Source organism: Bacteroidota bacterium (assembly GCA_038746285.1).
In the GTDB taxonomy this organism is placed as follows: domain Bacteria; phylum Bacteroidota; class Rhodothermia; order Rhodothermales; family JANQRZ01; genus JANQRZ01.
In genome coordinates, this window is the sequence record JBCDKT010000020.1 from 1 (window position 1) to 56,840 (window position 56,840).

Annotated in this window: 49 protein-coding genes, 1 tRNA gene and 1 pseudogene (1 of these 51 running past the window's edge); 25 read left to right on the forward strand and 26 right to left on the reverse strand. The window is 69.5% G+C overall.

The annotated features are described in order from the left end of the window. Positions 1–374: 374 nt before the first annotated feature. Positions 375–1,103 (forward strand): FKBP-type peptidyl-prolyl cis-trans isomerase, encoded by a 729-nt coding sequence (locus tag AAGI91_08300; protein MEM1042615.1) that lies wholly within the window; start codon positions 375–377, stop codon positions 1,101–1,103. A 174-nt stretch (positions 1,104–1,277) separates the two neighbouring features. Here the strand turns inward: AAGI91_08300 and AAGI91_08305 are convergent, their stop codons facing one another. Both AAGI91_08305 and AAGI91_08310 read right to left on the reverse strand, forming a co-directional pair. Then, positions 1,278–2,978: an NAD-binding protein gene (locus AAGI91_08305; protein MEM1042616.1), complete on the reverse strand. Its 1,701-nt coding sequence runs from the start codon at positions 2,976–2,978 to the stop codon at positions 1,278–1,280. Next, positions 2,975–3,334, reverse strand: coding sequence for a helix-turn-helix domain-containing protein (locus AAGI91_08310; GenBank protein MEM1042617.1), 360 nt, complete (start codon positions 3,332–3,334; stop codon positions 2,975–2,977). The genes AAGI91_08305 and AAGI91_08310 overlap by 4 nt, the downstream gene beginning before the upstream one ends. Before the next feature lie 87 nt (positions 3,335–3,421). Between AAGI91_08310 and AAGI91_08315 the strand changes: the two genes are divergently transcribed. Then, positions 3,422–4,066: an NAD(P)H-binding protein gene (locus AAGI91_08315; protein MEM1042618.1), complete on the forward strand. Its 645-nt coding sequence runs from the start codon at positions 3,422–3,424 to the stop codon at positions 4,064–4,066. On the opposite strand, the gene AAGI91_08320 is transcribed toward AAGI91_08315, so the two are convergent. The 10 genes from AAGI91_08320 to AAGI91_08365 all read right to left on the reverse strand — a co-directional run bounded on the left by AAGI91_08320 (position 4,063) and on the right by AAGI91_08365 (position 13,246). Continuing rightward, complete coding sequence (locus AAGI91_08320) at positions 4,063–4,377, reverse strand: hypothetical protein (protein ID MEM1042619.1); 315 nt, start codon at positions 4,375–4,377, stop codon at positions 4,063–4,065. The genes AAGI91_08315 and AAGI91_08320 overlap by 4 nt on opposite strands. 35 nt (positions 4,378–4,412) lie before the next feature. Then, on the reverse strand, positions 4,413–5,414 hold the full coding sequence (locus AAGI91_08325; GenBank protein ID MEM1042620.1) for a sodium-dependent bicarbonate transport family permease: 1,002 nt from the start codon (positions 5,412–5,414) through the stop codon (positions 4,413–4,415). Between the two features lie 136 nt (positions 5,415–5,550). Beyond that, positions 5,551–5,976 (reverse strand): thioesterase family protein, encoded by a 426-nt coding sequence (locus AAGI91_08330; GenBank protein MEM1042621.1) that lies wholly within the window; start codon positions 5,974–5,976, stop codon positions 5,551–5,553. 517 nt (positions 5,977–6,493) lie between these two features. Next, positions 6,494–8,020 (reverse strand): DASH family cryptochrome, encoded by a 1,527-nt coding sequence (locus tag AAGI91_08335; protein ID MEM1042622.1) that lies wholly within the window; start codon positions 8,018–8,020, stop codon positions 6,494–6,496. A gap of 83 nt (positions 8,021–8,103) precedes the next feature. Next, complete coding sequence (locus AAGI91_08340) at positions 8,104–8,316, reverse strand: DUF433 domain-containing protein (protein MEM1042623.1); 213 nt, start codon at positions 8,314–8,316, stop codon at positions 8,104–8,106. Positions 8,317–8,406: 90 nt separating this feature from the next. Beyond that, positions 8,407–9,042: an HNH endonuclease gene (locus tag AAGI91_08345; GenBank protein ID MEM1042624.1), complete on the reverse strand. Its 636-nt coding sequence runs from the start codon at positions 9,040–9,042 to the stop codon at positions 8,407–8,409. Positions 9,043–9,096: 54 nt separating this feature from the next. Beyond that, on the reverse strand, positions 9,097–9,798 hold the full coding sequence (locus AAGI91_08350; protein MEM1042625.1) for an ATP-binding cassette domain-containing protein: 702 nt from the start codon (positions 9,796–9,798) through the stop codon (positions 9,097–9,099). A 64-nt stretch (positions 9,799–9,862) separates the two neighbouring features. Continuing rightward, on the reverse strand, positions 9,863–10,669 hold the full coding sequence (locus tag AAGI91_08355) for a class I SAM-dependent methyltransferase (GenBank protein ID MEM1042626.1): 807 nt from the start codon (positions 10,667–10,669) through the stop codon (positions 9,863–9,865). 102 nt (positions 10,670–10,771) lie between these two features. After that, positions 10,772–11,758 carry a 4-hydroxythreonine-4-phosphate dehydrogenase PdxA gene (gene pdxA, locus AAGI91_08360; protein ID MEM1042627.1) on the reverse strand — a complete coding sequence of 329 codons (987 nt, stop codon included), beginning with the start codon at positions 11,756–11,758 and terminating at the stop codon, positions 10,772–10,774. 45 nt (positions 11,759–11,803) lie between these two features. After that, the gene (locus AAGI91_08365) at positions 11,804–13,246 is read right to left on the reverse strand and encodes a leucyl aminopeptidase (protein ID MEM1042628.1); all 1,443 of its coding nucleotides are present in this window, start codon (positions 13,244–13,246) and stop codon (positions 11,804–11,806) included. Between the two features lie 306 nt (positions 13,247–13,552). Between AAGI91_08365 and AAGI91_08370 the strand changes: the two genes are divergently transcribed. The 16 genes and pseudogenes from AAGI91_08370 to AAGI91_08445 all read left to right on the forward strand — a co-directional run bounded on the left by AAGI91_08370 (position 13,553) and on the right by AAGI91_08445 (position 33,710). Then, on the forward strand, positions 13,553–14,479 hold the full coding sequence (locus AAGI91_08370) for an LD-carboxypeptidase (protein ID MEM1042629.1): 927 nt from the start codon (positions 13,553–13,555) through the stop codon (positions 14,477–14,479). A gap of 2 nt (positions 14,480–14,481) precedes the next feature. Beyond that, positions 14,482–15,117: a phosphoribosylglycinamide formyltransferase gene (purN, locus tag AAGI91_08375; GenBank protein MEM1042630.1), complete on the forward strand. Its 636-nt coding sequence runs from the start codon at positions 14,482–14,484 to the stop codon at positions 15,115–15,117. A 66-nt stretch (positions 15,118–15,183) separates the two neighbouring features. Continuing rightward, positions 15,184–16,788, forward strand: coding sequence for a bifunctional phosphoribosylaminoimidazolecarboxamide formyltransferase/IMP cyclohydrolase (gene purH, locus AAGI91_08380; GenBank protein ID MEM1042631.1), 1,605 nt, complete (start codon positions 15,184–15,186; stop codon positions 16,786–16,788). A 149-nt stretch (positions 16,789–16,937) separates the two neighbouring features. Then, complete coding sequence (locus tag AAGI91_08385) at positions 16,938–17,969, forward strand: rod shape-determining protein (protein ID MEM1042632.1); 1,032 nt, start codon at positions 16,938–16,940, stop codon at positions 17,967–17,969. A gap of 99 nt (positions 17,970–18,068) precedes the next feature. Then, positions 18,069–18,896, forward strand: a complete 828-nt coding sequence (gene mreC, locus AAGI91_08390) for a rod shape-determining protein MreC (GenBank protein MEM1042633.1) — start codon at positions 18,069–18,071, stop codon at positions 18,894–18,896. A 48-nt stretch (positions 18,897–18,944) separates the two neighbouring features. After that, positions 18,945–20,477, forward strand: coding sequence for a D-alanyl-D-alanine carboxypeptidase/D-alanyl-D-alanine-endopeptidase (dacB, locus tag AAGI91_08395; GenBank protein MEM1042634.1), 1,533 nt, complete (start codon positions 18,945–18,947; stop codon positions 20,475–20,477). Between the two features lie 110 nt (positions 20,478–20,587). Then, positions 20,588–23,200: a hypothetical protein gene (locus AAGI91_08400; protein MEM1042635.1), complete on the forward strand. Its 2,613-nt coding sequence runs from the start codon at positions 20,588–20,590 to the stop codon at positions 23,198–23,200. A 163-nt stretch (positions 23,201–23,363) separates the two neighbouring features. Then, positions 23,364–23,912 (forward strand): annotated as a pseudogene (hslV, locus tag AAGI91_08405) (ATP-dependent protease subunit HslV). Between the two features lie 119 nt (positions 23,913–24,031). Then, entirely contained in the window at positions 24,032–24,988 is a 957-nt protein-coding gene (locus AAGI91_08410) for an NYN domain-containing protein (protein ID MEM1042636.1), read from the forward strand. A gap of 135 nt (positions 24,989–25,123) precedes the next feature. After that, positions 25,124–26,533, forward strand: coding sequence for an ATP-dependent protease ATPase subunit HslU (hslU, locus tag AAGI91_08415; GenBank protein ID MEM1042637.1), 1,410 nt, complete (start codon positions 25,124–25,126; stop codon positions 26,531–26,533). 91 nt (positions 26,534–26,624) lie between these two features. After that, positions 26,625–27,560: a GNAT family N-acetyltransferase gene (locus AAGI91_08420; protein MEM1042638.1), complete on the forward strand. Its 936-nt coding sequence runs from the start codon at positions 26,625–26,627 to the stop codon at positions 27,558–27,560. 94 nt (positions 27,561–27,654) lie between these two features. Further along, positions 27,655–29,400, forward strand: a complete 1,746-nt coding sequence (locus AAGI91_08425; GenBank protein MEM1042639.1) for a DUF6798 domain-containing protein — start codon at positions 27,655–27,657, stop codon at positions 29,398–29,400. Further along, a complete protein-coding gene (locus AAGI91_08430; protein MEM1042640.1) occupies positions 29,397–30,857 on the forward strand; it encodes an oligosaccharide flippase family protein in 1,461 nt (486 codons plus the stop codon). The genes AAGI91_08425 and AAGI91_08430 overlap by 4 nt, the downstream gene beginning before the upstream one ends. After that, positions 30,854–32,482 carry an asparagine synthase-related protein gene (locus AAGI91_08435; GenBank protein MEM1042641.1) on the forward strand — a complete coding sequence of 543 codons (1,629 nt, stop codon included), beginning with the start codon at positions 30,854–30,856 and terminating at the stop codon, positions 32,480–32,482. Before AAGI91_08430 ends, AAGI91_08435 begins: the two co-directional genes overlap by 4 nt. A gap of 34 nt (positions 32,483–32,516) precedes the next feature. Continuing rightward, positions 32,517–33,251: a DNA repair protein RadC gene (gene radC, locus AAGI91_08440; GenBank protein MEM1042642.1), complete on the forward strand. Its 735-nt coding sequence runs from the start codon at positions 32,517–32,519 to the stop codon at positions 33,249–33,251. Positions 33,252–33,314: 63 nt separating this feature from the next. Continuing rightward, the gene (locus AAGI91_08445; protein MEM1042643.1) at positions 33,315–33,710 is read left to right on the forward strand and encodes a four helix bundle protein; all 396 of its coding nucleotides are present in this window, start codon (positions 33,315–33,317) and stop codon (positions 33,708–33,710) included. Here AAGI91_08445 and AAGI91_08450 read toward each other — a convergent pair. The 6 genes from AAGI91_08450 to AAGI91_08475 all read right to left on the reverse strand — a co-directional run bounded on the left by AAGI91_08450 (position 33,701) and on the right by AAGI91_08475 (position 39,807). Continuing rightward, positions 33,701–34,195, reverse strand: coding sequence for a contact-dependent growth inhibition system immunity protein (locus tag AAGI91_08450; GenBank protein MEM1042644.1), 495 nt, complete (start codon positions 34,193–34,195; stop codon positions 33,701–33,703). The two genes, AAGI91_08445 and AAGI91_08450, sit on opposite strands and share 10 nt — an antisense overlap. A gap of 27 nt (positions 34,196–34,222) precedes the next feature. Beyond that, entirely contained in the window at positions 34,223–35,548 is a 1,326-nt protein-coding gene (locus tag AAGI91_08455) for an FAD-binding oxidoreductase (GenBank protein MEM1042645.1), read from the reverse strand. Then, positions 35,545–36,465, reverse strand: coding sequence for a UbiA family prenyltransferase (locus tag AAGI91_08460; protein MEM1042646.1), 921 nt, complete (start codon positions 36,463–36,465; stop codon positions 35,545–35,547). The genes AAGI91_08455 and AAGI91_08460 overlap by 4 nt, the downstream gene beginning before the upstream one ends. Before the next feature lie 67 nt (positions 36,466–36,532). Then, on the reverse strand, positions 36,533–37,813 hold the full coding sequence (locus AAGI91_08465) for an acyl-CoA dehydrogenase (GenBank protein MEM1042647.1): 1,281 nt from the start codon (positions 37,811–37,813) through the stop codon (positions 36,533–36,535). Positions 37,814–37,870: 57 nt separating this feature from the next. Continuing rightward, on the reverse strand, positions 37,871–38,872 hold the full coding sequence (locus AAGI91_08470) for an electron transfer flavoprotein subunit alpha/FixB family protein (GenBank protein ID MEM1042648.1): 1,002 nt from the start codon (positions 38,870–38,872) through the stop codon (positions 37,871–37,873). A 185-nt stretch (positions 38,873–39,057) separates the two neighbouring features. Beyond that, positions 39,058–39,807 carry an electron transfer flavoprotein subunit beta/FixA family protein gene (locus tag AAGI91_08475; protein ID MEM1042649.1) on the reverse strand — a complete coding sequence of 250 codons (750 nt, stop codon included), beginning with the start codon at positions 39,805–39,807 and terminating at the stop codon, positions 39,058–39,060. Positions 39,808–40,428: 621 nt separating this feature from the next. Here AAGI91_08475 and AAGI91_08480 point away from each other — a divergent pair. Beyond that, complete coding sequence (locus tag AAGI91_08480) at positions 40,429–40,767, forward strand: hypothetical protein (protein MEM1042650.1); 339 nt, start codon at positions 40,429–40,431, stop codon at positions 40,765–40,767. 11 nt (positions 40,768–40,778) lie between these two features. On the opposite strand, the gene AAGI91_08485 is transcribed toward AAGI91_08480, so the two are convergent. The 3 genes from AAGI91_08485 to AAGI91_08495 all read right to left on the reverse strand — a co-directional run bounded on the left by AAGI91_08485 (position 40,779) and on the right by AAGI91_08495 (position 42,182). Then, complete coding sequence (locus tag AAGI91_08485; protein ID MEM1042651.1) at positions 40,779–41,297, reverse strand: hypothetical protein; 519 nt, start codon at positions 41,295–41,297, stop codon at positions 40,779–40,781. 137 nt (positions 41,298–41,434) lie between these two features. Next, on the reverse strand, positions 41,435–41,920 hold the full coding sequence (gene msrB / locus AAGI91_08490; GenBank protein ID MEM1042652.1) for a peptide-methionine (R)-S-oxide reductase MsrB: 486 nt from the start codon (positions 41,918–41,920) through the stop codon (positions 41,435–41,437). 22 nt (positions 41,921–41,942) lie between these two features. Next, positions 41,943–42,182: a hypothetical protein gene (locus tag AAGI91_08495; protein ID MEM1042653.1), complete on the reverse strand. Its 240-nt coding sequence runs from the start codon at positions 42,180–42,182 to the stop codon at positions 41,943–41,945. A gap of 169 nt (positions 42,183–42,351) precedes the next feature. On the opposite strand from AAGI91_08495, the gene mreD reads away from it, so the two are divergent. Both mreD and AAGI91_08505 read left to right on the forward strand, forming a co-directional pair. After that, a complete protein-coding gene (gene mreD, locus AAGI91_08500) occupies positions 42,352–42,822 on the forward strand; it encodes a rod shape-determining protein MreD (GenBank protein ID MEM1042654.1) in 471 nt (156 codons plus the stop codon). Between the two features lie 105 nt (positions 42,823–42,927). Beyond that, positions 42,928–44,088, forward strand: a complete 1,161-nt coding sequence (locus AAGI91_08505) for a hypothetical protein (GenBank protein ID MEM1042655.1) — start codon at positions 42,928–42,930, stop codon at positions 44,086–44,088. A 4-nt stretch (positions 44,089–44,092) separates the two neighbouring features. Here AAGI91_08505 and AAGI91_08510 read toward each other — a convergent pair whose 3' ends face one another. The 4 genes from AAGI91_08510 to thrA form a co-directional block, all read right to left on the reverse strand. Continuing rightward, positions 44,093–44,923, reverse strand: coding sequence for a 2,3,4,5-tetrahydropyridine-2,6-dicarboxylate N-succinyltransferase (locus AAGI91_08510; protein ID MEM1042656.1), 831 nt, complete (start codon positions 44,921–44,923; stop codon positions 44,093–44,095). Positions 44,924–44,966: 43 nt separating this feature from the next. Further along, complete coding sequence (gene dapA, locus AAGI91_08515) at positions 44,967–45,869, reverse strand: 4-hydroxy-tetrahydrodipicolinate synthase (protein MEM1042657.1); 903 nt, start codon at positions 45,867–45,869, stop codon at positions 44,967–44,969. A 187-nt stretch (positions 45,870–46,056) separates the two neighbouring features. Continuing rightward, positions 46,057–46,848, reverse strand: coding sequence for a 4-hydroxy-tetrahydrodipicolinate reductase (gene dapB / locus AAGI91_08520; GenBank protein ID MEM1042658.1), 792 nt, complete (start codon positions 46,846–46,848; stop codon positions 46,057–46,059). A 17-nt stretch (positions 46,849–46,865) separates the two neighbouring features. Beyond that, on the reverse strand, positions 46,866–49,319 hold the full coding sequence (gene thrA / locus AAGI91_08525) for a bifunctional aspartate kinase/homoserine dehydrogenase I (protein ID MEM1042659.1): 2,454 nt from the start codon (positions 49,317–49,319) through the stop codon (positions 46,866–46,868). Between the two features lie 217 nt (positions 49,320–49,536). On the opposite strand from thrA, the gene AAGI91_08530 reads away from it, so the two are divergent. The 4 genes from AAGI91_08530 to AAGI91_08545 all read left to right on the forward strand — a co-directional run bounded on the left by AAGI91_08530 (position 49,537) and on the right by AAGI91_08545 (position 54,339). Next, positions 49,537–49,609, forward strand: a tRNA-Ala gene (locus AAGI91_08530). Between the two features lie 86 nt (positions 49,610–49,695). Next, positions 49,696–50,580: a nuclease gene (locus AAGI91_08535; protein ID MEM1042660.1), complete on the forward strand. Its 885-nt coding sequence runs from the start codon at positions 49,696–49,698 to the stop codon at positions 50,578–50,580. Between the two features lie 53 nt (positions 50,581–50,633). Next, on the forward strand, positions 50,634–52,283 hold the full coding sequence (locus tag AAGI91_08540) for a sodium:solute symporter (protein MEM1042661.1): 1,650 nt from the start codon (positions 50,634–50,636) through the stop codon (positions 52,281–52,283). A 19-nt stretch (positions 52,284–52,302) separates the two neighbouring features. After that, the gene (locus AAGI91_08545; GenBank protein ID MEM1042662.1) at positions 52,303–54,339 is read left to right on the forward strand and encodes a glycoside hydrolase family 97 protein; all 2,037 of its coding nucleotides are present in this window, start codon (positions 52,303–52,305) and stop codon (positions 54,337–54,339) included. 3 nt (positions 54,340–54,342) lie between these two features. Here the strand turns inward: AAGI91_08545 and gyrA are convergent, their stop codons facing one another. Beyond that, positions 54,343–56,840, reverse strand: partial view of a DNA gyrase subunit A gene (gyrA, locus tag AAGI91_08550; protein MEM1042663.1) — the 3' portion only. Its footprint extends 178 nt past the window's final position; only the last 2,498 of its 2,676 coding nucleotides appear in the window; its start codon lies beyond the right edge, outside the window; the stop codon is at positions 54,343–54,345.

Below are 56,840 nucleotides of genomic sequence, written 5' to 3' on the forward strand. Positions count from 1 at the left end.
GGCGTGGAGGGCGTGGAGGGCGTGGAGGGCGTGGAGGGCGTGGAGGGCGTGGAGGGCGTGGAGGGCGTGGAGGGCGTGGAGGGCGTGGAGGGCGTCTCAAGAAAAGCCAAGAAAGGTACCGAGACCCTCGCGCTCCGCGCCAAGTCTGTTCCCTCCCTACCCTCCTAACCCTCCACGCCGAAATAAACTTTCCCGTTCTCCCCTCTCTCCCCATTCCGCGCCAGCGGCGCACCGGCTGCGAAGGTTTGGGAAGGAATGCGCGCCGCGGCCCCGCCGCGCTTTCGCCGGGCGCGCGGCGGGGGGTATACTCTGCGCTGCCTCGGCGCGCCGCGCCCGCAGGCCTCCGACCGTGCTCTCACCCTCCGCCTCGCTCCATGTCCATACGCCACGCGACCCGCCGCCGCCTGCTCGCCCTCCTCGCCGTGCCCCTCGTCCTCGCCGCGCCCCTCGTCCTCGCCGCCTGCGAGACCGCGCCCGAGACCGGCGACCTCGACACCCTAGACGAGCAGGCGGCCTACATCATCGGCTTTGGCTTCGGATCTGATCTCAGCGAGCAGTCCGCCCTCCAGGGTGTCGAACTCGACCACGACCTCGTCCTCGCAGCCGCCCGCGAAGGGCTGCGCGGCGACTCGATGCGGTTCTCGGACGACGAGATCGCCTCGATCATGCGCGCCTTCGGGGACACCCTCCGAGTCCAGGCGACGCGGTCGAACGCGGAGGAGGGCGAGGCCTACCTCGCCGGCATCGCCGGGCAGGACAGCGTCGAGGCCACCGAGAGTGGGCTGCTCTACAAGGTGCTCCGCGAGGGCGAGGGCGAGTCTCCTGAACTCGGCGAGACCGTCGTGGTCAACTACCGCGGCACGCTCCCCGACGGCACCGTCTTCGACTCGTCCTACGAGCGCGGCCAGCCGCAGCAGTTCCGCGTCGGCGAGGTGATCGAGGGCTGGAACGAGGCGCTCCAGCTCATGAAGCCGGGGAGCCAGTGGATGCTCTACATCCCGGCCGCCCTCGCCTACGGCGAGCAGGCCCGCCCGCCCATCGGCCCGAGCCGCGCCCTCACCTTCGAGGTCGAGCTGATCGACGTGATCGCGGCGGAGGAGTAGCGCAGTGCGTGTGTGATACTACCTCTTCGAGTTCGTGGTGCATCGCGGCACCGTAGGGGCGTAGCATGCCAGGCCCCTACAGCGGTTGAGACGGGGCGCTGGGCGGACCGTCACCCAAGCGAACCGGCATCGCACCCTCAGCCCCCCGCACCCTGCTGCCCAGACCCGGCTCAGTCACGCGCCGAAGAGCTTGGCGAAGTCGCGGCGCTGCTCGCTCCCGCCGAGCATGAGGAGCTCGTCCTCGGCGGCGAGCACGGTCTCGGCCGAGAGGTCCGTCGTGACGCTGCCGTTCTGCTGCAGGGCGACGACGGTCATCCCCGTCTGGGCCCCAATACCGGTCTCGGCGAGCGCCTTGCCGCGCAGCGAGCGCGGCGTCGGGACCGAGAACAGGTTGACCCCCTCGCCGAGCACGATCAGCTCCTTGCCCTTGATGATCGAGAACACGGCCTCGGTGCCGAGCGAGGCGTAGCTCAGCACGAAGTCCGCCCCGGCGCGGTGGATGGCTTCGAGGTTGCGCTCGTGCGTGATCCGGCTGACGATGCGGGCCTCGGGGTTCAGCTTGCGGCAGTACGAGGCGAGGAAGATGTTGACGGCGTCGTCGTTGGTCGTCAGCACCACCGAGGGGGCCTTCAGCACGCCGGCCTCCTCCAGGAGGTAGTAGTCCGCTGCGTCCCCGGCGAAGACCTCGTTGCAGGCCGACTGGAGCCGCCGGCAGAGCGCCGGGTCGCGCTCGACGAGGTGGACCGGGATGTCGCGTGCCCGGAGCGACCGCGCCACCGCCGCACCGACCCGCCCGCCGCCGACGACGACGACGGGGTTCGGGTTGACGCTGTAGATGACGAGGAGGTCGTCGAGCGCCGCAAGTTGCTCCTCGGTGCCGATGACGACGAGCACGCTGTCGTTGTCGAGGTGGGTGTCGGCCCGCGCCGGAAGCAAGGCCCCGCGTCCCCAGATGCCGACTACGCTCACGCCGGAGATCTGGCGCATCCGCGTCTCGCGGATCGTCTTGCCGGAGAACGGCGTGTTGTGCACCGGCAGCTCGGCGATGAGCAGGTCCTCGTAGTGGCCGATGGGGTGGGACTGCGCGTGCTGTGCGTTGACGCGGTTGGCGAGCTGCTCGCCGAGCCACTGCTTGAGCGGGAGGACGTGCGTAGCCCCGCTCAGTTCGAGCACGTCGACGGAGTCCTTCGCGTTGGCAATCGCCACGACCGTCTCGTCCGGCTCCACCTCGCGGACGGTCAGGACGATGTTGGTATTGACCGTGTCTTCGCGGTTGGCGAGCACGAGGCGGGCATGGTCGAGGCGGAGCGCCTCGTAGGTAGCCCTGCTGTCGACCTCGCCCGCGATCACCGAAACGCCGTCCAGGTACCGGTTGGCGGCGACCGTCGGGTCGTCTTCGAGCACGAAGTAGGGGATGCCCTCCTGCTTGAGCCGCCGGATCAGCCCCGGCGCCACCGAGTCGTAGTCGCAGATCACGACGTGGCCCTCGGTGTCCGGCGGCACGGCGCGCGGGGCACGCGTGCGGACCTGCGTCTCCAGCCAGGGCGCGTAGAAGAACCGGACGAACGCGAACGGGAGGACGATCAGGAGCAGGACGATCCCCGAGAGCAGCACGACGATGCTGAAGAGCCGCCCGAGGTCACTCTGGAACGTGATGTCGCCGAAGCCGAGCGTGCTCATCACCGTCAGCGTCCAGTAGAACCCTGTCACCCACGAGTGCTCCTGCCCCTCGTAGCGCATCACGACGTGGAACACGACGGCGTAGACCACGATCACGGCGGCGATGAACGCGACGTACTTCAGCAGCGACCGGACGTTGCGCCGGACTTTGCGGTCCCCGAAAAAGTAGGAGAGCTGGCCGCTGACGAACTTCATGCCGTGCCCTCCGTGCTCTGCGCTTCGCTACACCACGGGCCGTCGAGGTGGGCGACGCCCCAGTCGGCGAGCGCGCTCAGCGCGGGCGTCAGGGCGCGGCCCTGCGCGGTGAGCGCGTAGTCCACGCGGGGCGGGACCTCAGCGTAGACCGTCCGCTCGACGAGACCGTCGGCGGCGAGGGCGCGGAGCTGCTGGCCGAGCATCTTCTCCGAGATGCCGGGGATCGCCCGCCGAAGCGCCCCGTAGCGGCGCGGCCCGGCCTGGAGGTGCCACAGGAGCGGGATCTTCCACTTTCCGCCGACGAGCGCGACGGCAGCGGTGACGGGGCAGGCGGCGTGGAGCGTGGCCGAAGCCATTTCTTACCTCGGGGTAGGTAACAGAGGGAACCGAACGTAGCGGAGCCTGCGTGCGCACCTCAACCACTCACCTTGCGTTTCGATCCCATGCACCTCGCCGTTTTCGGAGCCACCGGCCGGACTGGCCGCGAAGCCCTCACCCAGGCCCTCGCCGCTGGCCACACCGTCTCCGCCTTCGTGCGCAGCCGCGCCAAGCTCGCCGCCCAGCAAGACCTCTCGAACGACCGCCTCCGCGTCGTCGAGGGCGACGTGCGCGACTACGACGCCGTCGCCCGCGCCGTCGCGGGGGCCGATGCTGTCCTCTCGTGCCTCGCCCCCGTCCCTAAGGACGGCCGCGTCCAGACCGAGGGTACCGAGCACATCGCCCGCGCGATGGCGGCCCACGGCGTCCGCCGCATCGTGAGCCTCACCGGTGCCGGCGTCGACGCCCCCGGCGACCCCGAGCGCTCGCTCGGCGGGAAGATCATGCGCGGCGTGATGGGCCTCGTGGCCAAAGACATCCTCGCCGACGCCGAGGGCCACGCCGCCGTCCTCCGCCGCTCCGACCTCGACTACGCCGTCGTCCGCGCCCCCCGCCTGACCGACGACCCGCACTCGGGCCGCTACCGCCACGGCATCCTCCAGCTCGGCCTCGGTGCCAAGATCCCCCGCGCTGACGTGGCTGACTTCATGCTGGCCGAGGCCACCAGCGGGACCTACCGCCGCATCGAGCCCCACGTCACCGGTGCCTAGAACTTCTCGATGCGCAGGATCTCGACGGCCTCCATGTAGACGATCCCCGAGTAGTTTTTGAAGTAGGTGGCGGCCACCCGGTCTACGATGGCGTCGGCCGTCGCCCGGTCGGCGACGATCACCTCGATCTTGACGAGCGAAAAGTCGCCGACGACCGAGGCGCGGCCTCCCGCTTTGATGCGGTGCCCGCCCTTCCCGCTGCCCTCGAAGACCGAGTAGCCCGTCGCCCCGGCGTCAACGATGATCTGCTCGATCTGGTCCTCGTTGAGCTTCTCGGTGACAATCGAGACTTTGGTCGCCTGGTGGGTCATAGCGTTTCCTCCGGTAGCAAAGGGTTGAGCAGCGGCTAGAGGCCGAAGACGAGCTGGCCAAGCGTCAGGTAGAGCGGAATCCCGACCGCGATCGAGATCGGCGTGCCGATCGCTGTCGAGGAGCCGATGTAGGCCGACGGGTTCGCCGAGGGGATCCCGGCCCGCAGCGTCGGCGGACCCGAAATGTCCGAGTTCGACGCGGCGATGACCGCCAGCAGGATCACCCCGCCCGGGCTGAAGCCGGTCGCGACGTGGGCGAGGTAGCCCAGCCCGAAGGCCACGAGTCCGTGGACGAGCGGGGCCACGAGGGCGTAGATCGCAAACCAGTGCGCCACCTGGCGCAGCTCCGCCAGGCGCGACCACGCCTCGATGCCGAGCACCAGCATGAGGATCGAGAGCAGGCCGCGGAAGAGCGGGTCGTAGAACTCCTCGAAGAGCCCCTCGGGCCGGGCCAGCAGCCCGATCACGATGCCGAGCAGGAGCGCCGAGAGCGCCGAGCCGCGCAGGCTGTTCTTGAGGATCGGCAGGATCGCCACGCGCTCGGTGCCGTTCTGCTTCTGCGCGTGCACCCCGGCCAGCACAATCGCCAGCACGAGCGCGGGGATGTCCATGAACGGGTAGAGCGCCGGGACCCACGCCTCAAACAAGACCGTCTCCTCTTCGAGCACCACCATCGCCGCGGCGAGCGTGGAGGCGCTCACGGCCCCGAACAGGCCCGCCGTGGCGATCCCGTCCTCGGTGCTCACCTGCGGCAGCGCCGCCAGCGTCACCCGGCCGAGGATCACGACGAAGCACCCGACCACAAACGCGATCAGCGCCGGAACCACGATCGCCCCGAAGTCGGCCTCGCGGATCTCAATTCCTGCCTCCAGGCCGATCCGCATCAGGAGCATGAACACGATGAAGCGGTAGATCGCGTCCGGGATCGTCAGCTTGGACCCCAGCGCGGCGATGCCCATGCCGCCCAGCAGAAAGGCCAGCGTCGGCTTCTGAAGCTGGGAGGCGAACGTCGAGACGAGGTCGGACAGAGCGTCCATGCAGAGGCGTTGAGAGAGGCAAACCGCAGAAGGGGTCGGCCGTCCACCGCCACCGGCAGCGTCCAGGCCGTCCCCAGGACTTTTGGGCGAGACCCGAGGTTCCTTTGACTGGTTAGAGCCTATCTGCCGGACGAGCCTACCCGCCGTCCGATGTCGAGAACCGGGCGTAGAGGTCGTCGCTCGGCGCGACGGGCCGCATCGTCGCCGGGTCGATGGGTCGCCAGAAGGTGCGGGCCTCTGCCAGCAGCTTCCGGTCCGCGGCGCGAAGGATCTCCGTGTGCCGCTCGAACGATTGTCCCCTCGTCCCCCCAAGCCATGTCCGGACGATGACGGCCTCGTCCTGCCGGAACGCCGGCCGTCGGTAGTCGATCTCGTGCCGGGCGATGACCCAGAGTAAGCTGTCTTTCTCCTCGTCCGTCGCGGCCGCCGTCCAGTGCGCAATCGCCGCCTCCTGCACCCAGCGCAGGTAGACGACGTTGTTGACGTGGTCGAGCTGATCGATGTCCGCCGGCGTGATGGCGATCTCGACCTCAAACGGCTGGCGGAGCGGCTCAGGTTGCATGGTCGCTGTCGCTACGATCGGACGTAGAAGCTCTTCGATACAGCACAAGGGCGAGGAGAACGCTAATAGCGAGGTGCGGAATGAAGAAGCTGAAGGCGTAGTAAACAAAGAGAATAAACATGCCTCCAAAATATTCAGCTAGAGTGGTATTGGGGCGATCCGGGGACATGATAGAAAGGGCGACGGAGATAGCGATGAACCCGGCCACAAACAAGAAGAGAGGAAAGGAGAAGGCCCAGGTTGCTGTGCACCATGGTCGTCGCCGCGAAGATGTGCGCCAGATTCTTGTTCCAACCAGCGCCCCAGTGAGCCCACAGGCAGGAAAGAGGGCAGCGAAGGGGGCAAGGGTATCGCGGAACAGGTCTGATTTGAAGGCAAACAGCAACGCGCAGCACAGGAGGCCGGCGAGAGCGGAAAGCGCGATAGGGAAAGATTCTGACCGCAATCTAGACATCGACTCGACGTGACCCGTGTAGCCCTTATGGGTAAGCATGGATGTCCGCGCTAGTTGAGCGGTCTAGCGCTGGCGTCGGTTGCCGCGTTTGCGGCGCGGGCCGCCTTGCTTCGAGCCGCGGTCGTCGCGGCCGGGGCGCGAGCCCTCGCGGAGGGCCTGCGTCACCCGGTCGTAGTCGATCACCGGGACCGGGTAGTCCTCGCCGAGGACGACGCCGTGCCGCTCCTGCTCGGCGTCCGACATCCGGTACGGCTCGCGGGCCTGCTTCGGCGGGAGGTCGCGGAGCGCGGGCAGCCAGTGCTTCACGAAGGCGGCGTCCTCGTCGTACTTCCTGAGCTGCAGCTCGACGTCGAAGTAGCGGTCGCGCGGGTCGCTACCGACGCCGGCGTTGTAGGCCCAGTTGCCCCAGTTGCTCGTCACGTCGTAGTCCACCAGCAGCGCCTCGAAGTAGGCCGCGCCGACCCACCACGGCTGCTTGAGGTGCTTGGCGAAGAACGAGGCCACGTTCTGCCGGCCCCGGTTCGACATGAAGCCGGTCTCGTTGAGTTCGCGCATCGAGGCGTCCACCATCGGGAGGCCGGTTCGCCCGTCGCGCCAGGCGGCGAAGAGGCCCTCGTCGAGGCGCTCCGGCATGCCCGCGACGCCCTTCGGGCCGGAGGGCCAGAACAGGCGGTCGCCATACTTGGCGCCGTAGAGCCGGAAGAAGTCGCGCCACAGCAGCTCGAAGGTCAGCCAGTAGGTGCTCCGGTTCTTGACGCGCTCGGCCTCGTAGCGCCGGACCTCGGCCTGGACGCGGCGCGGCGAAAGGCACCCGTGCGCGAGCCACGCCGAGAGCTTCGACGAGTCGTCGGGCGCGAGCATTCCGTTGCGGGTCTCCTTGTAGACGCGGAGACGGTCGGCATCCCAGAGGTAGTGATCGAGGCGCTTCAGCCCGGCCGTCTCACCGCCGCGCATCCGAAACCCGAGCCGGTCGTCCGTCTCGCGCGGCGCGACGCCGAGGGCGTCGACCGACTCGGGGATAGCGCCGGGCCCGACGCCGTCGGGCGTCGGCGGCAGCGCCTCGGGGGCGGGCTCGGGCGCGTAGTAGTCGCCCGCCGGACCCTTCTCGACGGCCTTGCGGAACTGCGTGAACACGTCCGGCGCGTCGGCGACTTCGAACGGGAGGTCGTCGAGCGAGACGAGCGTGTGGCCCCAGACGACGTTCCACGTCAGGTCCGGCAGCGCCTCGCGGAGTGCCTGCTCGACCTCCATCTCCTCCTGCATCGGCTCGTCGTGGAGGTGGATCGACGCCGCGCCGGTCTGCTCGGCGAGCGGGGGCAGCACGTCCTCCGGCCGCCCCTGCCGCACGACGAGGTCGCTGCCGAGCGAGCGCATCCGCCCGCGGAGGTCGCGGAGCGATTCGAGGACGAAGGCGGCGCGGTAGCCCTCAGTCTTACGGAAGCCGTACGGCGTCTCAGCGTAGTGGCGCGGGTCGAGGCAGTAGACGGCGAGGAGCCGCCCGTCCGGCCCGGCCGCTTCGACAGCGTCGAGGAGCGGCTCGTGGTCGTGGAGGCGGAGGTCGTTGCGGAACCAGAGGAGGGAGGCGGGCACGGCAGTCGAAGAGGTAGGGAGGAGGGGCCGAGGCCAACGGTCACAGTCCAACCCATGATCCCGCGCTGCGTCCAGTCTGCCCGCTAGGCAGCCGCGAGGACAGCGTCTTTCGCCAGCGCGAGGAACGCAGCGGCCTGCTCACGGCTGACACTGGGGAACCCCTCCAAGAAGTCGTCGAGTGGTCGGCCCGAAGAGAGGTAGTCGAGGAGGTTCTGGACGGGAACGCGCGTGCCCTGAAACACGGGTGTGCCTCCCAAAGTGTCGGGGTCGGAATGGTAGACCTGGTGCCGCTGCATGGCGCCCGCGTGTTTGATTCAGGGAACCGAACGCCCTCGACTCGTTCCCGATCTGGCACGGCGCAGTTGCGGCGAAACGGAAGAATGTGGTCAACTAGCCGAGGAGCGCAGTTGAGCGCGCAATTCCTCAACCGGGATGGGCGGATTGCGGCGGTGTAGCATGGCGTGGCAGTTCGGGCAGACTGGCCGAAGGTCTCGAACTGGGTCAACGAGGCGAGGTCCAGCCTTCAATGCAAGCGGGACCAGATGATGAACATGGATATATCCCCGACCTATCTCCCCGTAGGCCGTCTCGAAATTGAGCCCACATACGGCGCAGTCATATCCGAAGTAGTCGAGACAGCGCTGCCGGAGTTTCGGGTCTCGTTCGTATCGGTCGAGTGCGACGCGCTTCACGGCCCCCTCGTAGCCGGGACGCGGCTCACGCGAGGCGGAAGCGGAGTCGGCGCGAGTTATAGAATTCTTGGTCGGATAGCCCGCCCGCTTTCGAAGCGCCCACGCGCCACTTCCGAGCCCCCCGACAGAGTAGAACAAATCCTCGCGGCTATCCCGATAATTTTCGGAGTCAGAGGAGTAGCTTTCGACCTGGTTCCGAACAATCGCCCGCCAGGTCTTCGGAAGTGGGAGGCCTCGCACGCGTGCTACCTCCTCGTACAGGGCGGCGTAGGCCGCTTGCCCTCCGAGATTCTGCATCGCGGTTACAATGTCGTCGATCCAGCGGGCCATATACTTCGAGGTGGAGGGGAGGCGGGATAACGTTCTGGAAGATACGTTCCTCGCCTATGCCCGCTCCGCCGCGCCGAGGACTTCGGGCGTGACCTCGACGACGCGGCCCTTCGTGAGGGCGAGCGTGCGCGCCGGGTGCTGACGGACGAGGCGGTAGTCGTGCGTCGCCATGAGGATCGTCATGCCCTGCCGGTGGAGCTTGAGCAGCAGCTCGTGGATGCCGTCGGCGACCGTAGGGTCGAGGTTGCCGGTGGGCTCGTCGGCCAGGAGGAGGGGCGGCTCGTTGACGAGCGCACGGGCGATGCAGGCGCGCTGCTGCTCGCCGCCGGACATCTCGTGCGGCATCGCCCGCTGCCGGTGCGTCAGCCCGACGCGCGCGAGCACCTGGAGCACGCGGTGCTTGACTGCGCCGCCGCTCTTGCCGGTCGCGTAGAGCGCGAAGGCGACGTTCTCGAACGCGCTCCGGTCCGGCAAGAGCTGAAAGTCCTGGAAGACGACCCCGAGCGAGCGCCGGAGGTAGGGGACCTCTTTCTCCTTGATCTGGTCCGACCGGTAGTGCCCGACGCCCACCACCCCCGCGTCCGGCTCGCGGTCCATGTAGAGCAGCTTCAGGAGCGAACTCTTCCCGCTCCCCGTCTTGCCGACGAGGTAGACGAGTTCGCCGCGATCGATCTGGAACGACACGTCCTCGAAGATCGTCCGCCGCCCCTTCTCCGGGGTCGGATACGACAGGCTCACATTGCGGAATTCAATCATGTCGAATGTCGAGTTACGAATGACGAGCGACGAATGACTGAGGGCGGCACCCACTCGAACCTCGTCATTCGTCCTTCGACCTTTTCATAATCCAATGAATGCGCTCGGAATCGTCGGTGGCCGAGGCCGTGGTGAAGCCGTCGTACGCGGCCATCACCTCCAGCGGCGAGGCGGCGGCGAGGGCGTCGATCTCGCCCAGCGCGTAGGCCCGCTGGACGTGCCGCTCGGCGTAGGCCGTGCCGTCGATCTCCAGGTCGAACGTGGTCGTGTGGAGGCGGGTCGCGGGGTCGTACTGGCTGTGCCGGGTGTACGTGAAGCGGTCGGCCTCGCCCTCGTCCTCGAAGTAGGCCTCGTTGTTGACCGAGTTGGCCGGCGTGCTTTGGTCGACGATGAACAGGCCGCCCGGCGCGAGCGCCGCCGCGACGCGCTCGAAGAGGGCCGCCACGTCGGCGTCGTCGAGGAGGTAGTTCAGCCCGTCGTAGAGCAGCAGGACCGCGTCGAAGCGCTCGTCTACGTCGAACCCTGTGAAGTCAGCCACGGCGAAGCGGAGAGCCTGCCCCGGACCCGATCCGGGGTCGCCGAGGCTCGTTCCGTGCAGGTCTGCTTTCGCCCGGGCCACGCGGACCATCGTCTCCGAGCGGTCGGTGGCGAGGTAGCGGAACCCGCCGGGCCGCCGCTCCTGCAACTCAAAGGCGAGGCTGCCCGTCCCGCAGCCGAGTTCGAGGATCGACTGCGGCTCGTGCTCGTGGAGCGCGAAGAGGTCGAGGACGTAGTCGGCCCAGTCGCCGTAGTCGACGTGCGCCATGACCACGTCGTAGCCCGCGGCGAGGGCGTCGTAGGGCGGGGTGGCGGCGGGTGTCGGGGGCGGCATCTCCGGTCGATGGCGGTAAGAGAAACAGCGGCGTCGTGAGGATGGAAGATAGAGGATGGCGAATGAAAGGGCGGTCGAGTTTGAGGTGCCATCCTCCATCTTCTACCCTCTATCCTCCAGCCTGCGTCGCGCGGCGATCTCGGCGGCGAGGAGCGTGGCCTCGCGGAAGCTCGCCGCGTCGGCGAGGCCGCGCCCGGCGATATCGAAGCCGGTCCCGTGGTCGGGCGAGGTGCGGACGATGGGGAGGCCTACGCTGACATTGACCCCGCCGCCCATGGCGAGGGCTTTGAACGGGGCGAGCCCCTGGTCGTGGTACATCGCAAGGACGGCGTCGTGCCGCTCGAAGCCGCGCCGCCCGAAGAACGCGTCGGCGGGAAAGGGGCCGTGGACGCCCAGGCCCTCGGCGCGTGCCCGCTCCAGCGCCGGCTCGACGAGGTCGCGGTCCTCGGTCCCGATCACCCCGCCGTCGCCCGCGTGCGGGTTCAGGCCGAGCACGGCGACGCGCGGGGCGTCGATCCCGAAGTCGCGCCGCAGGCTGGCGTCGAGGCGGCGGAGCGTGTCGAGGATTACCTCGGGCGTCACGGCGTCGGCGACGGCGCGGACCGGCATATGCGTTGTGACGAGCGCGACGCGGAGACCGGGAACGTGCGGGTCGAGGAGCACCATCACCACCCCATCGGCGTCGGTGCGGGCAGCGATGAACTCGGTGTGGCCGGGGACGTGGTAGCCCGCGAGCGTGATCGCCTCCTTCGAGATCGGAGCCGTCACCATCGCGTCGGCCTCGCCTGCGAGGCAGGCGTCGACGGCGCGCTCGACGGCCCGCATGGCGAGGCGGCCGCCCACCGCGTTCGTCTCGCCCCACGCAATGTCCGGCGTCTCGCCCGGCGCGACCTCCCAGATGTCTAGCCCCGTCGCCACATCTTCCAGCCCGAGCCGCGCGGCGTGCGCGTGCAGCACCGCTTCCGACCCGACCAGCACCGGATCGATGCGCGCGCGCAGGTCGCCGTCCGCGAGCGTCTTCAGCACCACCTCCGGCCCGATCCCGTTCGGGTCGCCGAGGGTGAGCGCGAGGCGAGAGCGATGGGGCATAGTAGGACAATCGTAGGGGCACAGCATGCTGCGCCCCTACGCCGTTCATCGGTTGAGGCGGTGCTCCAGCACGTCCACGAGCAGGCGGACGCCGAAGCCGGTGCCCTCCTTCGGGCGGTACGGGGCGGGGCTGCTGAGGAACGCCGGTCCGGCAATGTCGAGGTGGACCCACGGGTACGCAGCCTCGTCGCCCTCGCGGGTGAAGTGCTCGAGGAACTTGGCGGCGGTGACCGTCCCGGCCTCGCGCCCGCCGACGTTCTTGATGTCGGCCGTGTCGCTCCTCAGCTGCTCGGCGTAGTGGGCGCGCATCGGGAGCGGAGCAAGCCACTCGCCGGTCCGGTCGCCGGCGGCGATAAAGGCGTCGAGGCGGTCGGCGCTGGCGTCGTCCTCGGGCGTCAGCACGGCGGCGACGCGGGTACCGAGGGCGACGACGGCCGCGCCGGTCAGCGTCGCCACGCTGACGACGAGGTCGGGGGCGTACCCTTTCGCCACGTCGAGCGCGTCGGCGAGGATCATCCGGCCCTCGGCGTCGGTGTTGAGGACCTCGACCGTCAGGCCGGAGCGCATCGTCACCACGTCGCCGGGGACGTAGGCGGTCTCGCCGGGCCGGTTGTCAGTGGCGGGCACGAGGGCGACGACGTGGAGCGGGAGGCCGAGCGCCGCGACGGCCCGCATCGTGCCGAGGACGGCCGCGCCGCCGCCCATGTCGGCCTTCATCTTGTCCATCGAGCCCTTCGTCGGCTTGAGCGACAGCCCGCCGGTGTCGAAGACGACCGCCTTGCCGACGAGCACGACGGGCCGCTCGTTCCGGGCGCCGTCGGGCTTGTGCTCCAGGACGATGAACGCGGGCGGGTCCTGGCTGCCCCGGTTGACGGCGAGCAGCCCGCCCATCCGCTCCTTCTCGACGCGGGCCTTGTCCCACACCTCGCAGGTCAGCCCGACCTCGGCTGCCATCGCCTTCGCGCGCTCGGCGAGGAGCACCGGCGTCTTGTCGTGCGGCGAGGTGTTGACGAGGTCGCGCGCGAAGCACGCCGACTCGGCCCGGACGCGCGCTGCGTCGACCGCCTCGTCGATCCCGTCGCCGTGGACGTCCAGGGATTCGACGGCGGCGGGCTGGTCATCGCCGGTCTTGTAGTCGAGGAACCGGTAGCCGCCGAGAATAAGGCCCTCGACGAGCGCGGCGGCGTGCTCCGGTCCTGCCTCGGGAAGGGCGAGGGCGACGGAGGCGGCCTTCAGCTTCTGCGCAGCGACAGCGCCTTTCGCGGCGGCCGTGCGGAGCGTCTCGGCCTCCGTGTTTTTGATGCCGACGAGCCCGAGGCGCCGGTCTCCAGCATAGAACAGCACCGGCGCGTCGCCCGTCGTGGCATCGGCCACCGCCTGCTCGGTCCCCGGAAAGGCGTCCGCGAGGTTAGTGTCGGCGTGGACGAACAGGAGCAGGAGGTCCGCGTCGGTCTCGGTGAGCGCGGCGTTCGTGGTGGCGACGGTCATAGAGGGGGGGAGGCTGGGGTGAGCCGGAAGGTACGGGCGGCGGCCGTGCTTTCACCGCGCCTTCAGAGGGCGTTGAGGATTCACCCTGAGGGGCTGCGCGCGGCTACTGGAGGCGTCCGCCGCGTTGCACTCCCTTCGGCTACGCTCAGGGCAGGCTCTGCCCGATGCGGGGCATCGACCTCCTCGCGCGCCTTGCGGCCCACCTACAGTCCCTCACGCTCGCCGTCCTCCCGTAAATCTCAACGCCCTCTTACCCGTCGAGATTCTATCTTCCGAACGGCCGTCTCGCCGCCCCGCCCCACGCCCGTGCCCACGCCGCCTCCGCTCCGCCATTCCGGCACCGTTGCCGTCGCTGCTCCCGCGAGCGCGCCCCTCGACGAGGTCCGCTACCGCGACGGCCTCGCCGCGCTCCGCGCCCGGGGTCTGCGGTTCGAGCACCCGCGCGAGATTGCCCCCTACGGCTTCCTCGCTGGGACCGACGCTGAGCGCCTGGACGAACTGAACACGCTCCTCCGGCGCGACGACCTCGACGCCATTTTCTGCGTGCGCGGCGGCTACGGCACGCTCCGCCTGCTGCCGGACCTGGACTACGCCGCCGCCCGGGCGCACCCCAAGCTCGTCATCGGCTACAGCGACATCACAGCACTCCACTGCGCGCTCTGGGCGAAGGCGGAGCTGCCCGGTCTGAGCGGTCCGATGGTCGGCCCCGACTGGTCGGCGATGGACGCGGCGAGCGAGGCCCAGTTCTGGCACCTCGCCGAGGGCGGGGTGGGGGAGGTCGTCGGCCCCGGCGGCGAGCGGCTGGAGCCGGTCCGGCCGGGCGAGGGCGGGGGCGTGCTCGTCGGCGGCAACCTCGTGATGCTCTGCGCGCTCCTCGGCACGCCGTTCCTGCCCGACTTGCGCGGGGCGATCCTGTTCGTCGAGGAGGTCGGCGAGTCGCCGTACCGGATCGACCGGCTGTTTGCCCAACTGAAGCTAGCGGGTGTGCTCGACCATCTCGGCGGGCTCGTCCTCGGCGCGTTCACCGGGGCCGATCCGCCCGAGAATCGGCCTTCGCTTTCGCTGGACGAGGTGTTCGGCCACTACACCGCCGACCTGCCGTACCCCGTCGCCCGCGGCCTCGTCTACGGCCACCTCCGGCCGAAGAGCACGCTGCCCGTCGGCGTCCGAGCCCAGCTGGAAGTCGGTGCCGAGGCCGCCACGCTCACCGTCCTCGAACCCGTCACCGCCTGACTGTGTCCGACGCCCTGCGACTCGCCGTTTTCGCCTCGGGCGGTGGCTCGAACCTGCAGGCTATCCTCGACGCCGTCGCCGAGGGGTCGCTGAACGCCGAGGTGGTGCTCGTCGTCTCGGACAGGCCCAGCATCGGGGCCCTCGACCGGGCGGAGCGGGCGGGTATCCCGACGGCCGTGCTGCACCCTCGGGACTTCGCGGCCGCCGACGTGTTCGGGGCTGCGCTGCTCGATGTACTGGGTGAGTACGGGACAACTTTCATAGCGCTCGCGGGCTACCTGAAGCAGATCCCCGCTGCGGTCGTGCGTGCGTTCCGACACCGCATTCTCAACATCCACCCGTCGCTGCTGCCGGCCTTCGGCGGGCCGGGGTTCTACGGGCGCCGCGTCCACGAAGCCGCCCTCGCCCACGGCGTCCGCTGGAGCGGGGCGACGGTCCACCTCGTCGACGAGGCCTACGACACCGGCCCCATCGTTCTCCAAGAGCCCGTGCCGGTGCATCCCGGCGACACGCCTGAGGTACTCGCCGCCCGCGTCCTCGCCGTCGAGCATCAACTCTATCCCCAAGCCCTCCGCCTCTTCGCCGACGACCGCGTCCGCATCGACGGCCGCCACGTCAGAATTACGAACGACGAGTGACGAGCGACGAGCGGATGTCACGAGCACCCGTTCGTCGTTCGACGCTCGTAACTCGACACTCGAACCATGATTCAGACGAAAGACCTCCCGCCGCCGGCCGACCGCTATCCGGTGCAGCGTGCCCTCCTCTCGGTCTCCGACAAAACCGGCCTCGCCGCCTTCGCCCAGCGCCTCGCCGCGCTCGGGGTTGAACTCGTCTCGACAGGCGGGACGGCGCGCGTGCTCCGCGAGGCCGGGCTGACGGTGCGCGACGTGGCCGAGGTCACCGCCTCGCCCGAACTTCTCGACGGGCGCGTCAAGACGCTCCACCCGAAGATCCACGCCGGCCTCCTCGCCCGCCGCACCGACGCGGACGACCTCGCCCAGCTCGACGAGCACGGCATCGCGCCCATCGACCTCGTGGTCGTCAACCTCTACCCCTTCGCCGAGGCCGTGGCGCAGGACGACGTGACCGACGCGGTCGCCGTCGAGAACGTCGACATCGGCGGGCCGACGATGGTGCGGGCAGCGGCGAAGAACCACTTCTTCGTCGGCGTCGTCACCTCGCCCGACCAGTACGACGCCGTGGCCATAGAGTTGGAAGCGCACAGCGGGCAGCTTTCGCTGGCGACGCGGCGGGAGCTGGCGGGCGCAGCCTTCACCCATACGGCCGACTACGACGCGGCGATTGCCGACTATTTCGACCGGAACGACGGTGCAGGGGCGACCGGCCGGTCGCCCCTACCAGAGACGTTCAGCATCGCTTTGCCGAAGGCCCAGACGCTCCGCTATGGCGAGAACCCTCACCAGGCCGCCGCCCTTTACGGCGACCCCGGGCAGGCTTTCACCAAGCTCCACGGCAAGGACCTCTCGTTCAACAACCTGATCGACCTCACGGCCGCGCTCGACCTCATCCGCGAGTTCGGCGAGGCCGGGCCGGCCGTGGCGATTCTCAAGCACACCAACCCGTGCGGCGTCGGGACCGCCGAGGCGCTAGAGGTAGCCTACCACAAGGCCTTTGCGACCGACCGGCAGAGCCCGTTCGGCGGGATCGTCGCCGTCAACCGCCCGCTCGACCGGGCGACGGCCGAGGCCATCGACGCGGTCTTCACCGAGATCATCATCGCGCCGGGCTACGAGGAGGGCGTGCTCGGTTTCCTCCAGCAGAAGAAAAACCGCCGCCTGATCGAGACCCGCCCCGGCGCAGACGTGGCGGCGCTCGACGTGCGGACGGCGGCGGGCGGGCTGCTCGTGCAGGAGGCCAACCCGCCCCTCGGCTCCGCCGCCGACCTCCGCGCGCGCTCGACCGTCGCCACCGAGCGCGCCCCGAGCGAGGCCGAGTGGGCCGACCTCGACTTCGCGTGGCGGGTCTCGAAGCACGTTAAGAGCAACGCTATCGTCTACGCTGGGGGCGGGGCGACGCTCGGCATCGGGGCCGGGCAGATGAGCCGGATCGACGCGAGCGAGATCGCCGTGATGAAGGCGGGAAAGTCGAGCCTCGCGCTTGAGAATTCGGTCGTTGCGTCCGATGCTTTCTTCCCGTTCGCCGACGGTTTGCTTGCCGCCGCCTCGGCCGGAGCCCGCGCCGTGATCCAGCCCGGGGGCTCGGTCCGCGACGACGAGGTGATCGCCGCTGCCGACGGGTACGGCCTCGCGATGGTCTTCACCGGAGCGCGGCACTTCCGGCACTGAGTTCGGGGACAGAGAGCGTGGAGAGCAGGGAGAGAGCGAGGGGTGCCGCCGTCGCTGAAACGTACCATTCCCTCCTCACCCTCCGTTCCCTCCACGCCCTGCCTTCCTCCGCCCGCGCTGTCCCGTTTACCCTATCTTCCACCACCCCCATGCTCACCTTCACCCACCCCGCCGCCTTGTTCCTCAACAACGACATCGCCATCGACCTCGGGACGGCGAACACGCTCATCTACATACGCGACAAGGGGATCGTCCTCAACGAGCCGTCCATCGTCGCCATCAACCGGAGCACGGGGAAGCCGGAGGCCATCGGGCTCGAAGCCCAACTGATGCACGAGCGGACCCACCGCGAGATCGAGACGATCCGCCCGCTGCGCGACGGCGTGATCGCGGACTTCGAGGTGGCCGAGTACCTCATCAAGGGCCTCATCAAGAAGGTCAACCCGGGGTGGTCTAAGCGGATCGGGAAGATGGTGATCTGCGTGCCGAGCGGCATCACCGAGGTCGAGAAGCGCGCCGTGCGCGACTCGGCGGAGTACGCCGGCGCGAAGAACGTCCGCCTGATCGACGAGCCGATGGCGGCGGCGGTCGGGATTGGGCTCAACGTCCGCGAGCCGATCGGCAACATGATCGTCGACATCGGCGGGGGGACGACCGAGATCGCCGTGATCGCGATGAACGGGATCGTCGTCGACGAGTCGATCCGCGTCGGCGGCGACGAGATCGACGCGGCGATCATCCAGTACTTCAAGAAGCACCACAACCTGCTGATCGGCGAGCGCACGGCGGAGCTCATCAAGTGCGAGGTCGGCAGCGCGGTCCCGCTCGACCCCGAGCTCGAGCTCTCGATCAAGGGCCGCGACCTCGTCTCGGGCGTCCCGAAGACGCGGACCGTCTCGTCCGAGGACGTGCGCGAGGCACTCCGCTCGCAGATCGCCCAGATCGCGGCGGCCGTCATGCGCGCGCTCGAGAAGACCCCGCCGGAGCTCGGCGGCGACATCCTCGAGCGCGGCATCATGCTCACCGGCGGCGGGGCGATGCTCAAGGGCCTCGACGTGATGCTCCGCGAGCGGACCGAGCTTCCGGTCTACGTCGTCGAGGACCCGCTGACGGCTGTCGTGCGCGGGACCGGCAAGGTGCTCGAAGAGCTCGAAGACTACGAGCGCGTGCTGTCGTACTAACGGTTTCTGGTTCTTAGTTTCTAGTTTCTGGTTCGGCACCGGTGACCAGGTGCGACGAACGAGAAACCAGGAACTCGAAACTAGAAACTGCGAAGCCCCATGCTGAGCCACCTCTGGGCGCGCGCCCGCGACTTCGTCCTCCTCGCGGCGCTCCTCATCGTCTCGCTCGTCGTGCTGCTCTCGCAGAACGGGCCGCTGTTCCGCTCGGCGCGGGCGCTCTCGCTCCAGGCGACGGCCCCGGTCGAGGGCGGCTTCTCGTGGACCCAGCGCTACACGCGCGCCCTCGAAGAGAACGACGAACTCCGCGAGGACAACATCGACCTCGCCGCCGAGGTGGCGCGCCTCCGCGAGGCCCGCAGCGAGAACGAGCGGCTCCGCGCCCTGATTGCCTTCCGCGACTCGGTGGACTACAACATGGTCCCGGCCCGCGTCGTCGGCAAGGACATCACGAAACAGGAGAACCTCCTCACGCTCAACGTCGGCGCGCGCGACAGCGTCGCGGTGGGGATGGCCGTCATCGACGAGCGCGGGATCGTCGGCAAGGTGGTCCTCGTCAGCGAGCGCTACAGCCTCGTCATGCCGCACCAGAACACCGACTTCCGCGTCCCGGCCAAGATCGACCTCCTGGGGCGCGACGGGGTCGTGCTCTGGGACGGAGCCTCCAACGACCGCCTGCTGATGGAGTACGTCGTCAAGACCGAGCCCGTCTTCAAGGGGCAGCTCGTCACGACGAGCGGGTTCAGCGGGACCTTCCCGGCCGGCATCCCCGTCGGCGAGGTCGACTCGGTCTACGCCGCGCGCGGCCGCAACGACCTCGTGATCTACCTCCGCCCGGCCTCGTCGGTCAGCACGGTCGACTACGTCTACGTGCTCCTCGACCAGATCTCGGTCGAGCGCACCGAGCTAGAGGCGACGCCGATCCAGTAGAGTTTCCGGTTTCTTATTTCGACCGCTGTGCTTCCGTCTTGACCAGTGATGGACTTTCTCTCTTCCGCTCTTCCACTCTTCCGCTCTTCCGTTCTTCCGCTCCTCCTCGCCGCTACCCTGCCGCTCCTCCAACCGGCGCAGGCGCAGAACTGGCGGGGCCAACTCGACGCGGTCCTCGACGACGAGGTCTTCGACGACGCGCACTGGGGCGTCCACGTCCTCGACCTCGCCACCGGGGAGACGCTCTACGCCCGGAACGCCGGCAAGAACTTCGTCCCGGCCTCGGTGACGAAGCTCTTCTCGACCGCCGCTGCGCTCGACGGCCTCGGCCCCGACTTCCGCTACTCGACCACGCTCTACCTCGACGGCAGGGTCCGGGACAGCGTCCTCACCGGCCACCTCGTCGTCCGCGGCTCCGGCGACCCGACGATCAGCGACCGACTTTTCGGAGACGGCTACCCCCGCAGCGGCGACCCGACGGCGCTCTTCCGGTCCTGGGCTGACTCGCTGAAGGCGCGCGGCGTCACCTCCGTCTCGGACCACGTCATCGGCGACGACGACGTCTTCGACGACACGGAGCTCGGCAACGGCTGGGCGTGGGACGACGTGCCCTCGCGCTTCGCCGCCGAGATCAGCGGTCTCAGCTTCAACGAGGGTCGCGTCACCGTCACCGCCGAGGCCGGGCAGGTCGGCCGCACTGCTGACCTCGCGGTCGAGCCCGAGACGGACTACGTCTACTTCATCAACCGCACCGAGACCGTCCCCCGCAGCGAAGGCTCCGACCGCGAGATCCGCCGCGAGCGCGGCGGCAACGCCTTCTGGGTCGAGTCCGAGGTGGCCGAGGGGCGGACGCTCCGCCACACCGTCTCGGTCCACAACCCGACGCGCTACTTCGCCCACGTCCTCCGCGAGACGCTCATCGCCGAGGGCGTCTACGTCGACGGCGACCCCGTGGACATCGACGACTGGCGCGACAAGCCGGACTACGCCCGCCTCGTGCCCGTCGCCACCCACACCTCGCGGCGGCTCGCCGACCTCGCGGCGCTCGTCAACAAGGAGAGCCAGAACCTCGTCGCCGAGCACCTGCTCAAGACGCTCGGCGCGGTCCGCTGCCCCGCGGAGCGGCCCGAGCAGGTGGAGTGCGGCTCGGTCTGGGCGGGGCTGCTCGCGGCGCGGCTCCTCTTCGAGCAGGCGGGGCTGGAGCTGGAGACGATGCGGCTGCGCGACGGCTCCGGCATGTCGCCCTACAACGCCGTGGCCCCCGAGGACGTGACGGGGCTGCTCCGTGCGATGTGGATTCACCCCGACCCGGCCGTGACCGAGGCGTATTTCGACTCGTTCGCGGTGGGTGGCGAGGACGGGACGCTCGCGCGCCGCTTCCGTCAGGGGCAGGCGCGGGGCAACGTGCGCGGCAAGACCGGGACGGTGACCGGCGCAAAGAACCTCGCGGGCGTCGTCACGACGGCCGGCGGCACGCCGCTCGCCTTCGCGCTCTTGGCAAACAACTTCGGCACGACCCCGTCGCGGGTGACACGCGCCCAGGACGGCATCGTCGAGGTGCTGGCACGGCAGACGTGGTAAGCTAAAGGCACGGTCGGCATGGCACGGGGACGACCGGTTGATTCGGGCGGGGCAGGCCCGTAGCTTGGCTGCATTCCCAACCCCTTACCGCCTTCGCCATGCCGTGGTCCATGCTTCTTCGCTACGCTACCGCCGCTCTTCTCGTCGCGCTCACCGTCGTTCCCGCCGAAGCGCAGCAGACCATCACGGCTCGCGAAGCCGCCCTCAGCGAGGTGCCCTCGGCTGACGGCGATGCCTGGGTCGAGACCCACATCGTCGCGGGCGATGCTGAGGCGCAGCGCCGCATGACGGAGGCCCTCCTCGCAGGCGGCGCGCGCTCGGCGGGGCTGACGATTCTCACGCCGGGCGACGACCCCGAGGGCGACAACATCGGCGAGGCGGCGTTCACGCCGGACGGGGGGCGGCTCCTTCTCGCCAACGGCTACACGGACAACCTGACCGTCCTCGACGCCGCCACGCTCGAGGTGCTCGCCAACGTGGACGTGTGCAACTTCCCGACGAACGTCGCCGCCTCGGCGTCGGTCGCCGTCGTGGGGTGCCTCGAAGGACTCTCGCTCGTAGACCTTGATACCTACACCGCCACCGAGGTCGCCGGCTTCGGCGAGGTCGGGGCGGCCGAGATCATGCCGGACGGCATGCGCGCCGTCGTGGCCGACCTCGACGCGCAGTCGGGCCGGATCATCGACCTCGCTACCGGCGCGACGGACGTGAGCTTGGCGACGCTGCCCACCTCGAGCGTCGGGTTCGAGTTCCTCTTCCCGACGACGCGCTCCCGGGTCGAATACTCCAAGGTGCTCATCGCCGACGGCGGCGCGACCCTCATCGTCCCGCGCTTCGACGAGGAAGGGGTAAACGGCGGCCTCCTCTTCGTCGACGCCGCGACCGGCAACTTCGAGGACATCACGGTCGGCGTGAACGCGGTCGAACTGGTGCTGAGCGAGGACGGCGCGTTCGTCGTCGCCGCCGACCGCTTCGAGGACAGGCTGATCGTCCGCGTTGACGCAGCGGAGCGGGCGGTCGACACGACCTACGTCCTGCCCGAAGGCGTGCGCGGCAACGGCCTCGGCGACTTCACCGCGAATGCCGACGGGAGCAAGGTCCTCTGCGCGTTCGCGCCCGTAGGCGGCGGGACGATCCAGAACTACGTCATCGACCTCGACGCGGGCACCGAGCAGAACCTCGGGACGACGGCCCTCATCCACTGGCACGCGCCGCTCGCCGGCGGGCGCTACGTCGCCGGCAGCGGCGCGAGCGGGACGGCCGTTTTTGATTTCCAGACCGATGCCGTCACCCAGATCGTCGGGCCGGACGTGTGGGCGTGGGGCGGAGCCGTCACTCCGGACGGCGCGCGGTTCGCCTCGTGGACGATCGTCGAGCAGGAGCGGGCCTTCACCTACGACATCGCGGACGGCACGGCGAGCCTCCTCGGCGAGCAGGTCTCAGGTGCTCCGGCCGAGGCCGACAGCCCGATCCAGCTCAGCGTCTACCCGGACGGCGACCGCGCGCTCGTGACCAACCGGAAGTCGTACAACCTCAGCGTGCTCGACCTCGAAACGATCACCGAGGTCGAGATCATCGACGTTCCGAACGGCGTCGAGCCGCGCCGGGCGGTGGTCCTGCAAGACGGCGAGCGCGCCGTCGTTGGCAACCGGCAACTGCCGTCCTCGTGGCAGTTCCAGCTCCTCGACCTGGAGACCGGCGACCTCCTCGACGCGGTCTCGCTCCAGGCGCTCCCCGAGGCGCGCGGCGTCGACGGCGGCGTCTTCGCGCTCAACCTGAGCGACGAACTGTTCTTCTTCGACACGAGCGGCGACGAACTCGATCTCGTCGAGGGGCCGAGCACGTTCATCGTCGACGCCTGGGCCACGCCCGACGACGGGGCGCTCTTCTTCGCAATGGACGAAGCGGCCGGGCTCGTGCGGTTCTACGACGGCAGCACCGGCCTCTCGGTCGCCGAGTTCTCGGTCCCCCAGCCTGTGTCGGTGGCGTTCACGCCGGGCGGGGCTCTCGCCTTTGCGCTCAGCGGCACCGGCGAGGTGTTCCGCTACGCGGTCGACGGCGCGACCGTCACGGCCGACAGATCGTTTTCCTGCGTATGCTCCAATCCTGTCTATGTCGCCGCTAACGACGAGACGGTTGGCGTCGCGGCAGAGGACGGCGTACTCCTGTTCCGCGTGGTAACGGGCGCGTCCGAGGGCTCGGTGAGCGCCGGCGGAACCGTCTCGTGGCTGGCCGTCCGGCCGAACGGGGGCATCATCGCGGAGCTTACCCTCTCGGGCGGCGCGAGCGGGCTCTACCTCGACGGGACGGTGGAGACGCTGCCGCGCGGGACGTTCAACCCCGAGTACGCCCGCGAGGCGGACCTCGCGCTCCTGCCGCTCCCCGGCCCCGACGCCGTCGCCATCGGCACGCCGGTGGCGGTGTCGAACGAAGCCGGGCCCGGCACGGTGTCGCCCCTCACGCTCACCGCTGCGCCCAACCCGACGCGCGGCACGGCCGCCGTGCGTGTGGCGTGGGCCGAAGGTGCGTCCCCGCAAGGCGGTCGCCTGGAGGTGTTCGACGTGCTCGGTCGCCGCGTGCTCGCGTTCGACCTCGACGAGCACCGGTCGGCACCCGGCCGGGCTGCGGTCGAGCTGGCGGGGCGGCTGCCGAGTGGGGTCTACGTGCTCCGGGCGTCGGTCGGGCGGCACGAGCAGAGCCTGCGCCTGACGGTGGTGGAGTAGGGACGGTGGTGGAGTGGGGGCCGCAGGCGGCCGCCGGTCCACCCGGTCGTTCGTTCCCACAACCATTCCGCGGTTGTTATCGTATCTTTACCTCTCGGGTAGCCATTGATACCGTACAATGCCTCCTGCTGCTACCCCTACAGTACTCGTCTCCGGTCTCTGCATGCGCTCTTCCCACCCTCCGATTATTCACGCGACGACGGTACTCGGCGTCCGCAAGGGCGGCACCGTCGCCCTCGGCTCCGACGGGCAGGCGACGATGAAGGACACCGTCCTGAAGCACAGCGCCCAGAAGGTGCGCCCCCTCTTCAACGGTACCATCCTCGCGGGCTTCGCCGGGGCCACGGCCGACGCGTTCACCCTCTTCGAGCGCTTCGAGGAGAAGCTCCAGAAGTACGGCGGCAACACCACCCGCGCCGCTGTCGAGCTCGCCAAAGACTGGCGGACCGACCGCTACCTCCGCCGCTTGGAAGCGCTTCTCGCCGTCGCCGCCCCGGACCGGCTCCTGCTTATCAGCGGCACCGGCGACGTGATCGAGCCCGACGACGACATTCTCGCCATCGGCAGCGGGTCGCCCTACGCGCTCGCCGCCACGCGCGCGCTCCTCAAGCACGGCGACGGGCTCTCGGCCCGCGAGATCGTAGAGGAAGGGCTCCACATCGCCGCCGACATCTGCATCTATACCAACCATACCCTCACCATCCTGGAACTGGAGGCAAAGCCGCCCTCGGGCGGTCCGTCCCCGGATGAGCCCGAGCCGGAGGCCGCCACCACGGCCAACGGGTCGGGCGAATCGTGAGGTCAGTCACTCACCCAACACCACCATCCGTCATGAACCATCCTCAGCCTCAGGTCCGCGCCGCGGTCCTGATTGATTATCAGAACCTGTACTACTACCTCAAGAACCGGCTCGAAGGCCACAATTCGCCGGGCGAGCACATCCTCGACATGCTCGACACGCTCCGCGAGCGGCTCTCCGAGGACGGCGTGCCCGTGGCCGTGGGCCGCGCCTACGCCGACTTCTCGGGCCTCGACGACCACGCCCGGCACGTCCAGCGCGCGCTCTACCTCCTCGGCGTCGACCCGCGCTTCGTGCCCTCCACGATGCACCGCAACACGACCGACCTCCAGCTCTGCATCGACGCCATCGACTTCGTCGAGGACCGGCCCGACATCCGCACCGTCGTCCTCGTCTCCGGCGACCGCGACTACGTCCCGCTCGTGCAGGCCCTCGGCCGGCGCGGCCGCGACGTGGTGATGGTCTCGTTCCGCGAGCACCTCTCGGCCCGCCTCTTCGACAACATCGAGGCTGGACGCTTCCTGGACGCCGAGACGCTGATGACCGAGGAGGCCCGCGACCTCCTCCAGGAGGACCACCATGCCAACGGCCAGCCCGAGATGACGACCGAGTTCGCCGAGATCGTGGACCTGCCGTTCGACGTGGACATCGAGGCGCTCCGCGTGATCGAGGACTACTTCGGGCAGTACGACGAGGTCTACCTGACGCCGCTGCTCCGCAAGCTCTCCGAGGAGCTCGGCGACATCGAGGACCACGACCCGAAGTCGCTCATCGGCGACCTCGAGGAGTGCGGGGCCTGCCGCCTCGAGCGCCGCAAGGGGATGCCGTACGACTACACCGTGCTCATCGTCAACAGCGAGCACCCGGCCGTCCGCGAGGTCCAGGACGAGATGCGCGGCGGCGGCGACGACTTCGACGACTTCGAGAGCGGCGACGGGGCCGACGTCGAGGGCGAGTACGAGGGCGACCTCGCCACCGAGGAGGAATAAAGCCCTCGTCCATCTGAGTCTGTAGGGGCAGGTTTCAAACCTGCCCCTACGCCGTTTTGCACGTCGCCGATTCTCCATAAAACACGGCCCGGGCCGCGCCGTACAACGCCGCACTCCGTCTCCAACCGCCCCGCCATGCACGAAGAACTCACCCCGCGCCAGATCGTCGCGGAACTCGACAAGTACATCATCGGGCAGACCGACGCCAAGAAGAGCGTCGCGATCGCGCTCCGCAACCGGTGGCGCCGCATGAACGCGCCCGAGGAGATGCGCGACGAGATCATGCCCAACAACATCGTCATGATCGGCCCGACGGGCGTGGGCAAGACCGAGATCGCCCGCCGCCTCGCCCGCCTCGCCGGCGCGCCGTTCATCAAGGTCGAGGCCACGAAGTTCACCGAGGTCGGCTACGTCGGGCGCGACGTGGACTCGATCATCCGCGACCTCGCCGACTTCGCGGTCGGAATGATCAAGGAGGAGCAGGCCGAGGGCGTGCAGGAGCGGGCCCGCCAGCAGGCCGAGGAGCGCGTGCTCGACGTGCTGATCCCGCCCTCGGAGCCGCGCAAAGAGAAGGCCGGCACCCTCCTCAACGGCCCCGGCTTCGTCATCCGCCCGCAGGAGGACGTCGACGAGCCCGCCAGCGAGGACGACCTCCGCGAGCGCACGCGCGAGCGCTTCCGCACCATGCTCCGCGAGGGCAAGCTCAGCGAGCGCGAGGTCGAGATCGACGTGGCGAGCGAGGGCACGCCGACGCTCCAGATGTTCGGGCCGATGGGGATGGAGGAGATGGGGATCAACATCCAGGAGATGTTCGGCAACCTCGGCGGCGGCAAGAAAAAGAAGAAGCGCCGGATGACGGTCGACGAGGCCATCGAGGCCCTCGCGGTCGAGGAGGCGCAGAAGCTGATCGACATGGACGCCGTCCAGAAAGAGGCCATCGAGCGCGTCCAGCAGGCCGGGATTGTGTTCATCGACGAGATCGACAAGGTCGCCGGCGGCTCGCGCCAGGCCGGCGGGCCGGACGTCTCGCGCGAGGGCGTCCAGCGCGACCTCCTGCCGATCGTCGAGGGCTCGAACGTGATGACGAAGTACGGCATGGTCAAGACCGACCACGTCCTCTTCATCGCCTCCGGCGCGTTCCACGTCTCCAAGCCCAGCGACCTCATCCCCGAACTCCAGGGCCGCTTCCCGATCCGCGTCGAACTCGACAACCTCACCGAGAGCGACTTCTACAAGATTCTCACGATCCCGCAGAACGCGCTCCTCAAGCAGTACCAGGCCCTCCTGGCCTCCGAAGGCGTCGAGATCGAGTTCACCGAGGACGCCGTGCGCGAGGTTGCCCGGATCGCGGCCCAGGTCAACGCGGAGGTCGAGAACATCGGGGCCCGCCGGCTCCACACGATCCTGACGACGCTCCTCGAAGAGATCCTGTTCGCCGTCCCCGAAGAAGAGCAGGACGACAAGGTCGTGGTCGACGAGGCCTACGTCCGCGACCGGCTCCAGTCCGTCGCCGAGAACCGCGACCTGAGCCAATATATTTTGTGACCGGGGGATTGATAGATCAGGGGATTGGAGCACAGTCCTGAACGCATCGTCTCCATACCGCACATCGCTGCACGGGCTCGATGACGAGGCGATGCGCTCGGCGTGGGAGGCGCTGCTGGCCCGGAGTCCACAGGCGTCGGTGTTCTCGCACCTCGCGCTCGGCGAGCACGTCGGGCGCGCCTTCGGACTGAGGCCGCGCGTAGCAGGCGCGTGGGAGGGCGACGTGCTCCGCGCGGGCGTCCTGCTCTACGAGAAGCGCCGAGGGCCGTACTGCGCCGCCGCGATCCCGCCGCTCGTGCCGCGCGTCTCGCCGCTTCTCGACCGCCCGCCGCGTGAGGCCGACACTCACTACCGACGCTCGCCGCTCCAGGCGCTCCTCGGGTGCGTGGCGGAACGCTTTCACCAGGCGAGCCTCGCCGCGCACCCGTCGCTCGTGGACGCGCGCCCGTTCCAGTGGGGCGGGTGGCACGTCACGCCCGCCTACACCTACGCGCGCGACCTCCGGCCCGGCGAAGAGGTCACGGCGGCGTGGTCCTCGACCACCCGGCACGCCTGGCAGAACCACCGCGAGGCGTTCGAGGTCGCCGAGGGCGTGGACGGCCTGGACGAAGTGCTGGCGCTTGTCGAGGCGTCGCACGAGCGGCAGCAGCAGCCGCTCAGCGTGCCGTCTGCTGCGATGCGAAGCCTCCTGGCCAGACTGGCCGAGTCCGGGCTCGCGCGCCTCTTCGTCGCCCGGCGCGACGGGGACGCCGAGGCGGGCGTCGCCGTGCTCTCGGACGGGCGGGCGGCACACTACTGGCTTGCCGGCAGCCGGCCCGGACCGGCCATGACCGTCCTCGTCGCCGCCGTCCTGACCCGGCTCCGGGACGAGGGCGTAGCGTATTTTGACTTCGCCGGGGCCAACACGCCCTCGATCGCTGAGTTCAAGCGCAAGTTCGGCTGCCGCCTCGTGCCCTACGTCCGCGCCCGCCGCGTGTCGCGCCCCGAGCTTCGCCTGCTGGACGCCCTCCGCCGGAGGAGTTTCTAGTTCCTCGTTTCTCGCCATGCAGGAGCCGCCGACCGTGCTCGAAGAGAAACTAGAAGCTGAGAGGGCGTTGAGGATTCACCGCGACGGGCTGCGCGTGGTCGCTGAACCCGTCCGCTGCGTTGCGCTCGTCGCCCGATGCGGGGGCATCTGGCTTCTCGCGCGCCTTGCGGGCCGTCTCCAGCCCCTCACGCTCGCCGTCCTCTCGAAAATCTCAACGCCCTCTAAAAACTGGAAACCAGAAACGGCATCGCTGCCGCTCTGGCTTGCCCTGCTTACGCTCGTCGGGGCCTTCCTCCGGTTCGGCTACGTCTACGGCACCGGCGACCAGGACGAGCTGATCCCATCGGTGCTGCACCTGCTCGACGGGGCGCTGTTCACGCAGGACTGGCTCGTGCAGACGGTCACCTCGGGCGTGAACGTGCGGACGTACTTCCTCTGGCTGACGGCGCTGCCGAGCCTCGCGCTGCCGGTGTGGCTCACGTCGGCAGTGCTGTGGGGCGGGGTGATGGTCGCGCTCGCGTACGGCGTCTACGGGCTAGCGTGGGAGGTGACGCGGAGCCGGCTCGGGGCGGCGCTCGCGGTGCCGGTGGCGCTCGCCGTGGCGGTGAAATGGACGCTCGGGGCAAACGCGCTCGTCTCGAACGCGCACGTCCCGGAGAGCGTGGCGTGGGCGCTCATCGTGCCTGCCGTGACCGTCTTCCTCCAGCGGCGATGGGTGCGCGCCGGGCTGCTGCTCGGGGTCGCGGCGTGGCTCCACCTCCTCGCGGCGGCGCAGGTCGCGCTCGTCCTCGGCGTGGTCGGGCTGGCGCAGGCCGTGGCGGCGGTCGAACTCGACGGGCGGCAACTGCGGGCTGATTTTGTAGCCCTGCTCGCCTTCGGCGGCGTCTTCTTGCTCGCGGCGCTGCCGGCGCTGGGGCCGGTCGTGCTGGACCAGCTCACACCCTCGGGTGGACTCGCCGAGGCGGCACCGCCATTCTACATCCACGCCCAGTTCCGCAACCCCTTCCACCACCTGTTCTCTTCGTTCGAGGTGGCGCACCACCTGCGGTTCTGGCCTCTCGTCGCACTCGGACTGGCGTCGGGGGTAGGGCTGGACCGGCGGGGCGCGCTGCGGCACGGGCGAGCACTGGCAGTCGGTGGATCACTTGTCGCAGCGCTCTGCGCCCTCGCCGTGGTGTTCGTGGAAGTCGTCCCGGTGACACTCGTGGCGAAGCTGCAGTTTTTCAAGCTGACGGTGCTCGTGAACCTCCTGTGCTCAGTCCTGATCGCGGCGGCGCTCGTCCACCTCCTGCCCGCGCCGTTGCGCCGAACCGGGCGGTGGCTGCTGGAGCAGCGCCGAGCCGGGCTGGCCCTCGCGCTCGGGTTCGCGTTCGTCGTCGGGGTGCTCGCCGTGCAGGGTGTAGGACGGCCGGGGGCCCTGCTCGTCCCGGTGCGCCACCTCGCCTCGCCGCTCGGCGAGGCCGAGCAGTGGGCGCGGGCCGAGACGCCGCCTGACGCCCTCTTCGCGGTCCCGCCGTCGGTGAGTTCGTTCCGGTCCTTCGCCCACCGCGCGGTCGTGGCGAACTACGCTGGGTTCGTGTTTGCGGACCGGGACATGCAGGTCTGGTTTCGGCGGCTGATGGACCTCGCCCCGATCTCGCCGCCGGAGACCGGGATTGGCGTCAAGCCCGTGCTCGACGCGGCCTACGCGCGCCATGAGCCGGAGGCGTGGCGGCGCTTGCAGTCGGGCTACGGTATCGACTACATCCTCATGCCGCAGGAGGCGGCGGCGCTGCCGTTCCGGGTCGCGTTCGAGAACGAGGGCTGGTTGGTCTACCGGCTGCCGGAGGCGACCTCGTGAACCGACTCGTCCGCCTCCTTCCCGAGTCGCTGCGCGCGCTCGCGCGCGGGACGCTCGCCGGACCAGTGCTGACGCTCGTCTCTGGGACGGTCGCGGCGCAGGCACTGGCCTACCTCGCCCGCCCACTCCTGACCCGCCTCTTCACGCCCGAGGCGTTCGGCCTGCTCGGCTTCTACCTCGCCGCCGTCGCCGTGCTCTCGACAGCGGCGACGGGGAAGTACGAGGACGCGATCCCGCTCCCGGCCTCGGAGCGCGACGCGGCGGGCGTGTGGACGCTCGCGCTCGGGCTCAGCCTCGTCGTGTCGCTGGCGAGCCTGGCGGTCATCCCGCTGCGCGAGCCGGTGGCGGCGCTGCTCGGCCGCCCGGAGGTGGCGATGGCGCTGTGGTTCGTCCCGGTGGGCGTGTGGGCAGCGGCGTGGGGCCGGGCCAGCGAGGTCTGGCTGACGCGGACGGACCGCTTCGGCTCGGTGTCCGGCGCCCGCGTTGCGCAGAACGCGGTGATGGTGCCGGCGCAGATCGGAGCTGGACTGACGGGCGGGGCGGCGACAGGCCTCGTCGGCGGTCACCTCGCCGGGCGGCTCGTGGGGACGGCGGTGCTGACCGGCGTCGCGCTGCGCAAGGTGCGGCCCGCTCTAGCCGACCTCCGGCGGCTCGCGCGTCTGTACCGGCGGTTTCCGCTGTTCTCGATGCCGTCGGGGTTCCTGAACACGCTCTCGATGCAGCTCCCGGCGTTCCTGCTGCTCGCGTTCTTCGCGCCGGACGTGCTCGGGCTCTACGTCCTCGCCTACGGCACGCTCGCCGTCCCGATGCAACTCGTCGGCGGGGCCGTCGGACAGGTTTTCTTCGTCCGGGCCGCCGAGGCGCGGCGCGAGGGTGCGCTCGGTGCGCTCACGCAGACGGTCTTCGCCCGGCTGAGCGCGTTCGGGTTGTTTCCGCTCGCGGCGATGCTCCTGGCGGCTCCGTCGGCGTTTGCCGTCGTCTTCGGGGACGCGTGGCGCGAGGCGGGGGTCTTCGCCCAACTGCTTGCGCCGTGGCTCTACTTTTCGTTCGTCAGCGCGCCGCTCTCGGCCCTCTTCGACGTGCTGGAGCAGCAGCCGTCGGAGCTTGCCTTCAACGTCGCCCTCGTCATCGCCCGAGCCGCCGCGCTCGTGCTCGGCGGGCAGAGCGGGAGCGCCCTCGTCGCGGTCGGATTGTTCGGGGCCGTGAGCGCCGCCGGCTGGCTCGTCCACACGGTGTGGATGCTGCGGTGGGGCCAGGCCGACGTGCGGGAGGCAGTCCGCGCCGTCGGGCGCCATGCGCTCGTGGCGGCCGGTCCGCTTGCGCTCGTCGGAGCGGCCGTGTGGGGGCTCGGCAGCGACCTCGCCGTGACCGGCGTGTTGATCGCCGCCGCCGTCCTGTGGCTCGGCCTCGCGGCGCGCTTCACCCCGCTGTGGCCGAGCGCGGAGGCTTCGCCATGAGGCTCCACCTCTCCGAGGGCGGAGCGCGACCGTGGCACCGGGCCGGAGCCGTCTGGGCACGCGGCGTCGCGTTCGCCCCGGACGGGGCGCTGCTCATCGGCGCTGCACTGGCCGATCATCTCGACGGTGCGGGAGAGGACTTCGCAGGACGGGTCGCTGCGCTCGACGGCACCTTTGCCGCCGTACGCACGGGCGAGGTCGCGGTAGCCGCCGTGGACCGCGTCCGCTCGATGCCGCTGTTCTACGGACGCGGTGCAGAGGGCACATGGCACCTCAGCGATGATGCTCGCCACGTCGCCGACCGGACCGGCGCACAGCTCGACGATCCGCTCGCGGTCGCCGAGTTCATGCTGGCGAGCGCTACCAGCGGTCCGAGCACACTCTCGACCTCGGTCCGGCAGGTCCAGGCGGGCGAGGCGGTGACGCTCGGCGCGGGCGGGGCGACGGGCACGCGCTACTACCGCTACGGCGTAGCACCGCTCTTCGACGCTCCCGAGGAGGACCTGGTCGAGGAAGGGGCGCGCCTGTTCGATCGGGCCTTCGAGCGCTTCCTAGTATCGGTGCAGGGACAGCCCATCGTCGTGCCGCTCAGCGCAGGGCTCGACTCGCGCCTGATCGCGGCGATGTGCGTGCGCGGCGGGCGGACAGACGCGCTCTGCTTCAGCTACGGGCGGCGGCGCTCGTTCGAGGCGCAGGCGAGCCGCCGGGTGGCGGACGCGCTGGGGCTGCGCTGGACGTTCGTCCCCTACGCCAACCGCGCCTGGCACCGGTGGTTTGCGAGTGCGGGCTTCCAGCAGTTCCGCCGCGCGGCGACCGGCCTCACCGCCATCGAGCACGAGCAGGATTGGCCCGCCGTCCTTGCTCTTCGCGAACGGGGCCTACCCGAGGACGCGGCATTCGTCCCCGGCCACTCGGGCGACTTCATCAGCGGCGCATTTTACGCGGCCTCCCCGGCCGACTTCGAGCGGGACCCGGTCGAGTGGCTGTGGCGGAGGTACTACGCTGAGTGGCCGTCGCAGGGGCTCGCGCCGCAGGTCGTCGCCGGGCTGCGCGACCGCATCGCCGAGCGCATCGAGGATGCGGCGAGTCCGCTGGAGGCCTTCTCGAAGTTTGGCTGGCAGGAGCGGCAGGCGAAGATGATCGTCAACAGCATCCGGGTCTACGAGCACCACGGGTTCGACTGGCGGCTCCCGCTCTGGCTGAGCGGCGACGTGCTCGACTTCTGGAGCCGCGTCCCGGTCGAGCTTCGGCGCGGGCGCGCGCTCTACCGCCGCGTCGTCCGGCGGCTCGTCGGCGACGCCGTCTACGACCTCCCGAGCACGCTCCGCCGTGAGCCGCCGCTGACCGGCAAGCTCCGCCGCCTCACCGACCGCGACGCCGGGCGCTACGGCATCTGGCTCGGCCCTCGTCCGCTCGCTGCTGCGCTTCGCACCCGCGTCGAGGACCTCGTCGCCGATCACACGCGTGCGCACCCGGTCGTCGGGCCGGTCGTCGACGCCGTCGTCCGGCCGCTCGCTCGGCGTCCGGTGCCGTGGGCGACGATCAACGGGCTCCTCGCGCTCAGCGAGCTAAACGACCTCACGCGGGAGGGCAGCACGTTATATCTCGGCCGGAGCGGTGTCTAAGGAGAGAACGCCCTCTCCACGCATCTGGCCTGCCATGCACGACGTCGTCAACCCCGCCGCTGAGCCGGACATCCAGTACCACCTCCCGATCAACCAGTGGGACGCCGCCGAGCGGCCCCGCGAGAAGCTCATGGCGCGCGGCGCGGCGGCGCTCTCCGACGCCGAGCTGATCGCGCTCATCTTCGGCAACGGGACGCGGACCAAAGAGGGTAGCTTGTCGGCGGTCCAGCTCGGGCAGGCGCTGCTCCAGACCTACGGCTCGCTCGCCACGCTGTCGAAGAAAGACCGGAAGCTCTTGCAGCGCGTCGTCGGGATCGGCCCGGCGAAGGCGGTGCAGCTTATGGCCGCGTTCGAGATCGGCCGGCGCGTCGAGGCGCAGGGCGACGGCGAGCGCGTCCAGGTCTGCTCGCCCGCTGACGTGGCGGCAGCCTACGGCCCGAAGCTGCGCGACCTGAAACGCGAGGTCTTCGTCATCGTGCTGCTCAACACGGCCAACGTCATCACCGGCGACTTCACCGTCTCCGAGGGCGGTCTCGCCGCCAGCATCGTCGAGCCGCGCGCCGTCTTCCAGCGGGCCGTCGTCGAGAACGCTGCGGCTATCGTGTGCCTCCACAACCACCCCTCCGGCAACCCCGAGCCGAGCCGGGAAGACGTGCAGATCACGAAGCAGCTCGTCGAGGCCGGCAAGCTGATGGGCATCCCTGTCCACGACCACCTCATCATCGCCGGGCGCGGCTACACGTCGCTGGCGGAGCGGGGGCTGATGTAGGAGCGGAAGAGCGGAGGCGGGGAAGAGCGGCAGGGTCTCGTTCACCAAGCGGTGTGCAGCGCGATGACTATTGATCGAGTGGAGCAGTTGCGTATCTATCAACGCGCCTTTGAGGCAGCGATGGACGTGTTCGAGTGGTCGAAGCAATGGCCGCGAGAAGAGCGGTACGCGCTCACAGATCAGGCTCGTCGCTCGTCGCGGGCGGTCTGCGCGAATCTCTCCGAGGCGTGGGCGAAGCGGCGCTACCCGAAGCACTTCGTCAGCAAACTGAGCGATGCTCACGGCGAGGCCGAGGAAACCCTGACGTGGCTCCGCTTCGCCCACGGATGTGGCTATCTGCTCTCCGACGCTGCCGAAAAGCTCATCTCACGCTACCGGCAGATCATCGCCGGTCTCGTCCGCATGATGGCCTCACCCGAATCGTGGTGCCTCCCGGATCCAGTGCGCCATCAGTCATAGCCGCCAGGCAGCTTAGCTTGATGGCTTGAAATGAATCCTTGTGCCCAATGATGCAGATCGCCCTCCGGATATTCCCGGCATCCCATCTCGTCTAACTCGGCTCCGTAGAGCCTACGCGCTTCTTCTCGCCGCGTCGTCCAAGTCTCTTCCAGTCGCTGCAGCGTGAGTTCAGCAATTGACAGTGCTCGCTTCAGGTGCTTGGGATGAATCTCCCAGTACGATGACGGAAGGTGCATCACACTGTGCAATAGCTCCCCTGGATAGTGGTAGTCCCAGACGAGCGGGTCGCGCTCCAGCATCTCCAGCGCGCGCGGCATGAGGTGCTCGGTGCCGACATTCTGCTCAATCATCACGCGCAGGTCTTCAACGCTGAACTGATCTATCGGCTTCTTGCGTAGCTCGTGGCAAGTGAGAATGAGTTGCGACCATTGGTCGTCAGGCTCATTCCACACTTGCCCTTCCAGTTGTTCTATGGTTTCGCTCATACTATAGCGGGGCCCCACCTCTCTCTTCTATCTCCTCTCTGCCACTCGTCGCCAGAAGCTCGACGAAAACGCCGGGTCTACAAACGCCGCGAACGTTTCCCACTCGGGGTAGAACCGCCGGAAGTCCTCGCCGCTCATGCAGGCATCTTTGGCCGGGTAAAGCCGTCCGCCCGCCTCGCGGACGAGTGCGTCGAGGTCAGCGAAGAGCAGGCGGGTTCGGGCCCCCCGGTTCGGAAAGTCGAGCGCGAGCGTGACGCCGGGACGCGGGAATGAGAGCAGGCCGGGCGATGCGAGGTCGCCGAACGTTTTGAGCACGGCCAGGAACGACGCCTCGCCACTGCGAGCGATGCGGTCCAGAATCTCACGGATCGCGGCGTGGCCGTCGGCGTGGGGGACGACGCACTGGTACTGGTAGAACCCGCGCCGCCCGTAGAGCCGGTTCCAGTCGCCGAGCGCGTCGAGGGGGTAGAAGAACGGCTCGTAGTGGGTGCGCCTGCGGACGACCCGCTGAAGCTGCTGACGGTAGTAGAGCGCGTTGAAGGCGCGGACTGTCGCCTTGTTGAGCAGCCCTGCCGGTGCGTCGAGCGGAATCGTGACGCGCGGCTCGGCTGGGTCGCCCGGCTTCGGCAGCGGGGGACCGTTGGGAGGTCCTGGCGCATGGTCGCCCTCGATGTAGAGGCCGCGCCCGAGGCGCTGGCCTGTCGCCGTCGTGTCGATCCAGGCGACGGTGTACCGCGACCGAGCGTTGGCCTCGGCGTTGAGGTCGAAGAACGCGTCGAGCGAGCCGAAGCGCTCGCGGCGTAGGTCGATCCGGTCGCTCTGGATGGGGATGAGTTGAATCTCCGCCCAGCGGATCAGGCCCGTCAGCCCCAGCCCCGCAATCGTGGCACGGAAGAGGCCGGCGTTGGCGTCCGGCGAGCAGACCGTCTTCGAGCCGTCGGACCGCCACAGTTCGAACCGGCGGACGAAGCGCCCAAAGGTGCCGTCGCGGTGGTGGTTCTTGCCGTGCACGTCGTTGGCGATCGCGCCGCCGACGGTGACGTACTTCGTCCCCGGCGTCACTGGCAGAAACCACCCCTGCGGGACACTGAACGCGAGCAGTTTGGCGAGCGTGATCCCGGCCTCGCACCGAACGATGCCCGTCTCGGCGTCGAAGGCGAGGACACGGTCGAGCGCGTCGGTGTCGAGGAGCGTACCGCCGATGTTGAGGCAGGCGTCGCCGTAGGAGCGGCCCTGCCCGTAAGCAAGGACAGAGCCCTCCACCTCGGGCAGCGCCTCGCCGTCTGGCATCAGGTGGACGACGCGCTCCGGCGTCGAAGTTGGCGTCCGGCCCCACGAGGCGTAGCTCTTCATAGCGAAGCGATCAGCAGGACCACGCCGATGAGGCCGAAGGTCGCGTAGCTCGCCGGGTCCTTCGCGGCGAAGAGGATCGGGTCGTCGTCGAGGTCGCCGCGCCCGGCCAGGAGCCAGGCCCGCGTGATCCAGTAGAGCAGCAGGACGGCGACGCCCCAGAGCAGCCACGGCTTCGCGTAGAGCACGCTCACCTCGGGGCTGCGGATGTGGAACGCGAGGACGAAGACCGAGAGGTAGCCCGCTGCCTGTCCGGCCGTGCGGAGGATCGGCACGTCGTCGCCCCGGTAGCCTCGGCCGCGCAGCGAGGCCGCCGGATCGAGCTCGGTCCGCCGCAGCTCGGCGAAGCGCTTGAGGAGCGCGAGCGAGAGGAAGAAGAACATCGAGAACGCCAGGAGCCACTCCGAGACTGGGACGCCGGTCGCTGCCCCGCCGGCGAAGATGCGGAGCGCGTACAGCCCTGCCAGCACGAGCACGTCGAGCACCGGCTGCTGCTTGAGGACGAACGAGTAGGCCAGCGTCACGATGAGGTACACCGCGAGCGTCCCCCGGAACGCCGCCGGCAGCGCCACCCACGCCAGCCCGAACGCCGCCGCGACGAGTGCCGGCGCGAGCACCATCCCGAACCCGAACGAGAGCGCGCCCGAGGCGAACGGGCGGTGCTGCTTCGCCGGGTGCGCCCGGTCGGCCTCGCGGTCCACGAGGTCGTTGACCACGTAGGCCGACGACGCGCACAGGCTGAAGGCGACGAACCCGAGCGCAGCGCTCATCCACAACGCCGGCTCGGCGATGCGGTGCGCCATCAGCATCGGCACGAACAGCAGGAGGTTCTTCACCCACTGGTACGTCCTGAGCGCCCGGTTGAGGGCACCGAGGCGCGACTGCGCCGGCAGCGTCGAGGTGTGGGTGGCGGACATCATCGGGAAAAACATGTGCGGGGACGCTACGGTGTGTAGCGCCCCCGCAATCTAACAGTTGTGACAGCCCTTAGTTGGTGCGGGTCGCCAGTTCCTTCGCCACCTGGGGCTTCGCATGCCCGTTGGCCTGGCCGTTGCTGGCCGGCAGGTCGTTGCCGCGCGGCATGAAGGCCTGGAGGCCAGTGACCTCGCGCCCGAGGATGAGGCCGTGGATGTCGTAGGTGCCCTCGTAGGTGTTGACCGATTCGAGGTTGACCATGTGGTGGATCACGCGGTACTCGCCCGTGATGCCGTTGCCGCCCATCATGTCGCGTGCCACGCGGGCGATGTCGAGTGCCTTGCCGACGTTGTTGCGCTTGCCGAGCGAGATCATCGGCGGGGCGGCCCGGTTCTCGTCCTTGAGCTGGCCGAGGCGCCACGCGAGAAGCTGCATCTGCGTGATGTCGGTGAGCATGTTGGCGAGCTTCGTCTGGACGAGCTGGTTCGCCGCGAGGGGATAGCCGAACTGCGTCCGCTCGGCGACGTAGCGCCGCGCCCGCTGGTAGCAGTCCTCGGCCGCGCCGACCGCGCCCCAAGCGATGCCGTAGCGCGCGTTGTTGAGGCACGAGAACGGCCCCTTCAGGCCCCGGATCTCGGGGAAGACGTTGGCGTCGGGGACGAAGCAGTCGTCGAAGACCATCTCGCCGGTGTAGCTGGCGCGGAGGCTCATCTTGTTGTGCGTCGTCGGCGTCGAGAAGCCCTCCATCCCGCGCTCAACGAGGAAGCCGCGGATCACGCCGTCCTCGCCGTCGCCCTTCGACTTGGCCCAGACCACGCCTACGTCAGCGACGGGCGAGTTCGTGATCCACATCTTCGCGCCGTTGAGGACGAAGCCGCCGTCCACCTTCGTGGCGGTCGTCTCCATCGAGCCGGGGTCGGAGCCGTGGTTCGGCTCGGTCAGCCCGAAGCAGCCGATCATCTCGGCCGTGGCGAGCTTCGGCAGGAAGCGCAGGCGCTGCTCCTCGGTCCCGAAGTCGTGGATCGGGTACATCACGAGCGACGACTGCACCGACGCGAACGAGCGGTAGCCGGAGTCGACGCGCTCGAGCTCGCGGGTGATGAGGCCGTAGGCGGTGTAGCTCGCGCCGAGGCCGCCGTACTCCTCGGGGATCGTCGCGCCGAGGAGGCCCATCTCGGCCATCTCGCCGGGGATCTCGTCGTGGAAGACGCCCTCCTGGTTGCCTTCGAGCGCGCGCGGCTCGAGGTTCTGCTGCGCGAAGTCGCGCGCGGACTGCATGATGAGGCGGTCCTCCTCGCCGAGCATCTGCTCAAAGAGGAGGGCGTCGTCGGTGTTGAACGGCTGCTTCGGCATAGAAAGTCGTTGGTCTGGTGCAGATCGTGAAGATACGTCCGTGCTTAGGGGGATCCCCTACCCGGCAGAGGCCATTTCGTTCGCGCTCTGCGTCTTTTTGATCTCGGCGATGAGGGCGGGCAGCACCTCGTAGAGATCGCCGACGAGGCCGTAGGTCGCCACGTCGAAGATCGGCGCGTCGGGGTCTTTGTTAACCGCGACGATGACGCGGCTGCCCGACATTCCGGCCAGGTGCTGCAGCGCGCCCGACATGCCGATGGCGAAGTAGATGTCCGGCGAGACGACCTTCCCCGTCTGCCCGACGAGCGCCTCCTCGGGAAACATCCCCGTCTCGATGTTGCCCCGGCTCGCCCCGATGGCGGCTCCGGTGACGGCGGCGAGTTCCTCGACAAGCTGCTTGCCCGCCTCGTCCTTCACCCCGCGCCCGGCGCTGACCACGATGCGCGCGTCCGAGAGGTCGACCCCGTCCGACACGCTCGCGATGACCTCGCGGAGCGTCTGCCGAACCTTGCCCGCCTCGAACGGCACGGCCTCGACCGCACCCTCGACCGGTGCCTCCTCGGCAGCGTAGGACCCGTTGCGGACAGAGACGAGGACGGGCGCACCCTCTGGGGCTTCAGCACGGGTGCGGGCGAGGAGCTTGGCTGTCATCACCGGCCGGAGGGTGTCGAGACCCGCATCCGCAAGGTCGAACGCGGCCACGTCGGAGACGGCGACCCCGCCGGTCCGCACGGCGAGCGCGCCGAGGATGTCCTTCACGCGCTCCGTCGAGGGGAACGCCACGAGCACCGGCTGCGCCCGCTCGATCACGGCGGCGAGTGCGTCGACCAGGTGGGGGTTGAGCGCCTGCTCGAAGGCATCGTCGGACACGGCGTAGACCGTCGCGGCCCCGTAGCGCTGCACGACCTCGGCTCCGGACTCCGCGTCCGGCGCGGCGATGACGGCGGCGAGCGCGTGCCCGTGCGCCCGGGCGAGTTCGCGGCAGCGCGTGAGCACGCCGAGCGAGGCGCGCGTGGGCTCCCCGTCCGCGAGGGTGATGTAGCTGAGGATCGTTGGCATGGAGTGGGAAGGGTTGGTTCGGCGTGGAGGGTAGGGAGGGTGTGAGCGCTGAGAGAAGCCGGTCAAGGTAGCGAGATCACCACACTTTGCGCCAATGTCCGTTCACCTTCTCATCCGCTCCTTCTTTCTTCAACCGTCAACCCCCCCTTACTCTCCGTTCTCTCCACGCCGAGCCAACCCCGTTCTCAGAGAACGCTCGCTTCCTGAAGGTGACGGACGAGCGTGGCAGCCTGCGTGGGCGGCGTGCCCTCGACGATCTCGCCCGGCTCGCGCGTCGGGAGGGGCTCGTAGCTGACGGTTCGGACCGAGGCAGTGGGCACGTCCTCCACCGCGACGGTCTCGATGGGCTTCTTCTTCGCCGCCATCACGCCCCGGAGGTTGGGGATGCGCGGGTCGTTCATGTTGTTCGAGATCGTCACGACGCAGGGCGTCGGGAAGGCGATGACCTCCTGCGCCGTGTCGCCCTGCCGGGTCACGACGAACGTGTCGCTATCGGCAGCGAGGACGACGGCGTTCGTGACGTAGGCCAGCCCGAGACGCTCGGCGAGCATCGAGCCGGTGAGGCCGGCGTCGGTGTCCTGCGCCTGCTTGCCGGCGGCGATCACGTCGTACGCCTTGTCGCGGAGGTAGTCGGCCAGAATCTGCGACACGGCAGCCGAGTCGAGGTCGGCGTCTTCGGGCACGACGAGGTGGAGGCCCCGGTCGGCACCCATCGCGAGGGCTTTGCGGACGGTCTCCGCCGCCCGCTCCGGCCCGACGAGGAGCACGTCAATCGTGCCGCCGTATTCCTCAACGAACGTGAGCGCGCCCTCGACGGCACTCGCGTCGTAGGCGTTGAGCACGACGCGGCCGGCGTCTACGACGAGGTCGCCGCCCTGGACGTGCATGGGAGCCGACACGTCGGGGACCTGCTTGATGCAGACGCAGAAGTTCATCGGTCAGAGGGAAGCGGTCGGGGTAGTCGAGCGAAGGTACCGCCCCTCCGGAGGGTCGTCTGTCGAAATCTAGGTCAACTGCTACGTGCTGCGACAAGCTCACGTTGACAGGTAGGTCATCCTGAACGTGGTTCAGACCGCGCAGCAGCGGCGCAGCCCATCTCCAAGCCTTGCCTTAGATCCCGGATCGGGGTCCGGGATGACAAAGAAGAAAGCCTGTCCGTCTCAACGTGCCAGAGGACCAAGAGACTGTTTGGATTCAGAGCGCGTAGGCGAGAGCGAGCGCGGCGCGGAGCCTGCAGGGCGTCCGAATGCGCAGCATCGAGGAGCGCAGCGACTCCACCAGCCGATGCACCGCATCGGCGATGCGGCACAACGCCGAAGGCGTCGTGCCACGCCGTTGGCAGCCGGTCACGTTCGGTTCGAATACAGGCTCTGAGACACATGTTCGCACAACGAGGCGTGCACCGGCATGGTTAGTTGGTAGTTGACGAAGTGTGACCGTATTATAGTTCAGCATCGTGCAGGCAGATGGGTTGTTATTCTGCACATCCTAATCACTACTAAGTGGGGCTCTTTGTGGGATATTCCGTTGCAATACAGAAGGGAGAAAGGCTCGCCGTGGTCGAGCTCCGGGACGAAGTGCGCGGCAGGGACATTGTGGAGGCGGCCCAGGGGCTCCTCCAAGACGCGCGGTGGGACCGGCAGTTCGACGTGATCTGGGACGGGCGGCTGATCAGGTCGCTCATTCTCGAGCCCGAAGACTTGATGGCGATGGTGAACGCTAAAGCGGCGGCCAGCAGCGGAGTCGAGGTGACGATCGCCGTGCGCCCGCTCGACCGTGAGATGGCGAAGCTGTGCGCGCTGCTGCTGCGCGGGCGCGGGCGCGTAGCCCGGGTGGTCAGCACGCTCGAAGAGGCGCTTGCCGCACGGCGCGCTGGAGTGCTGGTGGACTCGTAGACCGCCGCAGGCTACAGTCCCACCCGCAGACCGCCTACGAACGTCCCCGCGCTCCCGCTGGACAGGGTAGCGCGCCCCTGAACGAACAGGCTGACCGGCCCGAGGCCGCCGAACGCGACCCCGGCCAGCAGGTTGGCCCCGACGTTGTTCTCCGCGCTGTCGAGGTCGCCCTCGACGGCGTCGTCGTCCGAGGTGTCGAAGCTGATCAGGCGCACGCTGAGCCCGGCTCCGGCGTAGGGCTGGATGCCCGGTGTCCCGAGGCGGGCGATGAGGTCGAGGTTGACCTGGCCCATCGTCCGCGTGAAGACGCGGTCGGCGACGGTGATGTCGGTCGCGAGGAGGTACTCACCCGAGGGCCGCACCGCGAGCGCGACGGGGGCCGCGACGGGCAGGTCTACCTCAGCACCGACGCCGACGACGAGCCCCTCGGCATCGGTGTCGTAGCCGGCATAGCCGAGGACGCCGATCTGAGCATGGGCCGCCGGCAGGGCGAAGGTCAGGAGGAAAGCGAGAGCGAGCGTGCAGCGCATGACGAAGCCGGTTGAGCGAAAGAGGCAAGGACGAGGGCGGGCCCTCACAGGAGGACGCAGCAAACGTGCCTCTTACCGATCACCGGACGACACACAAAACCCAAGCTGGCCGACCTTGAGCGTACAGTCCGACCCTGCTACGAACCGGTCGGCGCGCCGGCGGTGCGCTGCTCGGGGGACTCGCCCTCGGCGAAGAAGGCGAGTGCCGCCGAGTTCATGCAGTAGCGGTTGCCGGTCGGCGGCGGGCCGTCGGGGAAGACGTGCCCGAGGTGGCCGTCGCAGCGGGCGCACCGCGTCTCGGTGCGGATCATGAAGTGCGAGACGTCGCGGAGTTCGCGGATGTGCTCGGAGGCGACGGGCTGGAAGAAGCTCGGCCAGCCAGTGCCGGACTCGAACTTGGCTCCGCTCCCGAACAGCGGGAGGCCGCAGAGACGGCAGACGTAGGTGCCGGCCTTCTTGTTGTCCAGGAGGAGGCCGCAGCCGGGGCGTTCGGTGCCGTGGTCGAGGAGGATGCGGCGCTCCTCGGCGTCGAGGCCTGCCGCGTCGGCCGCGCGGTCGCGCGCGTCGCCGCGCAGCGGGGTGAGGTCGTAGCCGAGAGTGGAGGTGTTGGCAGTGTCAGGCATAGGGTGAACAAAGCGGCAGGAATTAGGCAGGAGTTTCGGGAGCGAGGCCGGCGTCGGCCAGCGCGGTCTGCGCGGCCTTTGCGTCCTGCTCCAGCACGATCAGCTTGGCACCCTCGGTGAGTTGGAGCGGCACATGCACGTCATCGGCTGCGACAAAAGCCTCGATCCCTGCATCACGGAGTGCGTCGCGGGCCATCTCGGCGTAGTGGCGGGCAGGGTAGACGGCGACAACCGTTGTGTGGTCGGAATCTCGGACAGGCATGGTGATCGGCGCGCTGATTGAAGGAGGATATGCTCTCCTGGAGGGTGTGCTCTGCCAGGGAAAACGGTAGACGCCTCGAGATGTTGCTGGACGGCGGCTGAGCCTGTCCTCGTTCTGGCGCTCGCCGTATTTTAGACGGCCGCTCACCTCTCACCCGCGCCTTTCTCCGATGCCCGTCGTCCTCCGCCAGGTCCTGATCGGCCTCGGCGTCGTTGCCCTCCAGTGGCTCGTGTTCGGACGGCTCAAGCTGTGGGGGGCGTACCCCGACGTGGTACTGCTCTACGTGGCCTACATCGCGCTCCGCTTCGGGCGCGTCCCAGGCACGGCGAGCGGCTTCGCGGCGGGCCTGCTGATGGACATGCTCCACGGGACCTGGGGTATCCACATGTTCGTCAAGACGCTGCTCGGGTTCATCGTCGGGCTGTTCGAGTCGGAGAGCACCGAGGGGCCGCGCCTCGGGCCGGTGCAGACGGCCATCGGGACGCTCGGCCTCGCGCTGATCCACAACGGGCTGTTCGTGGTCTTCCTCGCGCTCGCGCACAGCACGCGGACGCCGACGCTGGTGTGGGCGCTGTGGCTCGGCGCGGCTCTCTACACGACGGTCGTCGCCGTCGTCTGGTCGCTCGTCCAGGCGCGCTGAGTCGGGTTTTTTGCCGAGTGGGATGTGTTACGACCGAGGACGTGCGAGCGGCTATAGGACCTACCTTGCCTGTCCGATATCTCGTTCCTCTAGCCCCCTGGAATCATGACGATACGCCCGCGTTTTATTTCCCTGATCCTCCTGCTGGGTATGCTGGCGGCAGGCTGCTCCGAGGCCCCGGTGGCGCCCGCCGAAACGTCGGAGGCGGCGTCGCTGCCGCTCCTCGCGTCCGGGCGCGTGCTCAGCCTCTCCGCCTACGGCAGCGCCGACCTCCCGGCCGAGGGTACGCCCGAGCGGGCGCTCTTCGACGACGCCGTGACTGGCGGCCTGCGCGGCTTCACCTTCTACGTGGACTGGCCCGACCTCGAACCCGAGCCGGGCGTCTACACGCTGGACGACTTCACCGAGGCGCTCGACGCGGTCCAGGCGCTCGGCCTCACGCCGTTCGTCAACCTCACCGTCGGCGACATCGAGGACTACAACCTCCCCGACGACCTCTCCGACGGCAGCGGCGGCCTCGGCGACGGCGTCTCGCTCGACGACCCGGCCATCATCGAGCGGTTCGGCCGGGTCCTCGACCGCGTCGTGCCGATCCTCGCGGCGCGGGGCGGGTTCTACCTGGGCGTCGGCAACGAGATCGATTCCCGCTTCGACGGGGAGTTTCCCGAAGAGCGGGCACCCTACGTCCGGTTCGTCGAAGCGGCCCGCGAGCGGGTCCACGACATCGAGCCCCGCCTCGCCGTGGGTGTCACGCTCACGGCCGGTGCCATCCGCGCGCAGTCGCAGACCTTCCGCGACCTCCGGGCCGTGACGGACATCATCCCGTTCAACTACGGACCGATCCAGCTCGACGTCCCGCTGGAGGACTTCTTCACCGTCTTCGCGCTGGACGACATCCTCGACGACTTCCGCGAGGTCGCCGCCGCCTACGGCTCCGGCCCCATCGCCATCCAGGAACTGACCTGCCCGAGCCCCGAGTCGATGGGCGCGTCCGACGCGTGGCAGCGCGGGTGCTTCGAGCGGCTCTTCGCCGAGATCGGCCGCACGCCGCAGGTCCGGTTCGCGTCGATCTTCACGTTCCAGGACTTCGGCGGGGCCACCTGCGACCTGTTCAACGAAGCGATCTGGGGCGACGAGTTGGACGACCTCCCGCCGGCGCTCGCACAGCGGCTCCGGGACTACGTCTGCTTCCTCGGCGTCGTCGCGCCGGACGGGACGCCGAAGCCGGCCTGGAACGTGGTTCGGACGGCCGCCTCACAAAGCTGAGGGCTCACCGTAGCGCCTCTTCGAGCGTCGTCGCGGCGTCGGTCGAGGCGTCGCGGTACTTGACGATGCAGGGCGCGCTCAGGCTCAGCCCCTGGGCGCGCCCGAAGTCGGAATCGACGGCCCGCGTGCCGGGGACGACGACGGCTCCGGCGGGAATCTCCAACGGTCCATCGCCCGAGCGCCGGAGGACGGTCTCGTTCGGGAGATCGTAGACCCGCGCCGAGCCGGTGAGGATGACCCCCGCCGCGAGGACGGCCCCTTCGCGGACCACGCAGCCCTCGTAGACCCCGCATCCGCCGCCGACGAACACATCGTCCTCGATCACGACCGGCACGGCCCCGATGGGTTCGAGCACGCCACCGACTTGGGCGGCCGCCGAGAGGTGCACGCGCTTCCCGATCTGCGCGCAGCTCCCGACGAGTGCGTGCGAGTCGACCATCGTTCCCTCGTCCACGTAGGCCCCGACGTTGATGTACATCGGTGGCATGCACACGACCCCGGCCGCGACGTAGCTCCCGCGCCGGATGGTCGAGCCGCCGGGGACGATGCGGACGCCCCGGTCGAGGCTGAGCGGCTGCGTCGGGTAGGTCGCCTTGTCGAAGAAGGCGAACGGGCCGTCGGAGTAGTCCACGATGTCGCCGAGCCGGAAGCCGAGGAGGATGCCCTCCTTCACCCAGCCGTTGGCGTGCCACGCGCCGTCCGCACCGCGCTCGGCCGAGCGGACGGTGCCGGCTTCGAGGGCGTCGAGGAAGGCGCTGAAGTCGGCGAGGGCGGCGTCGCGGTCGAGCGTGTCGGCGGCGACGTGGTGCTCGATGCGCTGGCGGAGGTCAGACATGGATGCGGGTGAAGTGAACGTAGGGGCGCAGCATGCTGCGCCCTCAGGAAGGGATAGCCGCTGCGATGTGCGGGCGGTAGGCGTCGAGGACGCGGCGGCGCGTCTCGGCTGTGACGGGGGCGAGAGGCGAGCGGACCGACTCGTGCAGCATCCCCATCTCGGCAAGCACAGCTTTGACCGGACCGGGGTTGGCCTCGAAGAACGACGCTCGCATCGCGCCGAGGAGCGCAAAGTGCTGCGCCCGTGCCGTCTCGAAGTCGCCCCGCAGCCCGAGTCTCACCATCCCAGAGACCGCACCGGGGACGGCGTTGCCGATGACCGAGACGAGGCCGTCCGCGCCGAGAGCGAGCATCGCGAGCGTCATGTCGTCGTCGCCGGAGTAGACCCCAAACCCGTCGGGCCGGTGGGCGAGGAGGTCGGTGATCTGGGCGAGGTCGCCGCTCGCCTCCTTCGTCCCAAACACGCTCGGCACCACCTCGGCAATGCTCAGCGTAGTCTCGGCGGTGATGTTGGAGCCGGTGCGACCGGGGACGTTGTAGAGCAGGATCGGCGCGTCGGTCGCGTCGGCAATGAGGGAGACGTGGCGGAGCAGTCCGGCGGGCGTCGGCTTGTTGTAGTACGGCCCGACCACGAGGAGCGCGTCGGCCCCGGCGTCGGCGGCCTCCTTCGAGAAGGTCACGCTCTCGGCCGTGTCGTTCGTCCCGGTCCCGACGATGACCGGTACGCGGCCGGCCGCTTGGTCGAGGGCGAGGTCGATCAGCAAACGCCGCTCGTCATGCGTGACCGTCGGGTTCTCACCCGTCGTCCCGAGGACCACGAGCGCCTCCATCCCGCCGTCGATCTGGAAGTCGACCAGGCGGCGGAAGGCAGCTTCGTCGATCCGGTCGTCCGGCGTGAACGGGGTGACGAGGGCAGGGGCGGTGCCGCGGAAGAGGAGGTCGGGCATGACGGCGCAGAGGGAATGGAGGGAATGGAGGGAATGGAGGGAATGGAGGGAATGGAGGGAATGGAGGGAATGGAGGGAATGGAGGGAATGGAGGGAATGGAAATAAGAGCCGAGAAAGGTACCGAGGCCGCCGCGCTCTGCGCCAACGCTCTCGTCCCTCCTCGCTCTCCCCACTCTCCACGCCGGATTATCCCTCGGACTCCCGGCTCACCTCCTCCAGCATGTCGTCGAGCGTGAAGAGGCCGGTGCGGCCGTGGACCCACGCGGCGGCGCGGACGGCTCCGGCGGCGAACACCGCACGGCCCTTCGCCATGTGCCGAAACGTGAGCCGGTCGACCGGGCTGTCGAACCCGACGGTGTGCTCACCGAAGACATATCCAGCACGCGCCGAGGTAACGTGGAGCGCGTCGGGGTCGATCCGGCCGTGCTGCGTCTCGGTCTCGGTGCGGGTCTTACGGCCGAGGCCGGCGAGCAGTTCGTCGGCCAGCATCAGCGCCGTCCCGCTCGGGCTGTCGACCTTGCCCGTGTGGTGGGTCTCGTGGACGAATGGGTCGTAGTCGGCGAGCCGGTCGAGGAGCGGGAGTGCGCCCCGGATTGCCCGAACGAGGACGGCCACGCCGAGCGAGAAGTTCGGGGCCCACAGCACCCCGTTCTGCCCTTCCTCAACCCACCCCTCGACCTTCGCCAGGTCGTCCGTCCAGCCCGTCGTCCCGACGACCGCGTCGAGGCCCCAGAAGCAGTACTGGTGGAGGTGGTCGAGCGCCACGTCCGGGGCTGAGAAGTCGATGGCGAGGTCGGCGCCGTGCAGCTCGTCCTCGGGGTCGCGCACGTCCGCGAGCGGGTGCGCCGCGTCGAACCGGGCGACGATGGTGTGCGGGCTGTCCGCGACGACGGCCTCGACGGCCTGTCCCATCCGGCCCGTCCCGACGAGGGCGATGCGGAGCGGGTCGGGGGTCGGAGGTCGAGGGTCGGAAGTCATCGGGACGAGGGGGCGGCTCACCGCATCGCTTCGGCGGCCCGGACGATGTCGGCGAGGAGGACGGAGGCGGTGATCTCGGCGCTCGCACCCGGACCCTGCACGACGAGCGGGTCGGCGGCGTAGCGGGCGGTGTGGAAGGCGACGACGTTGGCCGCGCCGCGGAGGTCCGCCAGCGGCGAGTCCGGCGGCAGCACCTCGACCCCGGCGCGGATCGCCTCGGGCGTGAGGACGGAGACGTACTGCACCTGGCCGTCGGCCTCGGCGAGCCGGTGGCGCCACGCGGCGTCGGCGTCGGGCAGCCGCTCCCAGAAGTCGGTGAGCGGCACATCTCGGAGTGCGTCGGGGACGAGCGACTCGACCCGGACGGCGTCGGGCTGGAGACCTAGCTCGCGGGCGAGGATCGTCAGCTTGCGGCCTACGTCGTCGCCCGAGAGGTCGTCGCGGGGGTCCGGTTCGGTGTAGCCCGCGTCGGCGGCGGCGCGGACGGCCTCGGAAAACGCCGCGCCCTCGCGCATCGCGTTGCAGACGAACGCGAGCGTCCCCGAGAGCACGCCCTCGATCCGGCGCACGGTGTCGCCGGTGCGGACAAGGTCGCGGAGCGTCGAGATAACCGACAGGCCTGCGCCGACCGTCGTCTCGTAGAGGTAGGGTGCCTCGCCGTCTCGGGCCGCGTCGCGGACGGACTTGTAGACGTCCTCGCCGAGGGTGTTGGCCTGCTTGTTCGGGGTGACGACCGCGGCCCCGGCACGCAGCCACTCGGGATAGCGGCGCGCCACCGCCTCGGACGCCGTCGCGTCGACCACGACGAGCCGTTCGAGCCGCGCCCCGGTGACGCGCTCGGTGAGGGGGCCGAGCACGTCGCCTCCAGTCTCTTCGAGCCGGTCGAGGGCCGCGTCGAACCCGATCCCGGCTTCATCCCATGCGAGCCGCCGGCTGTCGGCGAGGCCGACCAGGCGGAGGTGCAGCCGCTGTCGCTCCCCCAGCTCCGGCGCCTGCCAGTGGAGAAGGCCGAGGAGCCGCGCACCAATCGTCCCTGTGCCGACGAGGACGACATGCGCCCGCGTGCGGCGGAGCGCGAAGGCCTCGTGCAGCGCCTCGACCGCGTGCGGCGCGTCAGCGTCGCGGATGACGGCTGAGAGGTTGTGCTCGCTCGCGCCCTCGGCAATCGCGAGGACGTTGACGCGGGCGCGGCCGAGGGTAGCGAACATCCTGCCCGCGAGGCCGGAGGCGTGCTGCATCCCGTCGCCAACCCCGGCGATCACGGCGAGGTCGGACTGAGCCGCAATGCCGTGGAGATCGCCGCGCTCGCACTCGCGCTCGAACGCCCGGTCGAGTACGCGGACCGACTCCGCAGCGTCGGCCCCGCGCACGGCGAAGCACAGGCTGCCCTCGCTGGAGGCCTGGGCGATCAGCAGGACCGGCACCTCGGCCTCGGCGAGGGCGGCGAAGGCGCGCGCCGTGAGGTCGGGCACGCCGAGGATGCCCGCCCCTTCGAGCGTCACGAGCGCGGCGTCGCGAACCGATGTGACCGCTTTGATCGACCCTTCGCTCGGCGGCGGGTCGGCGGTGACGAGCGTGCCGTGGGCCTCGGGCTGCATCGTGTTTTTGATCCGAAGCGGGATGCGCGCTTTCTCGAGCGGGCGCATCGTGCGCGGGTGCAGCACCTTCGCGCCGAAGTGGGCCAGCTCCGCCGCCTCGCGGTACGAGAGGTGCGGGAGGGTAAACGCCTCGGGCACGATGCGCGGGTCAGCCGAGAGCACCCCGTCCACGTCGGTCCAGATCACGACCTCGGCAGCGTCGAGCGCCCCGCCAAGAATCGTTGCCGTGTAGTCGCTCCCCGACCTCCCGAGCGTCGTCGTGACGCCCTCGGCAGTCGAGGCTAGGAAGCCGGTGACGACGGGGACCAAGCCGGGGTCGAGTCCGGCGAAGCGGTCCTGGACGAGCGTCCGGGTCGCGGCGAAGTCGACGGCGGCCTCGCCGAAGTCGTCGTCGGTACGGACGAGGTGCGTGGCATCGAGCGCGACGGCGTCGTGCCCCGCCTGCCGGAAGGCGGCGGCGACGAGCGGAGCAGACAGGCGCTCGCCCGCCGAGATGATCGCGTCCTGGAAGCGCAGCGAGCAGTCGCGCAGCAGGTAGACCCCGTGCAGCAGCTCGGCGGTCGCGCCAAAGACCGCGTCGAGGTGATCGCGCAGGGCCTCTCGCTCGGCTTCGGGCGCGAGCGCGCCGAGCGCTTCGGCGTGGCGGGCGCGGAGCGCGCCGAGGACCGAGCGGTGCTCGCCCGTCCGCCCCTTCGCGGCCTGGATCGCGCCGAGCAGCTGGTCCGTCACCCCGCCGAAGGCCGAGGTCACCACGGCCCGGCGCTCCGGCATCGCCGCGACCAGCCGGACCACCTCGCGCACCCGCTCCGGCGTCGCCACCGACGTGCCGCCGAACTTGGCGATGCGGACCGGTTGGGTAGAGGCGCCGGGCATGGTCAGGCAGTGAGGGGAGAAGGGGCTGGAAGATACCGTGCCGACGGGTAGGGCACCCCGTGTCTACGGCACCCCGTGTCTACGGCACCCCGTGTCTACGGCACCCCGTGTCTACGGCACCCCGTGTCTGCGGCCCTCTGGGTCTTCGCCCGGTCTCCATTGACACGCCGCGCCTGCGCATGGTAGATTGTCCGCCCTGCCGGAAACGGCGTGCGCTGGGGCTATAGCTCAGTTGGTAGAGCGCTGCAATGGCATTGCAGAGGTCAGGAGTTCGAATCTCCTTAGCTCCACATTCCGAAAGCGTCTCTCACCCTGTGGGAGGCGCTTTTTGGCTAGAAACCCCCGTGCTCGCTCTCGTCGCTAGACCCCCGAACCCATGCGCCTCGGACTTCTCGCGCCCGCCCTGCTGGTCTCGCTCCTCGGCTTAGCCTTGCCGGAGCCGCGCTGGGGCGAGCACGGCCACCGCCTGATCGGGCACGCGGCGACGGCGGCGCTCCCCGAGGCAATGCCGGTCTTCTTCCGCGACGCCACCGAGCACCTCGCCTACCTCAACCCCGAGCCGGACCGCTGGCGCGACTGGGTCGAGCGCGGCTTCGACCCGGCCCTCAACGCGGCCCGCGCCCCGGAGCACTACGTCGACCTCGAGCTGGTCCCGCCCGGGGCGCTGGACGCGCCCGACCGCCTCGCCTTCGTCGACTCGCTGTTCGTCCACGGCGAGCGACCGAGCACGGTGGGGCTGCTGCCGTACCAGATGCTCGAACTCACCCAGCAGCTTCGCGTCGGCTTCCGGCTGTGGAGGGCGTCGGAGAGCGAGGCCGAGCGCGCCTGGATCGAGGCCCGCATCCTGAACGACGCGGGCATCCTCGGGCACTACGTCGCCGACGCGTCGAACCCGCACCACACGACGATCCACTTCAACGGCTGGGTGGGCGACAACCCACGCGGCTTCACGACCGAGCGCGGCTTCCACGGCCGGTTCGAGAGCACCTACGTGCAGGCGCGCATCACGCTGCCGCAGGTCGAGGCCGCGCTCGTGGAACCGCCCCAGAGCTTCGGGAAGCTGCGGCCGGCCATCTGGTCGTACATCGACGACAGCCACCGCCTCGTCGAGCGCCTCTACGAACTCGACCTCGCCGAGCCGTTCGGGCCGGAGACGACAGGGGCCGCGCACGAGCGCTTCACCGTCGGCCGCCTCGCGGCCGGGGCGACGATGCTCCGCGACCTGTGGTGGACGGCCTGGGTGAGCAGCGCCGCCCCGTGACGGGGAGTGCGCGCATCGCTATACTTGCGCTTCGCACGCTGCCTGCATAGCTCATGGAACTCGGTCTCGGCTCGCTCGACTGGGGCGTCATCGCGCTCTACTTCGCCGTCGTCTTCGGCGTGGCGATCGCCGGGACGCTGCGGGAGCGGCGGCAGGGCGGTGAGGACTCAGCGGACTACTTCCTCGCCGGGCGCAACGTCGGGTGGTTCGTCATCGGCGCGTCGCTCTTCGCCTCGAACATCGGGAGCGAGCACCTCGTCGGCCTGGCCGGGTCGGGGGCGACGAGCGGGGTGGCGCCGGGGCAGTTCGAGGTGCTGGCCTCGCTGATTCTGCTGCTCCTCGGCTGGGTGTTCGTGCCGTTCTACCTCACGAGCGGCGTCTTCACGATGCCCGAGTTCCTGGAGCGGCGCTACTCGGCCGGCGCGCGGTGGTACCTGGCGACCGTCAGCATCCTGGCCTACGTCCTGACCAAAATCTCGGTGACCATCTTTGCCGGGGCGGTCGTGTTCTCGGCGATCGGGGTGCCGTTCTGGACGGGCGCGTTCGTCGTGGTCCTGGCGACGGGCGCGTACACCGTCTTTGGCGGTCTCCGGGCGGTGCTCTACACGGACCTCTTGCAGACGTTCGTGCTCGTCGGCGGAGCCGCAGCAGTGACGGTCGCTGGGCTGGCCGCCGTCGGCGGATGGGACGCGCTCGCGGCCGAAGTCGGGCCGGACTTCTTCGACATGTGGAAGCCGGCGACGGACCCGGACTTCCCGTGGACCGGCATCCTGTTCGGCGCGCCGATCCTGGGGGTGTGGTACTGGTGCACGGACCAGTTCATCGTGCAGCGCACGCTTTCGGCGCGCTCGGTGGACGAGGCGCGGCGGGGGACGATCTTCGCGGGCTTCCTGAAGCTCCTGCCGCTGTTCATCTTCGTGCTGCCGGGGATGCTAGCGGCGGCGCTCGTCGCGCAGGGCGCGATGACGCTCGGCAACGCGAACGAGGCGCTCCCGAAGCTGGTGGCGACCCTCCTGCCGGCGGGGCTGCGCGGCCTCGTGATCGCGGGCCTCCTGGCGGCGCTCATGTCGTCGCTCTCGAGCGTCTTCAACTCGTCGTCCACGCTCATCACCTGGGACGTCTACAAGCGGCTCCGGCCCGAGGCGTCGGAGCGGCAGCTCGTCTGGGTCGGGCGGCTCTCGACGGTCGCGCTGACCGTCCTCGGGCTGGCGTGGATTCCGTTCGTCGAGGCCGCCGAGGGGGGGCTGTACGTCTACATCCAGTCGGTCCAGGCCTACATCTCGCCGCCGATTGCCGCCGTCTTCCTGTTCGGCCTGCTCTGGTCGCGGGCGAACGCGCAGGGGGCCCTTGCCTCGCTCCTCGTCGGGCTCGCCCTCGGCCTCGGGCGGCTGGCGCTGGAGGCCGTCCACGGCCCCGACCAGACCGGCCTCGCCGCCGGGTCGCTGGCGGCAACCCTCGCCGAGATCAACTTTCTCCACATCGCCATCCTACTCTTCGCCGTCTGCGTCGCCGTGCTCGTCGCGGTGAGCCTTGCGACGGCCCCGCCGCCGCGCGCGCAGATCGCCGGGTTGACCTTCGCCACGGCCGACGATGCCGGCGCGGGGCAGGCTCCCTCGCCCGCCCCCGGCTGGCGCCGCACCGACGGCATCCTGACCGTCCTCCTCGTCGCGCTCGTTGGCGCGGTCTGGCTGTTCTTCTCGTGAACTACCCCATCGCTTCGCCATGTACCATGCCCTTGTCTTCGCCCTCGCCCTTTTCCTGGCTGGCGCTGTGACGGCGCAGCCCGCTACGGTCGCCTCGCCCGACGGACGCATCGTCGTCACCGTCGATCTCACCTCGGACGGCGCGCCGACCTACCGCGTGGACCGCGACGGGCAGCCGCTCGTCCTCCCGTCGCGCCTCGGGATTGTGCTCGGGCGCAGCGACACGCTCGGGGTGGGGATGCGGATCAGAGACACGGCGCGGAACACGGTCGACGAGACGTGGACGCAGCCGTGGGGCGAGGTCGAGCAGGTCCGCGATCACCACAACGAGCTGCGGCTCACGCTGTCGCAACTGCTCGGGCGACACGCGCGCGAGATGAATCTGGTCTTCCGGGTCTTCGACGACGGGGTCGGGTTCCGGTACGAGTGGCCTGAGCAGTGGACCCTCGGGCCGTTCGAGATCATAGACGAGCTGACCGCGTTCCGCTTCGCCGAGAACCCGGAGGCGTGGTGGATTCGGGCGTACGAGAACAACCGCTACGAGTACCTCTACGAGCAGTCGCCCCTGGACCGGGCGGGCTACGTGCTCCACACGCCGATGACAATGGCGTTTCCCAGCGGTGGGCCGTTCGTCGCCGTTCACGAGGCCGCCCTCGTAGACTACGCGGCGATGCAGCTTCGCCGCGTCGGGCCGACCGCGTTCCAGGCTGACCTCGCGCCGTGGAGTACCGGCGTCCGGGTCTATGCCGAAGCGCCGCACCGCTCGCCGTGGCGCGTGCTTCTCATCGGCGACACGCCGGGCGACCTCGTCACGAACTATACCGTCCTCAACCTCAACGAGCCGAACGCGCTCGGCGACGTGTCGTGGGCGCAGCCCGGCAAGTACGTCGGCATCTGGTGGGCGATGCACCTCGGCCAGTGGTCCTGGAGCAGCGGGCCTAACCACGGCGCGACGACCGAGCACGCCCGGCGCTACATCGACTTCGCCGCCGAGCACGGCTTCGACGGCGTCCTCGTCGAGGGCTGGAACCGGGGCTGGGACGGCGACTGGACCGCCGGCAAGTCCGCCTTCTCCTTCACCGAGCCGTACCCCGACTACGACCTCGAGGGGCTGGCGGCCTACGCCCGCGAGCGCGGCACCCGCCTCATCGGGCACCACGAGACCGGCGGCGGCATCCCGAACTACGAGGCCCAACTTGACGACGCCTTCGCGCTCATGAACCGCCTCGGCGTGCGGGCCGTCAAGACGGGCTACGTCGACTGGGGGATGCACTTTCCGCACGTCACCGCCGCAGGCGACACGACGCGCGAGTGGAACTACGGGCAGGCGATGGTGAACCACTACCAGCGCTCGGTCGAGGCCGCGGCGCGGCACCAGGTGTCGGTCAACATCCACGAGCCGGTCAAGGACACCGGCCTCCGCCGGACCTACCCCAACCTGATGACGCGCGAGGGCGCGCGAGGGCAGGAGTACAACGCCGCCTGGGGCGGCGGCAACGGCCCCGACCACGTCCCGACGCTCGTCTTCACCCGGATGCTCGCCGGCCCGATGGACTTCACGCCCGGCATCTTCGACCTCGACGCCGAGGGGGAGGGTGCCAACGCCGTCCCGACGACGCTCGCCGGGCAGCTTGCGCTCTACGTCGTCCTCTACAGCCCGCTCCACATGGCCGCCGACCTCGTCGAGAACTACGCCCCGCACCTGGACGCCTTCCAGTTCATCAAGGAGGTCCCCGTCGACTGGGCCGACACGCGCGTGCTCGAAGCCAAGATCGGCGACTATGTCACCATCGCCCGCAAGGACCGGAACTCGGAGGACTGGTACCTCGGTGCGAAGAACGACGCCGCGCTGCGCACCGTCGACGTGGCGCTTGGCTTCCTCGACGCCGGGCGCACCTACACCGCGACCGTGTACCGCGACGGGGACGACGCCGACTGGGAGACGAACCCGCTGGACTACGTCGTCGAGACGCGCGAGGTGCGGGCGGGCGAGCCGTTCCGCGTAGACCTCGCGCCGGGCGGCGGCCTCGCCGTCCGCTTCGCGCCGGTGGACTAGGTCCTACGCCGTCTCCGGTGCTTCGGGCGTTTCCGCTGTCGGTTCGGCCGCGGAGCCTGTGGTGAGCGCAGCCGAACCATCGCCGCTCGGAGACGTCATGGCCTCGTCGTCCACATCCAGGATGAGGCGGGCCACGTCGGCGATCGCGTCGCCGGGCTTGAGGTTGATCACGCGGACGCCCTGCGTGTTGCGGCCCATCTCGCGGATGCCGGCGACCCGCATGCGGATCGTGATGCCGTTCTGGGTGACGATCATCAGGTCGTCCTCGTCGATCACGCTCTTGAGCGCGACGAGGCGGCCCGTCTTCGGGGTCGTCTTCATCGTGAAGATGCCCTTGCCGCCGCGGCTTTGGAGGCGGTACTCCTCGAGCGGGCTGCGCTTGCCGTAGCCGCGCTCAGAGACCGTCAGCACGCTCGCGCCGTCGCGCTTGACGGCGAGCATCCCGACCAGTTCGTCGTCGTCGTCCAGGCTCATCCCGCGCACGCCGCGCGTCTTACGGCCCATCGGGCGGGCGTCGGACTCGTGGAAGCGGACGGTCTTCCCGTTCGTCGCGCCGAGGATGACCTCGGTGTCGCCGTCGGTGAGCTTGGCCTCGATCAGCTCGTCGCCCTCCACGATGTCGATGGCGATGATGCCGGTGACGAGGGGGCGGCGGAAGGCGTGAAGCGAGGTCTTCTTGACCTGCCCGCGTTTGGTCGCCATCAGGACGTGGTGGTTCTCCAAGAACGCCTCGCTCTCGAAGTCGGCCTTCGGGACCGAGAGCACGGCGCGGACGCGGTCGTCCTGGGCGATCTGGATCAGGTTGCGGATGCTCCGGCCCTTCGCGGTGCGCCCGCCCTCGGGGACTTCGTAGACGCGCAGCCAGTAGCACTGCCCGGCGTCGGTGAAGAAGAGCATGTAGTCGTGCGTGCTCGACGTGAACAGGTGCTCGACGAAGTCTTCGTCGCGCGTGCCGGCCCCGATCAGCCCGCGCCCGCCGCGCCCCTGCTGGCGGTACTCGGTGATCGAGGTCCGCTTGACGAGGCCCTGGTGGCTGACCGTCACGATCACCGGCTCGTCCTCGATCAGGTCCTCCCAGTCGATGTCGCCGCCGCCGACGTAGTCGATCTCGGTCCGGCGCTCGTTGCCGAAGCGCTCGCGCATGGCGACGAGTTCGTCCTTGACGATCTGCATCCGCAGCTCGCGCGAGGCGAGGATGCTCCCCAGGCGTTCGATCTCCTGGAGGATCTCGCGGTACTCGGCCATGATCTGCTCGCGCGCGAGGCCGGTGAGCCGCGAGAGGCGGAGCGCGAGGATGGCGTCGGCCTGGGCCTCACTGAGCGCGAAGAGGGCGTCGGCCTCGGACGTGCCGCCGGCCGGCAGTTCGAGGCGCTGGCGCTGCTCCGGCGTGAGCTGCTCGGGGTAGAGCCCCGCCATCAGGTTGCGCCGGGCCGACTCCGTGTCGGCCGAGTGGCGGATGATCGCGATCACCTCGTCGAGGTGGTCGAGGGCGACGACGAGGCCCTCCAGGATGTGGGCCCGCTCCTCGGCCTTGCGGAGGTCGAACTCCGTCCGGCGCAGGACGATCTCGTGCCGGTGGTCGATGTAGTGCTGCACGGTCTCGCGCAGCGTCAGCGTCCGGGGACGCCCGCCGACGAGCGCGACCATGTTGATCCCGAACGTCTGCTGGAGCTGGGTGTACTTGAAGAGTTGGTTCTGGACGACGGCCGGGACGGCGTCCTTCTTGAGCTCCATCACGATCCGCATCCCGTCGCGGTCGGACTCGTCGCGCATGTCCGAGATGCCCTCGATCCGCTTGTCGCGCACGCTCGCGGCGATCTTCTCGATCAGCGTGCTCTTGTTGACCTGGTACGGGATTTCGGTTACGATGAGCGCGTTGCGGGACCCGCGCAGCACCTCCTCGTGCATCGTGGCGCGGATCACGCAGCGCCCGCGCCCGGTGCGGTACGCCTGCCGGACGCCGCTATGGCCGTAGATCACCCCGCCCGTCGGGAAGTCCGGCGCTTTGATGTGCTCGGCGAGGTCGTCGTTTCCCATCTCCGGGTCGTCGATGAGCGCGACGATGCCGTCGACGAGCTCCGGGAGGTTGTGCGGCGGGATGTTGGTCGCCATCCCGACAGCGATGCCCGACGCGCCGTTCATCAGGAGGTTCGGGAGCGCCGCCGGGAAGACGGTCGGCTCCTCCAGCGAGTCGTCGAAGTTGGGGACGAACTCGACGGTCTCCTTTTCGAGGTCGTCGAGGAGGGCGGCGGCGGCGGGCGTCATCCGCGCCTCGGTGTAGCGCATCGCGGCGGCGGCGTCGCCGTCGACCGAGCCGAAGTTGCCCTGCCCGTCTACGAGCGGGGTCCGCATCGAGAACTCCTGCGCGAGCCTCACCATCGCCTGGTAAACCGACTGGTCGCCGTGCGGGTGGTACTTGCCGAGCACCTCGCCGACGATACGGGCGCTCTTGCGGTGCGCCTTGCCGGGCGTCAGCCCGAGGTCGTTCATCCCGTAGAGGA

Bases quoted from the DNA above. Each gene is read 5' to 3' on its own strand.
- AAGI91_08300 (MEM1042615.1), top strand. From the start codon at position 375: ATGTCCATACGCCACGCGACCCGCCGCCGCCTGCTCGCCCTCCTCGCC.
- AAGI91_08305 (MEM1042616.1), bottom strand. From the start codon at position 2,978: ATGAAGTTCGTCAGCGGCCAGCTCTCCTACTTTTTCGGGGACCGCAAA.
- AAGI91_08310 (MEM1042617.1), bottom strand. From the start codon at position 3,334: ATGGCTTCGGCCACGCTCCACGCCGCCTGCCCCGTCACCGCTGCCGTC.
- AAGI91_08315 (MEM1042618.1), top strand. From the start codon at position 3,422: ATGCACCTCGCCGTTTTCGGAGCCACCGGCCGGACTGGCCGCGAAGCC.
- AAGI91_08320 (MEM1042619.1), bottom strand. From the start codon at position 4,377: ATGACCCACCAGGCGACCAAAGTCTCGATTGTCACCGAGAAGCTCAAC.
- AAGI91_08325 (MEM1042620.1), bottom strand. From the start codon at position 5,414: ATGGACGCTCTGTCCGACCTCGTCTCGACGTTCGCCTCCCAGCTTCAG.
- AAGI91_08330 (MEM1042621.1), bottom strand. From the start codon at position 5,976: ATGCAACCTGAGCCGCTCCGCCAGCCGTTTGAGGTCGAGATCGCCATC.
- AAGI91_08340 (MEM1042623.1), bottom strand. From the start codon at position 8,316: ATGCAGCGGCACCAGGTCTACCATTCCGACCCCGACACTTTGGGAGGC.
- AAGI91_08345 (MEM1042624.1), bottom strand. From the start codon at position 9,042: ATGGCCCGCTGGATCGACGACATTGTAACCGCGATGCAGAATCTCGGA.
- AAGI91_08350 (MEM1042625.1), bottom strand. From the start codon at position 9,798: ATGATTGAATTCCGCAATGTGAGCCTGTCGTATCCGACCCCGGAGAAG.
- AAGI91_08355 (MEM1042626.1), bottom strand. From the start codon at position 10,669: ATGCCGCCCCCGACACCCGCCGCCACCCCGCCCTACGACGCCCTCGCC.
- pdxA (MEM1042627.1), bottom strand. From the start codon at position 11,758: ATGCCCCATCGCTCTCGCCTCGCGCTCACCCTCGGCGACCCGAACGGG.
- AAGI91_08365 (MEM1042628.1), bottom strand. From the start codon at position 13,246: ATGACCGTCGCCACCACGAACGCCGCGCTCACCGAGACCGACGCGGAC.
- purH (MEM1042631.1), top strand. From the start codon at position 15,184: ATGATTCAGACGAAAGACCTCCCGCCGCCGGCCGACCGCTATCCGGTG.
- AAGI91_08385 (MEM1042632.1), top strand. From the start codon at position 16,938: ATGCTCACCTTCACCCACCCCGCCGCCTTGTTCCTCAACAACGACATC.
- mreC (MEM1042633.1), top strand. From the start codon at position 18,069: ATGCTGAGCCACCTCTGGGCGCGCGCCCGCGACTTCGTCCTCCTCGCG.
- dacB (MEM1042634.1), top strand. From the start codon at position 18,945: ATGGACTTTCTCTCTTCCGCTCTTCCACTCTTCCGCTCTTCCGTTCTT.
- AAGI91_08400 (MEM1042635.1), top strand. From the start codon at position 20,588: ATGCTTCTTCGCTACGCTACCGCCGCTCTTCTCGTCGCGCTCACCGTC.
- AAGI91_08410 (MEM1042636.1), top strand. From the start codon at position 24,032: ATGAACCATCCTCAGCCTCAGGTCCGCGCCGCGGTCCTGATTGATTAT.
- hslU (MEM1042637.1), top strand. From the start codon at position 25,124: ATGCACGAAGAACTCACCCCGCGCCAGATCGTCGCGGAACTCGACAAG.
- AAGI91_08420 (MEM1042638.1), top strand. From the start codon at position 26,625: ATGCGCTCGGCGTGGGAGGCGCTGCTGGCCCGGAGTCCACAGGCGTCG.
- AAGI91_08435 (MEM1042641.1), top strand. From the start codon at position 30,854: ATGAGGCTCCACCTCTCCGAGGGCGGAGCGCGACCGTGGCACCGGGCC.
- radC (MEM1042642.1), top strand. From the start codon at position 32,517: ATGCACGACGTCGTCAACCCCGCCGCTGAGCCGGACATCCAGTACCAC.
- AAGI91_08445 (MEM1042643.1), top strand. From the start codon at position 33,315: ATGACTATTGATCGAGTGGAGCAGTTGCGTATCTATCAACGCGCCTTT.
- AAGI91_08450 (MEM1042644.1), bottom strand. From the start codon at position 34,195: ATGAGCGAAACCATAGAACAACTGGAAGGGCAAGTGTGGAATGAGCCT.
- AAGI91_08455 (MEM1042645.1), bottom strand. From the start codon at position 35,548: ATGAAGAGCTACGCCTCGTGGGGCCGGACGCCAACTTCGACGCCGGAG.
- AAGI91_08460 (MEM1042646.1), bottom strand. From the start codon at position 36,465: ATGATGTCCGCCACCCACACCTCGACGCTGCCGGCGCAGTCGCGCCTC.
- AAGI91_08465 (MEM1042647.1), bottom strand. From the start codon at position 37,813: ATGCCGAAGCAGCCGTTCAACACCGACGACGCCCTCCTCTTTGAGCAG.
- AAGI91_08470 (MEM1042648.1), bottom strand. From the start codon at position 38,872: ATGCCAACGATCCTCAGCTACATCACCCTCGCGGACGGGGAGCCCACG.
- AAGI91_08475 (MEM1042649.1), bottom strand. From the start codon at position 39,807: ATGAACTTCTGCGTCTGCATCAAGCAGGTCCCCGACGTGTCGGCTCCC.
- AAGI91_08485 (MEM1042651.1), bottom strand. From the start codon at position 41,297: ATGCGCTGCACGCTCGCTCTCGCTTTCCTCCTGACCTTCGCCCTGCCG.
- msrB (MEM1042652.1), bottom strand. From the start codon at position 41,920: ATGCCTGACACTGCCAACACCTCCACTCTCGGCTACGACCTCACCCCG.
- AAGI91_08495 (MEM1042653.1), bottom strand. From the start codon at position 42,182: ATGCCTGTCCGAGATTCCGACCACACAACGGTTGTCGCCGTCTACCCT.
- mreD (MEM1042654.1), top strand. From the start codon at position 42,352: ATGCCCGTCGTCCTCCGCCAGGTCCTGATCGGCCTCGGCGTCGTTGCC.
- AAGI91_08505 (MEM1042655.1), top strand. From the start codon at position 42,928: ATGACGATACGCCCGCGTTTTATTTCCCTGATCCTCCTGCTGGGTATG.
- AAGI91_08510 (MEM1042656.1), bottom strand. From the start codon at position 44,923: ATGTCTGACCTCCGCCAGCGCATCGAGCACCACGTCGCCGCCGACACG.
- dapA (MEM1042657.1), bottom strand. From the start codon at position 45,869: ATGCCCGACCTCCTCTTCCGCGGCACCGCCCCTGCCCTCGTCACCCCG.
- dapB (MEM1042658.1), bottom strand. From the start codon at position 46,848: ATGACTTCCGACCCTCGACCTCCGACCCCCGACCCGCTCCGCATCGCC.
- thrA (MEM1042659.1), bottom strand. From the start codon at position 49,319: ATGCCCGGCGCCTCTACCCAACCGGTCCGCATCGCCAAGTTCGGCGGC.
- AAGI91_08535 (MEM1042660.1), top strand. From the start codon at position 49,696: ATGCGCCTCGGACTTCTCGCGCCCGCCCTGCTGGTCTCGCTCCTCGGC.
- AAGI91_08540 (MEM1042661.1), top strand. From the start codon at position 50,634: ATGGAACTCGGTCTCGGCTCGCTCGACTGGGGCGTCATCGCGCTCTAC.
- AAGI91_08545 (MEM1042662.1), top strand. From the start codon at position 52,303: ATGTACCATGCCCTTGTCTTCGCCCTCGCCCTTTTCCTGGCTGGCGCT.